Source organism: Burkholderia singularis, assembly GCF_900176645.1.
Taxonomy (GTDB): domain Bacteria; phylum Pseudomonadota; class Gammaproteobacteria; order Burkholderiales; family Burkholderiaceae; genus Burkholderia; species Burkholderia singularis.
Map to the genome: position 1 here is coordinate 1 of NZ_FXAN01000056.1, position 55,884 is coordinate 55,884.

A 55,884-nucleotide genomic window follows, 5' to 3' on the forward strand; every position below is an offset into this window, starting at 1 on the left:
CGCGCGACACCGCTGCGGCTGATTCTCGCGGGCAGCGTCTGCATGCTGCTTTTTTCGGCAATGACGACGCTGCTGCTCGCGTTTTTCGAGCAAACCGTCACCGGCGCGTCGCTGTGGGCGAGCGGCAGCCTGTACCAGCCGGGCGCGGCCGGACTGCGCGATGCACTCGTCTGGCTCGTGGCGCCGCTCGCGGCGCTGCCGCTCGTGATCCGGCCGCTCGATCCGCTCGCGCTCGGCGACGACGCGGCGGCCGCGGCCGGCGTGCGCGTCGACGCGACGCGGCTGGCGGCCACGCTCGTTGCGGTCGGCTTCGCGAGTGTGGCGGTCAGCATCGCGGGCCCGCTGTCCTATGTCGGACTCGTCGCGCCGAATCTGTTGCGGCGCATGCGCGGCGCCAAATCGGCCAAGCTCGGCGCGCTGGTGCCGCTTGCCGCGCTCGCGGGCGGCGCGCTCGTGCTCGCCACCGACAGCGCCGTGCTCGCGCTCGGTCTGGATTCAACGCTGTCGACGGGGGTGGCGGTCGCGTTCGTCGGCACGCCGCTGATGCTCGCGATGATCCGGCGCGGCGCGGCGTGGTCCGGCGCGCTCGATTTGACGCACGAGCGGCGGGCCCGGCCTGACGGCGGTGCGCGCGCATTGCGCGCGCTCAAAGCCCTGCCGTCGCCCGTGCTGGCCGCGCTCGCGTTGATCGCGGCGGCGCTTATCGTCGTGGCGGGCGCGTCGTTCGGGCCGGTGTCGGTTGGCCCCGCGCGCTGGTTCGCGGCGTTTGCCGGCCGCGACGAGGTCGCGCGCATGCTCGTCGAGCTGCGTGCGCCGCGCCTGATCTGCGCGTTGCTGGCGGGCGGATTGCTCGCGGCTTCCGGCGTGCTGATGCAGAGCGTCGTGCGCAACCCGCTCGCGGGGCCCGAGGTGTTGGGTGTCACGCAAGGCGCGGGGCTCGCGACGCTCGCCGCGCTCGTCGCGTGGCCGCTCGCCGCGCATGCGACGCTCGTTGCCGCATCGCTTGCGGGCGGCGGTGCGACGCTCGCGTTGACGCTGCTGCTGAACCGCCGGCATCGCTATGCGCCGATCGCCGTCGCGCTGACGGGCATCGTGCTCGGCACGCTGTGGACGACGCTCGCGCAGTGGCTGATTACGCAGGAAAGCGTGCAGCCTGCGCGCTTCGTCGTCTGGCTCGTCGGCGGCACGTATGGCCGCAGCTGGGGCGAACTTGCCGCATTGCTGCCGTGGTGCGTGCTCGCGCTGCCGGCGTTCGCGTTGCTGGCCAAGCCGCTCGATCTGCTTGCGCTCGGCGACGATCAGGCCGCCGCGCTGGGGCTGCCGATCGCGCTGTTGCGTCCGCTCGTGCTGACGATCGCGACACTCGCGGCCTGCGCGGCGGTCGCGGCGGTCGGCCCGATCGGCTTCATCGGACTGATGGCGCCGCATCTCGCGGCGATGCTGGGCGCACGCACGCATGCGACGCGCCTGTGGGTCGCCGCCGCGTGCGGCGCGCTCGTGCTCGCGGCGGCCGACATCGCCGCGCGCACGCTGCTCGCGCCGCGCGAGATTCCGGCTGGCGTGCTCACTGCGCTGATCGGCGCGCCGTATCTGCTCGCGCTGTTGATCGCCGAGGCGCGGCGCGAGCGGCGGGGTGCCCGGTGATGCCGCATCGGGTGCATGCGCAACGTTTATCGGCGTTCGCGCCGGCGCCGGTCGCGCACTATCTCGAACATGTGTGGCTCGGCGTGCCGGATGCGTGCGACGAGCCTGCCTTGGCGGCGCACGGCGGCAGCGCACCGGACGTGATTCCGCCGGACGCGCTCGCGAGCCGGCGAGATGCGCTGCTTGGCGCGATGGCCGCGCTGTACGGCGGCGACGTTTGCGCGCAGGCGCGCGCGTTGCTGTCGCAATGGAGCAAGTATTACTTCGGGCTGGCGGCGTCGGCGGGTTTCGCCGCCGCGCTGCTGCTGGGCCGCACGCTCGACATGACGCCGTCGCGGATGCGCGTCGTGCTGCGCGACGGGATGCCCGCCGCGCTGATTTTCGACGCCGACGCGCTGCGCCCGGCGCAGCCCGATCCCGCGTCGCGCTACGCGGCGCTCGTCGAACATCTGCGCGCGACGATCGGCGCGCTCGGCACGCTTGCGAAGCTCTCGCCGCGCGTGTTGTGGAGCAACGCGGGCAATTTGCTCGACTATCTGTTCGAACAGTGCGCGCACGTGCCGCGTGCGGCGGCCGATGCCGCGTGGCTGTTCGGCGCGCTCGACGCGCACGGCGAAGCGAACCCGCTGCGCTTGCCGGTGCGGCGCGTGACGCCTGGTTCGGCGCGCTTGCCCGATCCGTTCCGCGTGCGCCGCGTATGTTGTCTGCGCAACGAAATCCCCGGGGAAGACCAACTGTGTGGAAGCTGTCCGCTGCTCCTGACGATGGGCGACGACGAACTGGCGAAGCAGGAGGCGCTGCGGTGAACGTGCGTGGCGCACCATTGAGCCGGTGGCTCGCGCGGCCGACGGGCGGGCTCGGCGCGGCGGCGGATGTCTATATGCACATGGCATGCCGCACGCGGCGCGCGTGCCGACGATTCGTGCGCGCATCGGCCGCCGTGGCGGTATTCGCCGCCTGCGCGGCGCTGCTCGCGCCGCACGCGCAGGCGGCCGCGCCGCCATCGCCGGTCTGCCAGCCGCTCGCCGCCGATCCGACTGTCTCGCAGTTCAGCCGGACGCTACCGGTCAAGCCGAAACGGATCGTCGTACTCGAATTCATGTTCGCGGAGGATCTCGCCGCGCTCGGCATCACGCCGGCCGGCATGGCCGATCCCGCGTACTACCCGGTCTGGATCGGTTACGACGATGCGCGGCTTGCGCGCGTGCCGGATGTCGGCACGCGGCAGGAGCCCAGCCTCGAGGCGATCGCGGCGGCCAAGCCGGATTTGATCCTGGGCGTCGGCCTGCGGCACGCGCCGATTTTCGATGCGCTATCGCGGATCGCGCCGACGGTGCTGTTCAAATACAGCCCGAATTACGTCGAGGACGGACGGCAGGTGACGCAATTCGATTGGGCGCGCGCGATTTTGCGCACGATCGGCTGTTTGACCGGCCGTGAGCGCGACGCACAGGCGCTCAACGCGCGCGTCGATGCCGGCATCGCCCGCAACGCGCAGCGGATTGCCGCAGCGGGGCGCGACGGCGAGCGCGTGGCATGGTTGCAGGAATTGGGGCTGCCGGACCGGTACTGGGCGTTCACCGGCAACAGCGCGCCGGCGGGCATCGCGCGCGCGCTCGGGCTCGACCCTTGGCCTGGCGAGCCGACGCGGGAGGGCACGGTCTATGTGACATCGGAGGATTTACTCAAGCAGCCGGATCTGGCGGTGCTGTTCGTCAGCGCGAGCGCGCCGGGCGTGCCGCTCGACGCGAAGCTCGATTCGCAGATCTGGCGGTTCGTGCCGGCGCGGCGGGCGGGGCGGGTGGCGCTCGTCGAACGCAATATCTGGGGGTTCGGCGGGCCGATGTCGGCGCTGCGGCTCGCGGACGAGATCACGGCGCGGCTGCTGGCACTGCCGAAAGCGTCCGCGCCCGCGCCGCGTTGAGCCGGCGGCGCGACGGGCTTGTTCCGGTGTGCGGCCGACGGTCGGCGGATGGAGCGGGTGAGCCGTCGATCGATTCGCCGCACGCGTCCAACGGGGCGGCGGACAACCCGCCGGCCATGCTAAAAACAGCTTAATCGGCAATATTCAATCAATCACACGATTCTAAATCGCGATACGGCGAAAATCGCAGGCCCAGCACTCATTGACGGGTTTGGGAATTATCGGAATTTTTCAATAAATAAATGTCCGAAAATGGCCGACCGGGTCCGGTTGGGATTTTATAAATCGTAGGAATTCGAATTTCCCGTTTTGCGGCGATTGTCTGATCAATCGGAAGAGTTCGAATGCATGATGCGATGGCCGCCACATGAATAGGCGGAGTCAGGCGGCGTCGTTTTTCTCATCGCGGCGTTGGACCCTGTCATGGCGGCCGGCGGCAGAATCGGCAGGCCATTTCCTTCTGATGATTCCCATCAAAGATGCAAACATATCAACAATAACGCGCATGATTTACCTTGGCTGGTGATTTTCTCTACCCTCCGAAAATAAAAAACGGTATTTTTTAAATCCGATTTTTTCGCGATATGTAAAAAGACGCCTATATTTTTCTGGCACGCCTATCAATTCATAAAAAATATCGATATTCCCGGCGTGCGCGATCCGCGTTTTGGAGGGCGATCATGCAATCCTTTTTCTCTTCATCGGTGCGCGGCATCCGGGCCTTGGGAATCTGGGCCGCGGGATGCGTCGCTTCAGCCGTGTTGTTGTCCGTCGACGTGTCCGCCCAGCAACCGCCCCCGCCGGCCTCGGCGGCCTCGGCGGCGGCCGCGCCGCTGCCGGAAGCCGTCGCCGGAGAGCAAGCGCTGATGAGCCAGGACGAGCAGCAGAAGCGGCAAGCATGGCAAAAATCGATGTCGCAAAGGCCGGTGCCGAAGAAAGGCTGCTTTCAAGGCGCCTATCCAAGCCTCGAATGGCAGGAAGTGCGTTGCGGCGAACCGTCGAAATTCCAGAATCCGCCGGCTTCGGGGCCTCGGCCGAACCTCGTCGGCAACGGCAACGATATCTCGGCCCAGGTGTCCGGGCCGAAGATCAACACGGCCATCGGCAGTTTCGACAGCGTCACGCCGTCGAGCGTCACCGTCTCCGGGCCGTGGGGCGGCAACGCGAATGCCGCAAATGCGTTCACGTTGCAGATCAACAGCCAATTTTTCTCGACGCCTGCGTGTAACGGCGTGGCCGGCTGCATCGGCTGGCAGCAGTTCATCTATTCGCAGAATCAGTGCGGCGGCCCGTGCATCTTCATGGAGTATTGGCTGATCAATTACGGGGCCACTTGCCCGGCGGGGCCCTGGATTCAGTCCGGCAACAGCTGCTGGTTCAACTCGGCCAGCACGCCCGCGCCCGCGATAAGCGGCGCGCAATTGCAGGGAACCACGTTGACCGGCACGGCCTCGGCCACGACCGATACCGTCGTGCTCACGTCGCCGGGCGGCACCGCCACGGCGACGGCGGCCGATAGCGTGGTCAGCCTGAGTCAGCAGTGGAATACCGCCGAGTTCGGCATCTTCGGCGATTGCTGCTCGTCGCAGGTCAATTTCGGCGCGGGCACCACGCTTGTCGCGCGCACCCGCGTCATCAACGGCAACACGAGCGCTCCGGCCTGCGTTGCACAGGGCTTTACCGCCGAGACCAACAATCTGAGCTTCGGCCCGAGCCCGCCCGCCGCGTCGGCGCCGGGGCCGGCGGTCATCTTCGCCGCCAGCAGCGCGGGCGGTTCGCCGTCGAACTGCGCGGCGGCCACCACGATCGGCGACACGCATCTGACAACCTTCGGCGGCTTGCTGTACGACTTCCAGGCCGCGGGCGACTTCCTGCTGGCCGAGACCGGCCCGGACTTCGCGGTACAGACGCGCCAGGTGTCGGGCGCACCGAGCTGGCCGAACGCGACGGTCAACAAGGCCGTCGCGGTGCGGGCGGGGAAAAGCCGCGTCGCGATCTGTCTGGCGCCGCCGCGCGTCGTGATCAACGGCAGGCAGGCGCGTATGGTCGAGAAGCGGGCAACGCTGCTTCCCGGCGGCGGCCAGATTCTGGTCGACGGAAACGTATACATCGTGCGCGGCCCAAGCGGCGACAGCATCCGCGCGGTGAACAACACCAGCTATATCGACGTTTCCGTTGGGCTCGGGCGCTGGCCTGGCAACGTTCGCGGTCTGCTGGCCAACGGCGCGGGCGGGGTTCGCTCGATCGAGACGCGAAGCGGCGAGATGCTGATGAGCCCGTTCTCGCATGACGCGCTTTACGGCCGCTTTGCCGAAAGCTGGCGCGTGCCCGCGAACGACTCGATGCTGTCCGCGTGCGGGGGAACCCGGATCGAGCGCAGCGTGCCGAGGCGGCCGTTCTTTGCGCGGGATCTGCCGGCGGACCTGGCCAAGCGCACGCGCGCGGTCTGCGTGCAAGCCGGCGTCAGGCAGGGCCCGCTGCAGGACGCTTGCACGCTCGATGTCGCGGTGATTGGCAATAGCGACGCGGCCAGGGTGTTCGCGGCCATGCCCGATCCGGTCGCGCTCGGCGATGCCGTCGGCGACGACGGCAAGGGCACGGGCGGCTGCCGGCGCGATGACGGCAATGCCGACGGCTGCAAAGAAGACGGCTCGAAGATGTAGGGGCGGTAGATGTGCGCGGCAGGGGGCGAGATGGGCCGCCAGTGCGCGGTATCGGGCGGCCCATACGCGCCGGTGTTCGGAGCCGGGCGGCATATCGAGCGGCGCGCGCCGGCGCGCGAAATCGGGTAGCGCATCGGCGGCCCGCACGCACCCGCGCACCCGTCGCGATTATCCGCTGGTCCCGTTCGCGAGCGCCGCGGCGTGTGCCGGGCCGCGCGTCTCGCTGACGATGCGTCCGTTGTCGAGCTTCAGCACGCGGTCGGCGGTCGGGAAATAGCGGTCGTCGTGGCTGATCACGATCACTGTCTTGCCGCGTGCGCGCAGCTCCGGCAGCAATTGCTCGTAGAACACCGCCTTGAACGCCGGGTCCTGGTCCGCGGCCCATTCGTCGAACAGGTAGAGCGGCCGATCCTCGAGATAGGCAACGACGAGCGCAAGCCGCTTGCGCTGCCCGGTGGACAGCGCGCGGGTCGAAAACGCGCCGTCGACGACCTTGACCTTGTGATCGAGCGCAAGCTTGGCGACGAGCGCGTTCGCGCGCGCATCGGCCTGCGCGCGCGCCGCGTCGCTCGGGTCGACGATGCCCAGCAGCGCGTCGAACAGGTGGAAATCGTTGAACACGGCCGAGAAGCGCTCGCGGTACGCGGCGCGCTCGACGAGGCCCACCGGCTTGCCATCGAGTTCGATGACCCCGCCTTCGGGCTCGTAGAGCCCCGTGAGCACCTTTGCAAGCGTGGTCTTGCCGCTGCCGTTGCCGCCGACGATGAACACCAGTTCGCCGGGCTTCAGCGTCAGATCGATCGGACCGACGCGGAACATCCGCTCGTCGCGCTCGTGGAAATACGAATGGGTGACGCCGCGCAGCGCGAGCGTGCGAAACGGCGCATGCGCCGCGCTTTCGTCCGGCGCCGGCGCGGTGCGCAGCGCGCCGAATTGCGCCATCAGCTTCTCGATGCGCTCGAGCGACACGCGCGCCGCGTTCAGTGTCGGCACGTTGTTCAACAGCCCGTCGAGCGGCAGCAGCATGAACAGGAACACGACCACGTAGCCGGACGCGGCGCCCGCGTCGCCGCGTACGCCGAGCGCGGGCCAGAACGACGCGACGCCGAGAAACACATAGAACAGGAACACGATCCAGCCGACGCCGACCGCATACGCGCTGAACGCGCGGCGGCGATGGTCGCGCACTTCGGCGATCGCGGCGCCGAGCTGCCCGTCGACGAACTGGCGCGAGCGCGCCTGATGCAGCTTCAGTTCCTTCGCGCCGGAGAACAGCGCGCCGAGGTAGCCGAACAGTTTGTCCTGCGCGCGGCCCGCATCCTCGAGCCATGCGATCGCGCGCTTGTCGCCCGCGTGATAGCCGAGCGAGCCGGTCAGGATCGCCGCCACCGCGAGCAGGCAGACGGGCCACGACAGCCACGCGAGGTAGCCGAGGCAGCCGAATACGATCGAGCCGTGCATCACGAGATTCGGCAGCGCGAAAAACAGCATCGACACGTTGGTGGCGTCGTCGGTCAGCACCGATTGGACGGGCGCCGCGCCGATCCGCTCGACGTCCTGCAACTCGGCCGCCGCGACGCGCCGCGCGACGTGCTCGCGCAGTTGCGCCATGGTGTCCTGCGACAGCCGCGCGAACAGCACGCCGGTGACGATCCGCGTGACGAGCGCGACGACCGCGCAGAGGCCGAAGCGCCACGCGAGCGAGGCGTCGGCCGCGCCAGGCTGCGACAGCGCGCGGCTCAACGTGGCGACGAGCAGCACGCTCGACGCGCCGTTGAGCACGCATGCGACGAGCGCGAGCGCGAACGCGCCGCGCGAGCGCTGCAGCAGCGCGAGGATCAGGCGCCGCGCGTGCTTCGGCGCGGCGGGGGAATCGGTCGAGGGCGGGGCGTCGAGGCGCCCGATGGCGTCGGTCATCGGCAGGTACGGATCAAGAGAAATCGAAGACGGCGCTTCGGCGCGGCGAAGCGGACGGCAAGGCGCATGCAACGCCCTTCGATCGTTTAGACGAACGGGCGCGCGGAATCTTTACTCAGGCGGAGCGCCGTTTGGGGGCATGCGGGGACGCGGCGGCTGTCGCCGGCGATTCGCTGGGCTGGGCGGGCCGGCGGGGGATGGCATGGGTTTCGCGGCGATCCCGCACCAATTTCGACGCGATGCGCACCGGATGCCGGCCGAGCGCGGGCAGCGTCGGCGCGCGGGCGTTTGGGTTTTGCGTTTGCTCATGTCATCAGCGCGTGGCGTCCATTTTGAGCAATGACGCGCGGCCGGCGGCCTGCGCAAGCCCGCATTCTTGCGGCACAAACGGGGCTGGAGCCAGCGCTGCATGGAGCAAATGGCGCAAGCGGAGCGAAAAGGACAACCGAAACGGGCACGCGACGCAAACAAACGCCCCCGAAAAACGCCCGACAGCCGCATCAAAAAAAGCAGACAGAACAAAAAGAGCGAAAGGTCGATTAAAAAAAAGGGCGCGCGGTTCGTCTTGCAGTTGAAGCGGCCCGATCGCGGCCGGCGACATGAACGAACCGGCCGAACCGGCCAGTGCCAACGGACTTCACGCCCTATGAAGAGCTTTCCGACTGCGCTGCATCAACGAATCCGCGCACTCGCGCGGCTTGCGCCCGACGCGCCCGCGCTCGCGTCGTTTGCGCCCGACACCGTGCGCCTGTCGCGCGGTGAACTCGACGAGCGCGCGGCGCGCCTCGCCGCCCGATTACGCGAAGCGGGCGTGACCACGGAAGTGCGGGTCGGTGTATGCGTCGCGCGCTCGTGCGACCTGTTCGTCGCGCTGCTCGCCGTGATGAAGGCAGGCGGCGTGTTCGTCGCGCTCGATCCGCGTCACCCGGCCGCGCGGCTCGACTGGATCGTGCGTGACGCCGGGCTCGCGCACGGGATCGTCGACGCATCGGCCGACGCCGCGATGCGCGCGCGTTTCGCGCAGTGCTTCGACGTGGCGAGCGCCGCGCATCCGGAGCCATCCGCGCCGCGCGTATACGGCGACGACGCGGTCCACCCGCGCGCGGCCGCGTACATGATCTATACGTCCGGCTCGACGGGCACGCCCAAAGCGGTGGTGGTCGAGCACGGCCCGCTTGCCGCGCATGGCGACGCGCTTGCCGAGTCGCTGCCGATCGGCCCCGGCGACCGCGTGCTGCATTTCGCATCGGTGAACTTCGACGTCGCGATCGAGGCGTGGCTCGTGCCGCTCGCCGTCGGCGCCAGCGTGGTGATCAGCGATCCGCCGCCGTTTACACCCGATGCCGCGCATGCGCTGATCACGCGCGAGCGCGTGACGAACACGACGCTGCCGCCCGCGTATCTGCGCGAGTTCGCGGCGGTGTGCGCGCGCGACGGCGTGCCGCCGTCGCTGCGCGTGCTGCTGTTCGGCGGCGAGGCCATGCCGCAAAGCGCGTTCGACGAGATTCGCACCGTATTTGCGTCGATTCGGCTCGTCAACGGCTATGGGCCGACCGAAGCCGTGATCTCGCCGATGCTGTGGCCGCTCGATCCGGGTGCGACGCCCGCGCTCGACGCCGCCAACGGCTACGCGTCGCTGCCGATCGGCTGGCCGATCGGTCCGCGCGTCGCGCGGGTGGCCGCACAGGACGGCGCGGCCGGCGCACCGGCCGCACGCGGCGAAGCGGGCGAGCTGCTGCTCGGCGGCGTCTGCCTCGCGCGCGGCTATCACGGCCGCGCGGCGCTCACCGCCGAGCGCTTCTTGCCGGACCCGGCGGGCGAGCCCGGCGCGCGGATCTACCGGACAGGCGATCTCGCGGCCGAGCGCGCCGACGGATCGTTCGACTACCTGGGCCGCATCGACGATCAGGTTCAGGTGCGCGGCGTGCGGGTCGAGCCGGGCGAGATTGCCGCGTGCCTGCTCACATATCCGGGCGTGCGCGATGCGGGCGTGCTTGCCGAAACGGCCGGCGGCCGCACGCGGTTGATTGCGTGCGTCGTTGCGGCCGATGGCGCGAGCGCGCCGCCTGCCCGCGACGGCGTCGCGCTCGACGACGACGCGCTGCGCGCGCATCTCGCCGCCCATTTGCCTGCGGCATGGCTGCCACACCGGTTCGCGTATTTCGACAAGCTGCCGTACACGCTGAACGGCAAACTGGATCGCGCGGCGCTGCGCGATGCGATCGCGGCGCAGCCCGCCGAGGCCGCCGCCGATTATGACGCGCCGCGCACCGATGCCGAGCGCCGGCTCGCCGCGCTGTGGCAGCGCGTGTTGAACGATCGCGCGCCGCTCGGCCGCGCCGAGCGCTTCTTCGCCCGCGGCGGCGATTCGCTCGCCGCGATGCAATTGCAGACGGCAATCCGGCTCGAATGGCGCGTCGAATTGCGGCTCGACGCGATTTTCGACGACGTGCCGCTCGCCGAATTCGCCGCACGGCTCGAACGCGCCGAGCCGCTCGCGAGTGCGCCGCCCGCGATGATCGCGGCGGCGGCGCGTCCCGCCGCGGCCGGCGCGGCGGGCTTTGTCGAGCGCCCGGCGTCGTTCGCGCAACAGCGTTTCTGGGTGCTCGCGCGCACGCAGGATGCGGGTGCCGCTTATCACGTGTCGTTCCACTGGGACGTGGATGGGGCGCTCGCGCCCGCTACGCTGCAGCGCGCGCTCGATACGCTGATCGCCCGCCATGAAGCGTGGCGCACGACGCTCGCCGAAAACGACGACGGCGTCGTCATGCAGCGGATTCACGCGGCGCTGCCGGTGCGGCTCGCCACGGCGGATCTGCGCGGCGAGCCAGCGCGCGGCGAGCGGCTCGACGCGTTGACCGAGCATCATGCAAGCGCGCCGTTCGATCTATCCGAAGGCCCGCTCGTGCGCGCGCTGCTCGTCACGCTTGCCGATGGCGCGCAGCGTTTCCTACTGACGGCCCACCATGCGGTGAGCGACGGCTGGAGTTCGCGTTGCGCGTTCGACGAACTGACCCGCGCATATGCGGCATGGGCCGAGGACCGCGAGCCGGAGCTGCCCGCGTTGCCGATCCAGTATGCGGATTACGCGCAGTGGCAGCGCGATGCGCTGGACGCGCGCGAGACCGCGCGCCAGCTCGCGTATTGGCGCGGCGCGCTCGCCGATGCGCCGGCGCCGCTCGCGCTGCCGCTCGACCGGCCGCGCGCCGCCGAGCGCGATTACCGCGGCGGCCGGATCGCGCGGCGCCTGTCGGCCGGCGCGTCCGGCGCAGTCCGCGAACTCGCGCGGCGGCTGCATGCTTCGCCGTTTACCGTGCTGCTCGCCGCATTCGATGCGTGGCTGTTCCGCTTGACGGGCGAGCGGGATCTCGTCGTCGCCGCGCCGATCGCGCAACGCGCGCGGGCGGAAACGGCGCCGCTCGTCGGTCTGTTTCTGAACACGCTTGCGTTGCGCGCCCGTGTATCGCCCGCGCAGTCGTTCGAATCGCTGGCTGCGTCGGTGCGCGACGCGGCGTTCGGCGCGTTCGCCCATCAGGACGTGCCGTTCGACCAGGTCGTCGATGCGGTGAAGCCGCCCGTGCGGCGCGGCGACGAGTGGCTGCGCGTGAAGTTCGCGCAGCAGTTCGACCTCGAATTGTCGTGCACGCTGCCGGACGCGCAAGTGCGCATGGCGCCGGGGCTCGATCCGGCCGCGCGCTTCGATTTCGCGCTCGATTTCACCGACGATCCGCGCGGCATCGAATTCGTCGCCGCGTATGCGCGCGACGCGCTCGACGATGCCACCGCGCACGCGTGGCTCGACAGCATCGCGGCGCTGGTCGACGACGCGGTGCGCGATCCAAGCCGCGCGATCGTCGAACTGGCGGTGGCGATGGCGGGGACGAGCGGCGCCGCGTCGCACGCGTGGCTCGCCGGCCGGCCGCTTGCGACCGACTCCGACGTGCTCGCGCCGTTCGCGCGGGCGGCGGCCGAGCATCCGCACCGGATCGCGCTCGCCGACGCCGGCACGCAGCTCACGTTCGCCGAGCTGGACGACGCGTCCAACCGCGTCGCGCTCGCGCTGCGCCGCGACGGCGCGCGCGCGGAGACGCCCGTTGCGATCTGCGTCGAGCGCTCGGCGCGCTTCGTCGTCGCGCTCGTCGGCGTGCTGAAGGCCGGTGCGTGCGCGGTACCGCTCGATCCGGCATCGCCGCGTGAGCGGATCGCCGCGGCGCTCGCCGCGTGCGGCGCGCAGCGAATGTTCGTGGCGGGCGAATCCGGCGCGCCCGGTGGTTTGGACGGCTTCGGCGGCATCGCGCTCTTCGACGTCGACGCATGCGCGCATGACGCGTCGCTCGCGCATGACGCCGCGCCGCGCGTATCGCCGCATCCGGAGCAGGCCGCGTACCTGATCTTCACGTCCGGCTCGACCGGCGAGCCCAAGGGCGTCGTCGTCTCGCACCGCGCGCTTGCCGATTACGTGGCGGGCATGCTCGACGAGCTGGCGTTCGCGCCCGGCGCGTCGATGGCGATGGTGTCGACGGTGGCGGCCGATCTCGGACACACGACGCTGTTCGGCGCGCTGTGCTCGGGCCGCACGTTGCATCTGCTGCCCGCGCAAGCGGCGTTCGATCCGGACCGCTTCGCGCACGAAATGGCGACGCGCGCCGTCGGCGTGCTGAAAATCGTGCCGAGCCATCTGCACGCGCTGCTCGATGCGCAGCGCGCCGCCGACGTGCTGCCCGCGCACGCGCTCGTCGTGGGCGGCGAGGCGCTGCCGTGGGCGCTCGTCGAGCGGATCGCCGCGCTCAAGCCCGGCTGCCGCGTGATCAATCACTATGGGCCGACCGAGGCGAGCGTCGGCGCGCTCGTGTGCGACACGTCCGCGCCGGCGCAGGCGGCACTGCGCACGGCTGCCGCCGCCGGCGGCTCCGCGCGCAACGTGCCGCTCGGGCGGCCGCTGCCGAACGTGCACGCTTGCGTGCTCGACGCGCATGGCGCGAGCGTGCCGGTCGGCGCGATCGGCGAGCTGTATCTGGGCGGCCCGGGCGTGGCGCGCGGCTATTGGCAGCGCGCGGCGGCGAGCGCCGAGCGCTTCGTGCCGCATCCGCACGGCGCGGGCGGGCGCGTCTACCGAACCGGCGACCGCGTGCGGCTGCGGGCGGACGGCCGGATCGATTTTCTTGGAAGGCTCGACGATCAGGTGAAGATTCGCGGCTATCGCGTCGAGCCGGGCGAGGTGAGCGCCGCGTTGCGCGCGCTTGACGGCGTCGCGCAGGCCGAGGCGCTGGCCGTCGAGCATGACGCGCGGCTGCGCCTGGTTGGATTCGCGACGCCCGCAGCCGGCGCGCGGCTCGACGGCGCCGCGCTGCGCGACGCGCTGGCCGCGCGCCTGCCGGATTACATGGTGCCCGCCGCGATCGTCGTGCTCGCGACGCTGCCCGTGACCGCGAACGGCAAGGTCGATCGCGCGGCGCTGCGCGCGCTCGCGCATGCGCCGGCCGCGATTCCCGCCGCCGGCGCGCACGACGCCGATGCGCCGCAGGACGAGCGGGAGGCCGTGCTCGCGGCCGTTTGGCGCGACGTGCTGAAAGCGCCGCGCGTCGGACGCCACGACAATTTCTTCGAATTGGGCGGCGATTCGATTCTGGTGTTGCAGGTGATCGCGCGCTCGCGCAAACGCGGCGTCAAATTCACGCCGAAACAATTGTTCGATGCGCCGACGCTCGCGCAGCTTGCGCGCGTGGCCACCTCGATCGATCCGGCCGCCGTGCCGAAGCACGGCGCGGCGGCGCAGGCCGACGCGGCCGCCGCCGGACGGCCCGCCGGCGAGCCCGCGCGGGAGAACGGGCTCACGCCCGCGCAGCTGCGCTTTTTCGCGCTGGATATCCCGCGGCGCGGCCACTGGAACCAGTCGATCGAACTCGACGTCGCCGGCGCGTTCGATTTCGACGCGTTCGCGCGCGCGTTCGACGCCGTGCTGACCCAGCATCCGGTGTTCCGGCAGCGTTTCGCGCCGGCCGGCGCGAACGGCGCCTGGCTGTGCGCCGACGCGCCGCGCGCATTCGATTCGCTGCCGCTCGCGGCGGCCGCCGCGCGCGACGAGGCCGACGCGCTCGCCCAGTTCGACGCGCTGCAACGCACGCTCGACGTGACGCACGGCCCCCTTGCATGCGCGTTCGCGGCCGCGCTGCCCGGCGGCGCGACCAAGCTTTATCTGGCGATCCATCATCTGATTGTCGATGGCGTGTCGTGGCGGCTGCTGCTCGACGATCTCGACGCCGCGTACCGTGCCGCCTGCGAGCGCCGGCCGGTGCGGCTGGGCGGCGCGGCTCGCGCGCGCGGCCCGCGATCGCGCGGGCCCGTTCGCGGCCGAGTTGCCTTACTGGCGCGCGCTCGCCGGTCCGTGCGACGATCTCCGGCTCGACCAGCCCGGCGCGGCGGCGACGAACGCCGACGCCGCCGTGGTGATCCAAACCATCGACGCGGCGCTCACGCGCGACGTGCTGACCGACGCGAACGCCGCGTATCGCACTCACGCGGTCGAGTTGCTGATCGCGGCGCTTGCCGCCGCGCTCGGACGCCACACCGGCGCGGCGTCGTGCCGGCTCGAACTCGAAGGGCACGGCCGCGAGCCGCTGTTCGACGATATCGATGCGAGCCGCACGCTCGGCTGGCTGACGAGCCATTATCCGGTGGCGTTCGCGGTCGGCGCGACGCCCGAAGCGACGCTGGCGGGCGTGAAGGACACGCTGCGCGCGGTGCCGAACAAGGGGCTCGGCTTCGGCGTGCTGCGCCATTACGGCGACGACGCGGCGCGCGCTGCGCTCGCCGAGGTGCCGCGCCCGCGCGTGACGTTCAACTATCTCGGCCAGTTCGACGCGCCGCGCGACGCCGTACTCGTGCCGCGCTTCGGCGGCGCAGGATGCGAGCGCGATCCGGCCGGCCCGCTCGGCAATGCGCTCGCGATTCACGCGTATGTCGACGCGCATGACGCACGCGCGCTGAAAGTGCATTGGGTGTACGGCGCGACGCAGTTCGAGCGCGCGACGATCGAAGCGCTCGCCGCGCAGTTCGACGCGGCGCTGCGCGAACTGGCGGCGGCGTGCGCCGCGCGCGTGGCCGAGCGCGGCGCGGGCGCGACGCCGGGCGATTATCCGCTCGCGCAGGCGGCCGGGCTCACGCAGGCGGCGCTGGACCGGCTGCCGTTCGACGCGCGCGCCATCGACGATATCTATCCGCTGTCGCCGATGCAGCAGGGGATTCTGTTCCATACGCTGCTCGCGCCGGAGCGCGCGACCTATGTGAACCAGCTCGTCGCGACGCTCGTCGAGCCGGACGTCGAGCGGCTGCGTGCCGCATTCGACGCGGCGGTGCCGCGTCACGACATCCTGCGCACCGGTTTCGCCGCGCACGAGGCCAAGCCGATGCAGATCGTCCACCGGCAGGCGCGCATGCCGGTCGAGCTGATCGACTGGCGCGGCGCGCATCCGGACGCCGCGAGCCTGGATGCCGCGCTCGACACGTGGCTGGCCGGCGACCGCGCGCGCGGTTTCGATCTCGCCGCGCCGCCGCTGATGCGCGTCACGCTGATTCGCACCGGCGAGGTCGAATGGCGGCTCGTCTGGACCCGCCATCATTTGCTGCTCGACGGTTGGAGCACGGCGAGCCTGTTCGCGCAGGTGCTGCGCGACTATATCGAGCCGCCGCGCGCGAACCCGTTTGCCGCGCCGGCGCGCGAGCGCTATCGCGATTTCATCGCGTGGCTCGCGCGGCGCGATGCCGATGCGGATCGCGCGTTTTGGCTCGAGCGCCTCGCGCGGCTCGACGAGCCGACCCGCGTGGCCGAGCGCGAGAGCGCCGCGGCCGGCGACGCGGGCCAAGCGGCCCAAGCGGCCCAAGCAGCCCACGCGGCGCCGAGCCGTGCAAACTGGCGCGCGGCATGGTCCGCCGCCGACACCGCACGCGTGGCCGATGCCGCGCGGCGTTTGCAAGTGACCGTCAATACGATCGTGCAGGGCGCATGGGCGCTCGCATTGCAGCGCGTCACGCATCGCACGGCCGTTGCGTTCGGCGCGACGGTCGCGGGGCGGCCGCACGCGCTGCCCGACGCCGACAAGGTGCTCGGCCTCTACATCAACACGGTGCCGGTGATCACCGCGCCGTCGCCGCAGCTTGCCGCGCGCGGGTGGCTTGCCGGCCTGCAACGCGACAACGCGGCCGCGCTCGAGCATGCGCATACGCCGCTTTACGAGATCCAGCAGTGGGCGGGAATGGGCGGCGCGCTGTTCGACACGTTGATCGTGTTCGAAAACTACCCGGTCGACGAAGCGTGGCAGGGGCGCGATCCGCGCGCGCTGCAAATGCGCGCGCTGCGCAACATCGAGGCGACCGATTTCGCGGTGACGCTCGGCATCGAGGCCGGCGATACGCTATCGATCGATTACGGCTACGATCCGCAGCGAATCAGCGGCGCGCGCGTGCGGGCGCTGCACCGCGCGTTCGCCGCCTGCATCGACGGCCTGATCGCGGACCCGGACGCGCCGCTCGGCACGATCTCGTGCGCGCAAGCGGACGATCTCGCGCTGATCGCACGCTGCAATGCGACCGGCGTGAGCTGGCCCGACGCGCGGCGCGCACCGCTGCACGAGCAATTCGAGGCGGCGGCTCGCGCGCGGCCCGACGCGGTCGCGCTCGAAATGGCCGGCGGCGACGGCGCGATCCGGCGCTTGACCTATGCCGAGCTTGACGAGCAGTCGGGCCGCGTGGCGGCGGCGCTGCGCGCATCCGGCGTGCGGCCCGATTCGATCGTCGCGCTGTGCGCCGAGCGCTCGTTCGACATGCTGATCGCGCTGCTCGGCGCGCTGAAGGCGGGCGCCGCGTATCTGCCCATCGATCCCGACTATCCCGACGAACGGATCGCGTACCTGCTCGGCGACGCGAAGCCGCCCGTCGTCATCACGCAGGCGCAATGGCGTTCGCGTATCGATACGGCGTGCGCGGACAGCGAAGCCGCCGTCTTCACGCTCGACGCGCTGCTCGCGCATCCGGCCGCCGGCCTGCCGCCGCGGCGCGCCGACGTATCGCCCGATCAACTCGCGTATCTGCTCTACACGTCCGGCTCGACCGGCCAGCCCAAGGGCGCCGGCAACACGCACGGCGCGCTCGCGAACTGGATTGCGTGGACACAGGATGCGTCGCCGCTCGCATGCGACGACGTCGTGCTGCACAAGGCGCCGTTCGGCTTCGACGTGTCGGTGTGGGAATCGGTGTGGCCGCTCGCGGTCGGCGCGACGCTCGCGATCGCCGCGCCCGCGGACCATCGCGATCCCGCCCGGCTGGTCGACGCGATTCACGCGCATCGCGTGACGACGCTGCATTTCGTGCCGTCGATGCTCGCCGCGTTCGTCGCGTATCTCGACGATTTCGCCGCGGCCGGCGCTGCCGCGCGCTGCGCGAGCGTCAAGACGATCTTCGCGGGCGGCGAGGCGCTTGCGCCCGAGCTGGTCGCGCGCGTGACCGCGCGGCTGCCGCACGTGCGGCTTCACAACTCATATGGGCCGACCGAATCGGCGATCGGCGTATCGCATTGGACCTGCACGGACGACGATGCGCGCGCGGGCTCGGTGCCGATCGGCCATCCGATCGCGAACGTGCAACTGCACGTGCTCGACGCCGCGCTCCATCCGGCGCCGCTCGGCGCGACGGGCGAGCTGTATCTGGGCGGCGCGGGGCTCGCGCGGGGCTATCTCGGCCGCGCGGCGCTGACGGCCGACCGCTTCGTGCCCGATCCGCAGCACGCCGGCGCGCGCCTTTACCGGACCGGCGACCTCGTGCGCCGGCTCGCCGACGGCGCGCTCGACTATCTCGGCCGGATCGACACGCAGGTGAAGCTGCGCGGCCAGCGCATCGAGCTTGGCGAGATCGAAGCCCGGCTGCGCGCGGCGGCGCAGGTGCGCGATGCGGTCGTGATCGTGCGCGACGAGCGGCTGATCGGCTATGTCGTGTGCGCCGTGCCGGCCGCGTTCGACGAAGCCGCGCTGCTCGAGCAACTGCGCGCGCAATTGCCCGCGTACATGGTGCCCGCGCGGCTCGTCGCGCTCGACGCGCTGCCCGTCACGCCGAACGGCAAATGCGACCGCCGCGCGCTGCCCGAGCCGGTGTTCGACGCGCGGCCGGCCGACGTGCCGCGCACCGATACCGAGCGCGCGCTCGCGGCGATCTGGCAGCGCGTGCTGCGCGTGCGCGAGATCGGCCGCGACGACGATTTCTTCGCGCTCGGCGGCCATTCGCTGCTCGCCGCGCAAGCGAACGCGCAGGCGAACCTGCAATGGGCGCTGACGCTGCCGCTGCGCACGATCTTCGACGAGCGCACGCTCGCGCGTTGCGCGGCGGCGATCGACCGCGCCCGCGACGCGAACCACGGGCGCGACGCCGCGAGCGCGATCGACGCATTGCTTGGCGAGCTTGAAACCCAATAAGGAATCCGCATGAGCGCTTCTTTCGATCTGTTGTCGCTTGCCGAGCGCTTCGCGCGGCTGCCCGATGCGCAGCGCAAGCAGTTTCTCGCGAAGCTCGGCGATGCGGGAATCGATTTCCGGATGCTGCCGATCGCACCGCGCGGCGAGCGCACGGCGAGCGTGCCGGCTTCGTTCGCGCAAACGCGTCTTTGGCTGCACACGCGCCTGCTCGACGAGCCGGCCGCGTATCACATCACCGAGCGGCTGCGGCTCGACGGCGCGCTCGACGAGCATGCGCTGCGCCGCTCGTGCGACGCGCTGATCGCGCGTCACGAGGCGCTGCGCACGGCGTTCGCCGAGGACGGCGACGGCGTGCTGCAGACGGTGCGCGCGCCGATGCGCTGCCCGTGGCGCGTCACCGATCTGTCGGACGCGGACGCGGCGCAGCGCGATGCGCTCGCATCGGCCGTCGCCGCGCGCGACGAGGCCGAGCCGTTCGATCTTGCGCACGGCCCGCTCGTGCGCGCGCATCTGATCCGGCTCGACGCCCGCACGCACTGGCTCGTGCTGACGACGCACCACATCGCGTCGGACGGCTGGTCGGCCGACGTGATGCTGGCGGAGCTGGCGTCGTTCTATCAGTCGTATGCGACCGGCGCGGCCGTGTCGCTCGCGCCGCTGCCGATCCAATACGCCGATTACGCGCTCTGGCAGCGCCGCTGGCTCGATGCGGGCGAGCGCGAGCGCCAGCTTGCGTACTGGCGCGCGACGCTCGACGCAAGCCGCGACGCGTTGCCGCTGCCCGGCGCGGCCACGCGGCCCGCGCGGCGCAGTGCGCGCGGCGCGCGCCATGCGTTCGATATTCCGCCCGCGCTCGCAGCGCGGCTGCGCGCGCTGGCCCGCGCACGCCGCGCCACGCCGTTCGCGGTGCTGCTTGCCGCGCTCGCGACGCTGCTTGCCCGCGCGTGCGGCGAGCCGGAGATCCGGATCGGAGTGCCGGCGGCGAACCGCGAGCGCAGCGAAACCGCGGGCCTCGTCGGCTTTTTCGTCAACACGCTGACGCTGGCGGCCAAGACGCCCGCGACGCTCGCGTTCGACGCGCTCGTCGACGCGACGCAGCGTTCGCTCGTCGACGCGCAATCGCATCAGGACGTGCCGTTCGACCAGGTCGTCGACGCGCTCGGCGTGGCGCGCAGCGCAAGCCATCATCCGCTGTTTCAGGTGATGGCCGCGTATGGCGCGCGGCGCGCGCTGCCGTCGTTCGCCGGCGTGCGCGTGACCGAGCTGCCGTCCGGGATGCCGTATGCGAAATTCGACCTGACGCTCAGCATCGACGAGCGCGACGACGGCGGGTTCGACGCGCGCTTCATCTATGCGACCGATATCTTCGATGCCGATGCGATCGAGCGGCTTGCCGCGCGCTATGGCGAACTGCTGGCCCACGCGGCCGATGCGCCGGGCACGGCGATCGGCGATCTGCAATGGCTGCCGGCCTGGGAGCGCCGGGAGCTGGCCGCGTGGAACGGCGAGCGGCGCGACGGCGCGGACGATGCGGGCGGCGCACTGCACGCAGAGAATGTGCATGACGCGGCGCGGCGCTCGATGCCCGATTCGCCGCCGCCGGCGCTGCGTTCGGACGCAGCCGCAGGCGGATTGTCCAGCAATGCAGGCGACGGCGCGCCCGCCGGCATCGGCGCTCACTGCGTCAGCTCCACGGGCCGCGCTGAGCCGCGGCCGTTCATCGCGGTCCATGACAGGATTGCCGAGCAGGCGCGCATCCGGCCCGACGCGCGCGGCATCGCCGACCTCGAGCGCGTGCTGACGCGCGGCGAGGTCGAACAACGTGCGGCGCGGCTTGCGCGGCGGCTCGTCGCGGCCGGCGTGCGCGCGGAGACGTGCGTTGGGATCGCGCTGTCGCGTTCCGTCGATCTGCTGATCGCGCTGATCGCCGCGCTCAAGTCGGGCGGCGCGTTCGTGCCGCTCGATCCGGGCCATCCGCGCGAGCGTCTCGCGCAGATGCTCGACGACGCGCGCATCGAGCACGTGATCACCGAGCGCGGCAGCATCGACGCGCTGCCGTTGACCGGCGCCACGCGCGCATGGCTCGTCGACGAACCGGTTCCCGACGCCGAGATCGACGGTGTCGCGCTGCCGGACGTGTCGCCGCATCAAGCGGCGTATGTGATCTACACGTCCGGGTCGACGGGCAAGCCGAAGGGCGTGGTCGTCGAGCACGGCGCATTCGCGCGCCATTGCGACGCGATTGCCGAGCGCTACGGCGTGACCGGGCGCGACGTGTTCCTGTTGTTCCAGTCGGTGAATTTCGACGGCGCGCACGAAGGCTGGCTCTCGCAATATATGTCGGGCGCGGCGGTCACCGTGACGGCCGACACGCTATGGCCGCCCGCGCGCACCTGCGCGCTGATCGCCCGCGACGGCGTGACGATGACCTATGTGCCGCCCGGCTGCGCGACGCAGCTTGCCGAGTGGGCGCTCGAGCATGGCGCGCCACCGACGCTGCGCTCGATCACGGTCGGCGGCGAGGCGACGTCGCGCGAGGCGTTCGCGCTGATGCGCCGCGCGTTTCCGAACGCGCGCGTGGTCAACGGCTACGGGCCGACCGAGACCGTCATCACGCCAATGCTCTGGATGTTTGCGCCCGGTGATGACCCGGCCCGGCTCGCGGATGCCGCGTATCTGCCGATCGGCACGCTGGTCGGCGCGCGCACCGCGCACGTGCTCGACGCGCGCTTGAATCCGCTGCCGGTCGGCGTGACGGGCGAGCTTTACCTGGGCGGCGAGGGGATCGGCGTGGCGCGCGGCTATCTGGCGCGCCCGGCGCTCACGGCCGAGCGCTTCGTGCCCGATCCTTACGGCGCGCCGGGCGCGCGGCTCTACCGCACGGGCGATCTGGTGCGCCGCCGCGCGGACGGGGTGTTCGACTTCATCGGCCGTATCGATCATCAGGTCAAGCTGCGCGGATTGCGGATCGAACTCGGCGAGATCGAGGCCCAGCTTGCCGCGCATGACGACGTGCGCGAGGCGGTCGCCGTGGTGTTCGGCAACGGCGCGCACGCGCGGCTGGTCGCCTATGTCGAACTGACGGGCGAGGCGCGAGAACGGGCCCGCCGCGCCGACGCAGCCGAACTCGATGCGCATCTGCGCCGCACGCTGCCCGACTACATGGTGCCCGCGCATATCGTCGTGCTCGACACGCTGCCGCGCAATGCGAACAGCAAGGTCGACCGTGCGGCGCTGCCGCCGCCCGCGCACACGGCACGCGCATACGAACCGCCGCAGCCTGGCGACGAAGCGGTGCTCGCCGATATTTGGCGCGAGGTGTTGGGCGTCGAGCGCATCGGCCGCGCGGATCATTTCTTCGAGCTGGGCGGCCATTCGCTTGCCGCGGTGCGAGTCGCGACGCGCGTGGCCGAGCGGCTCGCGCGCGACGTGCCGGTCCGCGCGCTGTTCGAAGCGCCGGTGCTCACCGCGTATGCGCAGCGCGTGGCGAGCGCCGCGCCCGTGCAGCCCGCGCCCGGCGCCGGGCCGCACGCCCGGCCCGATCCGTATACGCCGGACGCGAACGGCGCGTTGCCGCTATCGGCCGCGCAGCGCGGGTTGTGGTTCCTGTGGCGCGCGCAGCCGGATAGCTCCGCGTACAACATTCCCGTCGCGCTGCGGCTGCGCGGCCCGCTCGACGTGGACGCGCTCGCCGGCGCGCTTGCGCGCGCGGCGGCCCGTCATCCGGCACTGCGCACGCGCATTGTCGAGTGGGCCGACGGCACGCCGGGCCAGCGGATCGTGCCGACGCAGCCCTTCACATTGCCCGTCGTCGATCTGACGGCGCAGGCTGCGGCAGCCGCCGGCGCATGCGCCGATGCGGGCGTCGTCGCGACGGCCGACGGCGAGGCCCGGCTGGCCGCCGCCGTCGCACTGACCGACGACGACGCGCTCACGCCGTTCGATCTGGCCGCCGACGCGCCGCTATGGCGCGCGCGCGCGATCCGGCTCGGCGCACACGATCACGTGCTGTCGCTGGTCGTCCATCACATCGTGTCGGACGGCCAGTCGATCGATCTATGGCTCGACGACGTGCGCACCGCCTACGTCGCGCGGGTGACGGGGGCGCCGCTTGACGACCCCGCGCCCGTCGAACGGAACGAGTCGCCCAGCGTGCGCGACGTTCCCGTGCTGCCGAGCGCCGCGCCGCATGCCCATCTGCCGTTCTGGCGTGATGCGCTCGCGGGCGTGCCGTCGCACACGCTGCCGCCGCCGCGCACGGGCCGCGCCGCCACGCCGCGCTGGGACGCGGGACGCATCGCGTTCGAGCTTGACGGCGCGCTCGTGCAGCGCGCGCGAGAGATGGCGCTCGATGCGCATGCAACGCTGCCGATGCTGCTGCACGCGGCGCTCAACGCGGCGTTCTACCGGGCGACCGGCGCAACCGATCAGCCGGTCGGCGTGCTCGCGTCGACGCGCGAGCCGACTGGCCAAGCCGCCGAGCGCGCGCTCGGGCTGTTCATCAACGCGGTGGTCGTGCGCACGCGGCTGTCGGGCGCCGATACCCCGGCCACGCTCGTCGCCACGGTGCGCGACGCGGCGCTCGCCGCGTATGCGCACGCGGACGCGCCGTTTGCCGACGTCGTCGCCGCGTTGCGCGCACCGCGCGCGGTCAACGGCAATCCGCTGTTCCAGGTGATGTTCAACTACCTGCGCCCGGCGGGCATGGCCGCGCGCGACTGGGCGGGACTCTCGATCGATGCGTTCAACGATGTGCGGCATCACGTCGTGTTCGAACTGGAACTCGATATCGTCGAACATCCGGACGGCCGCGTGACGGGCGCGTTCTCGTATGCGAAAGAGCGCGTCGACGAGGCGTTCGCCGCCGCGCTCGCGGCCGACTATCTCGACGTGGTGCAGCGCTTCGTCGATGCGCCGCTGCACGCGCTCGGCGCGTCCGGCGCGCGCTTCGCGCTCGCCGCGCACGATCCGCTTGCCGTCGCGCCGCGGCCGCACGACGGCGCGCACGCGCACGCCGCTCGGCACGCCGCGCACGCACTCGCCAACGTGTGGCGCGCCTGTTTCGGGCACACCGCGCCCGCGCTGAACGACGATCTGTTCGAAGCCGGCGCCACGTCGTTCGACGTCGTGCGCTTCGTCGACGCGGCAGGCGCGGCGGGTTGGCCCGTATCGATCGCCGACGTGTTCGCCGCGCCGAGTTTCGCCGCGCTCGGCGCGCGCATCGCAAGCGCGTCGCAAGCGGCGCCGCCGGCTCGGGCGGCCGCCCGGCCGACGGGTCAGCCGGCGGACCCATCGCCCTATCAACCAACGATTCAACCGGTGGCCAACGCACGCGATGCCGACTGAGCGCCACTTTTCCTACCCCGTGCGCACGGGCCGCCCGTGCGGCGCACGCCGTATTTTTTCCTGCCGGCGCATCGCGCGCGCCGGCCATCTTGCCAAGGGAACCTGAGACATGCACAGAGATACCGTATTCGACCTGATCGGCGTCGGCTTCGGACCGTCGAACCTCTCGCTCGCCGTGCGCCTGGCGGAAGCGGATCACGCCGCGTCGTTCGCGCATTGCTACATCGAGCGGCAGCCCGAGTTCGGCTGGCATCGCGGCATGCTGCTCGACGACTGCCGGATGCAGATCTCGTTTCTGAAGGATCTCGTCACGCTGCGCGATCCGACAAGCCGCTACACGTTCATCAATTACCTGTACGAGCACGGCCGGCTGAACGAGTTCATCAATCTGAAGAACTTCTATCCGACCCGCACCGAGTTTCATGACTACCTGCGCTGGGTGGCGAACGCGTTCGACGATCGCGTCCACTATGGCGAGACCGTCACGGCCGTCGAGCCTGTCGCGGCGCGCGACGCGAGCGGCGTGATCGAAGCGCTGCGTGTGTTTTCGCGCGACCGCGAGGGACGCGAGCGGCAGCGCGTCGCGCACGCGCTGTCGATCGGCGTCGGCGGCGCGCCGAACATGCCCGATGTGCTTGCGAGGCTCGGCGCCGAGCGCGTCATCCATTCGTCGAATTATCTGACGTCGATCGAGCGGATCGTGGGCGCGCCGGCGCCCGGCGCGGCCGTGCGGGTTGCCGTGATCGGCGCGGGGCAGAGCGCGGCCGAGGTGTTCGTCGATCTCGCGCGCCGCTTCGCGCATGTCGACGCGAGTCTCGTGATCCGCTCGGGCGCGCTGAAGCCGGCCGACGACAGCCCGTTCGTCAACGAGATCTTCGATCCGGCGTTCACCGACGTCGTCTACGCGCAGCCGGCGAGCGGCCGGCGCGCATTGCTCGAGCGCTTTCGCGATACCAATTACGCGGTGGTCGACCGGCCGCTCATCGAGCAGATCTACGAAATGCTTTATTTGCAGCGCGTATGCGGCGCGCCGCGCCACCGCCTGCTCGCGAATGCCGCGATCGAGTCGGCCGAGCGTGCGGGCAACGGGCAGATCGAGCTGGTGCTGCGCGACCAGTTGACGGGCGACGCGCGCACCGAGCGGTTCGACGCGCTGGTGGTGGCGACCGGCTACCGGCGCGATGCGCATGCCGCGCTGCTCGATTCGCTCGCGCCGCACCTGGGCGACGCGCTCGCGGCGGGCGTCGCACGCGACTACCGGCTCGCGACGCCCGCGCACTTCAAGCCGCGCATCTATCTGCAAGGATGCTGCGAGGATAGCCACGGGCTGTCCGACACGCTGCTGTCGGTGCTTGCCCGGCGCGCCGACGAAATCGCCGCGTCGCTCGCCGGGCGCGCGCCCGCCGCGCGGGCCGAAGGCCACGCGCGGCCGCGACACGATTCAAGACATAACAACGGGGTGAGCGACGGCCGGATGGCCATCGCTCTTTGACGAAGCGCGGCCGGCAGGCCGCTTTGCAACATGGAGCAACGGAAGATGGAGTGGGCAACCAGCACGCGCATGCGTGCGATCGCGGCCGCGGCGGGCGTGGCGTTTTATGCGGCGGGCGTGAGTCATGCGCACGCGCAGGCGGCTCAGCCGGGCGCGGCGGCGCGGCAGCCAGGCAACCACGCGGACCAGGCCACCGCGGCGGGCGGCACGTTGCCCGCGATTTCGGTGAGCGCGAGCAAGCAGCATGACGCGGTCGTCGGCCTCGTCGCGCGGCGCAGTACGAGCGGCACGAAAACGGATACGCCGATCGTCGAGATTCCGCAGACGATCAACGTCGTCACCGCGCAGCAGATCGAGGCCACGGGCGCGACCGACATCAACCAGGCGTTTCGCTACATCCCCGGCTTCTCGAGCTACGGATCGGACAACCGCTCCGACTGGTACTCGGCGCTGCGCGGCTTCACGCCGACCGTGTTCGTCGACGGGCTGCAGGTGCCGAACACCATCAACCTGTCGAGCTGGCGCGTCGATCCGTACATGATCGACAGCATCGCCGTGCTGCGCGGGCCGACCTCGGTGCTGTACGGGCAGGGCGATCCGGGCGCGACCGTCGACGTGCAGAGCAAGCTCGCGAACGGCGAGCGCATCCGCGAAGTCGGCGTGCAGATCGGCAACTACGCGCGCAAGCAATTGATGTTCGACGTGGGCGACAAGATCGGCCGCGACGGCACGCTGTCGTACCGGGTCGTCGGCGTCGGCCGCGACGGCAACGCGCAGACGGGGCCGCTCGCCGATCAGCGCGTGTCGCTCGCGCCGTCGCTCAAGTGGCAGCCGAACGCGAACACGTCGCTCACGCTGTCCGCGACCTATCTGCAGGACTGGGGCGACACGTCGAGCAACTTCCTGCCGGCCCAGGGCACGGTGCTGCCGAACCCGAACGGCACGATCTCGCGCGATCTGTATACGGCCGATGCGAACTTCGATCATTACCGCAAGAAGCAATGGTCGATCGGCTATCAGTTCGAGCACAAGCTCAACCCGGTGTGGACGTTCCGGCAGAACGTGCGCTGGATGCATCTGTCGCTCGACGATGCGTCGGTGTACGGCGGCGGGATCGACGACGCCGACCCGACGATGGCGTCGATGACCCGCTACGCGGGCGTGTTCCAGTTCAACTACAGCCGCTTCGACATCGACAACCAGGCACAGGCGAAATTCACGACCGGCCCGTTCGCGCACACGCTGTTGTTCGGCTTCGACTACAACCGGCAGACGACCACCGATAGCGAATGGCTCGCGAAGGCGCCGAGCCTGAACATGTACCGCCCGGTCTACGCGCCGGTCACGACCGGCATTTTCGGCGGGCCAGATGCGTATCCGCGCACCGATACGCACACCACGCTGAACGCGTTCGGCCTCTACGCGCAGGATCAGATCAAGTGGCAGCGCTGGGTGCTGACGCTCGGCGGCCGGCAGGACTGGACCCGCACCACGCAGGACGACATCGCGAATGTGGCGAGCTTCAAGCAGAACGACCATGCGTTCAGCGCCCGCGCCGGTCTGACGTACCTCGGCGATTACGGGCTGGCGCCGTATATCAGCTACGCCACGTCGTTCAATCCGCAGATCGGCCTGAAGCTGATGCAAGGCGGGCTCGCGACGCCGACGAAGGGGCGCCAGATCGAGGCCGGCCTGCGCTGGCAGCCGCCCGGCAAGAACCTGATGCTCAACGCGGCGGTGTATCAGATCAACCAGACCGACGTGGCGATGAGCAATCCGAACGACCCGACCAGCAGCACGGTGATCCAGGCGGGCGAGGTGCGCTCGCGCGGCATCGAGTTCAGCGCGGTCGGCAATCTGACGCGCGAGCTGTCGGTGATCGCCGCGTATGTGTACCAGGACGTGAAGAACGTGAAGGCAACCGACAACACGCTGAACATGTGGCCGACCGACGTGCCGCGGCCGCGCCAGATGGCGTCGCTGTGGGCCGACTGGACGTGGCGCAACGGGCCGCTCACGGGTTTCGGCGTCGGCGCGGGCGTGCGCTATCAAAGCGCGGCCGCGGGCGCGGCGGACAACTCGATATCGGTGCCGAGCTACACGCTCTTCGATGCGGCGCTGCATTACGAGCTGCGCAACTGGCGTTTCGCGCTCAACGCGACGAATCTGTTCAACCGGCGCTACGTGAGCGGCTGCCAGTCGTATTCGGTGTGCATGTACGGCAATCAGCGCACCGTGATGGCGTCGGCGAAATACAACTGGTGAGCGCGGCGCGAGCCGCCCGCCGATTCTTCATCCTGCTTCTTCATCCCGAAGCGCGGCGCGCCGGCGCGCCGCGCCAACCACAGGACAACGCTGCAATGGCAAAGAAAAAACTCGTCTACATCTGGTCGCTGCGCAACGCCGCCGCCGACAAGGCCGGCCAACAGATCGACTACAAGGGCGGCAAGCGCTACATGAAATCGGTGCTCGAATCGCTCGTCGAAGCGCTCAACGACACCGCGCTCGGTGACGCCTATTCGCTCGAACGCGTGATCTACGACGACGATGCGAACTCGCCGCGCGATCGCGAGAAGCTTGCCGAATACGGCTTCGCATACGAGCCGGGCAAGCGCTGGTTCTATCCGCCCGAGCTGCGCGTGCAGGGACGGCTCGTCAACGATCTGCTGCTCGCGATGGCGTCCGAATACCGGCGCGAGCCGCTGGATTCGCCCGCGCGGCCGGCCGGCAAGCGCGCATTCGAAGCGCGCCTGCGCGAGACGCTCGACGGGCTCGGCGCGGATCTCGTCGTGCTCGACGGGCTGCTCGTGATTCTCGACGAGCTGGTGCGCCCGGGCGCGCCGTATTGCCGGCGGATCGTCAATATCCATCCGGGCATCACGCGCGCGGATTCGCCCTACGAGCGGCGCGGCGCGTACGCGACGCTCGATGCGCTATACGGCGCGCGCGGGCACAAGGTCGTCGATTGGCAGACGATGGAGAGCGTCGCGGTGGAACCGGTCAGGATGACGGGTGCGTCGTTTCACTATGTCGACAACGGCGTCGATTCGGGCGAAGTGATCCACGACGTGCTGAATACCGAGATCGACGAGCGCGACACGATTCTCGAGTTGCGCTGGAACAACTTCAACCGGAGTCTGTTTCCGGCGCTGCATGAAGGGTTGGCCATGATGGCGGGGATCGACGTCAGCGTGGGTTGACGCAATACGGCCGGCGACGGTGCGCAGGCACGATTCACTGGCGCTCGCGTGCCCGGTGGTTTTCCCCGGACGGTGCCCACGCGGCATGCGCAGGCGCGCCGGCTGGCGTCAAGCGAACAGTTCGATCGGCTGGCGCCGCGGCGTGACCGGCCGCCGATGCGGCGTGTGCCGGCGCGCGATCACGCACGCTCTGCGCCGATAAGCGATTCCTACCGTCGGATGCCGCTCGCGTGCCGATGCATATAGCCCATGCTCGCAGGCCGTGGATCACCACTTACAGCCGGTATCGCGCAGCGCGTCGAGCGCGAGTGCCGGAATCGCCAGCAGGCCCATCTGCGCATGCGCGCGCCGGCAATCGGCGCGGGCGGCTTCGGATATCTGGTGCGTGAGCCGGGATGCCGCCGTGTCGTTGCGCGGCGCGGGGGCGCCGGACGACGCGCCGAGCGCGCCGACGGCCGCCGCCGCGACGCTTGGCGCGACCCGCCGGGGCGAGCCGATCGCGTCGAGTAGTGGAAACCTGGATTTCAGCGAATGCGGCGCTCGGGCGACAGCGTCGATCGCCGTCACAGCGGATCGCCGCTGAACAGCGCCGCGGCTGCCTGCGGATTCGACGGCCAGTAAGCATGCAGATACGTCGCGACGATCGGGCCGTGCCGGTAGACAGGTTCGCCCGGCGCGCCGTCGTCGGGCCGCGTCGCGTTGACGGTGGGCGTGAGCGGCGTGACGAAACGCGAGTAATGGAACGTGTGCCCCGTCAGCACGCCGAAGCGGGTGGCAAGCATCTGCATGCCCAGGCCGGCGAAGCGGCGCTGCATCGATGCTGCGCCGGGGATCAGGCCGAGCATCGGCGTGGCCGCACCGTCGGCATCGGTGAGCGTTTCGCCCAGATACAGCATCCCGCCGCATTCGGCGACGACGGGTTTGCCCGCCGCGACATGCGCGGCGATTGCGCGCGCCGTCGTCGCGTTCGCCGCGAGCCGCGCCGCATGCAACTCCGGATAGCCGCCCGGCAGATATAGCGCGTCGCAGCCGTCCGGCAGCGGCTCGTCGGCGAGCGGCGAAAAGATCGCAAGCTGCGCGCCGAGCGTTTGCAGCGCGTCGAGATTGGCCGGATAGATGAACGAAAACGCCGCGTCGCGTGCGATCGCGATCCGCTTGCCGGCGAGACGGCCGCCGGTATGGGCCGCCTCGGCGGGCAGGCCGCCGATCGTCGCGGCGGCGCCGGTTGCCGAACCGGCCGCGTGGCCGGCGGGCGAAAGCGCCGTTGTCGCGGCCGAATGCGCACCGCCGATATCGCCGGCGGGCGCGGGCGCGAATATGCGGCGATTGCCGGCATGCAACACGCCCGCTATGCCGGAAGCGGCATCGCCGCGAAAGTCGTGGCTTGCCGCGCCGAACTCGACGACGGGCGGCAGCGCCGCGAGCGCCGTCGCGGCGAGCGCATCGGCCGCGCGTTCGATGCGCGCTTCGAGATCGGCGATATCGTCGGGCTGATGCAGGCCGAGGTGCCGCTCGGGCAGCGCGATCAGCGGATCGCGCGGCAGATGGCCAAGCCAGCGAATCGATTGCGGCAGCGCGTCGCGCAGCAGCGCTGCGTGGCGCTCGGAGCCGACGCGATTGGCGAGCACGCCGTGGAACGGCACGCCGGGCCGGAATTGCGCGAGTCCGAACGCAATCGCGCCGAAGGTCTGCGCGATCGACTGCGCGGAGATCACCGCGGCGACCGGCACATGAAACGTCCGGGCGAGATCCGCGCTCGACGGCGTGCCGTCGTAAAGGCCCATCACGCCTTCGATCAGAATCACGTCGGCCTCGCGCGCGGCGCGCGCGAGCAGCGCACGGCAATCGCGCTCGCCGACCATGCCGAGATCGAGCGAATAAACGGGCGCGCCGCTCGCGCGCGCGAGCAGCATCGGATCGAGAAAATCCGGCCCGGTCTTGAATACGCGCACGCGCCGCCCGAGCCGCCAGTGATGGCGCGCGAGCGCCGCCGTCACCGAGGTCTTGCCCTGGCCGGACGCGCTCGCCGAAATGAACAGCGCGGGGCAGGCGGGCATCGGCTCAGAACTCCACGCCGCGCTGCGCCTTCACCCCTTGCTCGCGGTACGGGTGCTTGACGAGCCGCATTTCGGTGACGAGGTCGGCCGCGTCGATCAGCGCGTCGGGCGCGTGCCGGCCTGTCACGACGACGTGCAGCATCGGCGAGCGGGCCGCGAGCGTCGCGAGCACTTCGTCGAGCGGCAGGTATTCATACTTGAGCACGGTATTGAGCTCGTCGAGGATCACCATCCGGTAGTCGCCGCTTTCGATCATCCGGCGCGCCTCGTCCCAGCCGCGGCGGGCGGTCGCGATGTCGGCGTCGCGGTTTTGCGTATTCCACGTATAGCCGTCGCCCATCGTGACGAAATCGCATTGCGCGTGCGCGCCGAGAAAATCCCGCTCGGACGTATGCAGCGCGCCCTTGATGAACTGCACGACGCCGATGCGCATGCCGTGGCCGAGCATGCGCACGGCCATGCCGAACGCGGCGGTGCTCTTGCCCTTGCCGTTGCCGGTATGGACCATCAGCAAGCCCTTCTCGACGGTGGCGGCCGCCTGCTTCTTTTCGTGGCCCGCGCGGCGGCGCTCGGCCATGCGTTGATGCGATTCGGAATCGGTTTTCATCGATTGGCGTCCTGTGATTCGGTTGGGAGGTAGCGGTTTGGCGCGGCCGGGCGTTGCCGGAAGCGCGCTGAAGCCGGCAGCGGCGCGCGGCGAAGCCCGCGTTCGGCGCATCTCATGGCGCGCCGGCGACGCGGGCGATCGCGACCGTCACGCCATCGAGCGCGAGCTTGCCCGCAATGAGCGCACCGCCGGGTGCGGCAAGCAGCGCGCAAGGCTCGCACACGCCGTCCACGCCGAAGCGCGCGCGTGCGGCGACGGACGGTTTGCCGAATTCGCCGAACGGCGCGCCGTGCGCATCGCGCAGCGCAACCGCATTTCCGGCGGCCGAGCCGGCCGCGCCCGCCGCGTCGATGGCGAGCGCGCCGGCATGCGGCTCGGCCGACGGTCCGCAAGCGGCATCGGGCGAACGGCTCAGGCCACGCGCGAGTTGCTCGGCGATTGCGTCGCGCGAGAACGCGGCGAGCGGCCAGCCATGCCGTGCGCAGCATTCGACGAGGCCGGGCTCGCCCGCCTTCGCATCGAGCGTCGCGACGAGCACGATGTCGACAGCCGGTGCATCGGGCACGCGCGCGAGCGCCGCGTGAATCGCGGTGTCGATCGTGTCGGCCGTGCGTCCCGCGCGACAGCCGATGCCAAGCGCGACGCGCATCAGCACGCGCACGCGCGGCACCGGTCGGCGCGAGCGGGGCAGTGGTGCAGGGCGAATCGAATCATGCTGAGTAAGGCGGGCGCGGTGCGTTGGCGGGCGGAGGTCAGATGCGCGCATACGATAGCACAGCGGGGTTCGCGCCAGCGGCGAGCCGCCTGCCGGTTCGAATCGAACGGGACGTGGCGCATCGCGCTTGCGCCGCGTGTTTCACCGGCCTTTTTCAACGCGCCATTCAACGTGCGATTCAACGCGCCATTTGGTCCGAAGGGCTTACGGCACCTGTAAAAAAATTTTCATTGGATTTCGGTTTTGGCGCCATGTAGGTTGGCGACAGCGCACCGATTTCAACGGTTCCGCGTTGACGGCGATCCCGGTTTGCTCGAAGCAGACGATCGCGCCGGCATGACGCTTGGCGATGCACTGCTTTTGACCGCATGCGATAAATAAATATTGACGAGGGCATCGACATGAAGATGAAGAACATCTCGCGTTTGGCTTTTCTCATGCTCGCCGCGGTTCACGGCACGGCCGCGCAAGCCGGCGAATCCGCATCCGCCGTGCCGCCGGCGCCTGGCGAGAAGGCATGGCGCACGCTGTTTTGCGAATCCAACGGCGGGCGCGACGTGACCGACCAAGGCAAGCTCTCCACCGGCCCCGACGTGACGGCCGCGGTGGTGTGCCAGTATCCCGAATCGGGCAATCCGCGAGCCGCGGCGCGGCAGAACGAATATGCGAAAAATGCCGTGGCGGGGCCGATCCCAACGACGCCCGTTTCCGCGACGCTGCACCCGCCGAGCGGAAGCTTTTCGATCGCGGCAGGCAATCCGCTTGCCGTCTCGTGCTCCGCCGATCTGTACATCGCGCCGTGGGCCGGCCTGCCCGCGCGCAGCAACGGCACTTCGACGTTCAATTGCCGCGGCTACAACGTCGGGCAAAGTTCGGTGGGCTGCAATGTCCAGTGGTCGGGGCCGACCACGGTCGCGGTCGGCGCGTCGCCCTATGGCGCGAGCGCCAGCGTGAATTTCACGTGCGCGGCCACCCATGTCGGCGCGATCAGCTCCGTGATGGATTATTCCTACCGCGACCCGATCTATCAGCGCATAACGTACTCGGCTCAGAACGTATTCGGCACGATCAATATCCAGCCGTAGCGAGCGGGCTTTTTTTTCGAGCGCGAAACGCGGGCTCGAGCATTATCACCGGCATTGGCGGCGGCCCGATGCGACCGGCCGCCGGCCGCCCGAAAGCCATCCGCCTTTTGTCCGCCTTGACGCGTTCCCGACGCGCGCCTTACACTCGCCGCGTCTTGGTGCTCGCGCGCAAGTTCTTTTGCGCGCAGTTAAACGGGAAACAGGAAGCATGGCCGCCACGGCCCGCCAACCTGTGCTGCCCCCGCAACGGTAAGCGATGGCATCGCGCAAGCGGTGCGGCGCTGACTTCTCTACATGCGCGAGCGCATGTGCGATCGGCCACTGGATGCGTCGCGTCCGGGAAGGTGAAGCAGCGTGTTCGTCAGCCCGGATACCGGCCGAGATGCAGGGGGCGTGCGCCGTGCGGCGGCGCGCGTGCCCGGGAATCCGCGCTGCGGGGAGGCGGCGCGCCGGATCGTTCTCCAAAGGAGCATCATGCTCAAGTCGTTTCTCCGCCTGTTCAACGACAGTCCCGCCGAGCTGCGCAGCAAGATCGTCGGCATTTACGCACTGCTGATCGCCTTCAACATCGGCGCGTGGCTCTGGGCGCTCGCCGCGTTTCGCGGGCAGCCCGCGCTGCTCGGCACCGCGCTGCTTGCCTATACGTTCGGGCTGCGCCACGCGGTGGACGCCGATCACATTGCCGCGATCGACAACGTCACGCGCAAGCTGATGCACGAGCGGAAAAATCCGCTCGGCGCGGGTTTATTCTTCTCGCTCGGCCATTCGACGATCGTGATTCTGATGACCGTCGCGGTTGCGGCGACGGCCGCGTCGCTTGCAGCCCACTTCGATGAGATGAAGACGTGGGGCGGCGCGATCGGCACGAGCGTGTCGGCATTCTTCCTGCTGGTGCTCGCGTTCGCGAACCTGCTGATCCTGATTTCCGTGTGCCGGACGTTTCGCGCAGTCCGGCGCGGCGAGACGCTCGTCGAGCAGGATCTCGACCTGCTGCTGAACCGCCGCGGTTTTCTCGCGCGCGTGTTCCGGCCGCTGTTCGCGATCGTGTCGAAAAGCTGGCATCTGTATCCGATCGGCTTTCTGTTCGGGCTCGGTTTCGACACCGCGACCGAGATCGCGCTGTTCGGCATCTCGGCGACGCACGCGCAAGGCGGCCTGTCGTTCTGGTCGGTGATGGCGCTGCCGATCCTGTTCACTGCCGGGATGACGCTCGTCGACACGACGGACGGCATCATGATGATGGGCGCGTACCGCTGGGCGTTCGTGCGGCCGATCCGCAAGATCTACTACAACATGACGATCACGTTCGTATCGGTGGTGGTTGCGGTGGTGATCGGCGGGATCGAGGCGTTCGCGCTGATTGCGGACAAGTTCGAGCTGAAGGGCGGCGTATGGGATTTCGCGGCAATGGCGGCCGAGCATTTCGGCGTCCTCGGCTATTTCGTGATCGGAATCTTCGTCGTGAGTTGGGCCGTATCGGCGCTCGTCTACCGGCTCAAACGCTACGACGAAATCGACGTGACACTTTCGGCCTGAACGGCGCGCAGGCGACCTGCGGGCGCGGCGGCACACCGGACGACATTCGGATATTTGACGGAAACGACCATGCACATGCGCAAAATTCCCGTGACGATCGTCACGGGCTTCCTCGGCAGCGGCAAGACGACCTTGCTGCGGCATATCCTGCAACACGCGGGCGGCCGCCGGATTGTCGTGATCGTCAACGAATTCGGCGAACTCGGCATCGACGGCGAGATCCTCAAGGGCTGCGCAATTGGCTGCGACGAAGCGGGCGCCGAAGCCGACGGTCAACTCTACGAACTGGCGAACGGCTGCCTATGCTGCACGGTGCAGGAGGAGTTCTATCCCGTGATGGAGGCGCTCGTCGAGCGGCGCGCCGAGATCGACCACGTGCTGATCGAGACGTCCGGGCTTGCGTTGCCCAAGCCGCTCGTGCAGGCGTTCAACTGGCCGTCGATCAAGAACAGCTTTACGGTCGACGCGGTGTTGACGGTCGTCGACGGCCTGGCGGCGGCGCGCGGCCAGTTCGCGGAAAATCCGGCCGCAGTGGACGCGCAGCGCCGCGCGGACCCGAACCTCGACCACGAATCGCCGCTGCACGAACTGTTCGCCGATCAGCTTTCGGCCGCGGACCTCGTGATCCTCAACAAGACCGATCTGCTTGACGACTCGCAACTCGCGCGCGTCGACGCGGCGATCCGCGACGAGATCCCGCCGCACGTGAAGATCGTTCGCGCGCAGCGCGGCGAGCTCGATCTCGCGACGCTGCTTGGCCTGAACGCGGCGTCCGAGGAGACGATCCATCTGCGGCACGACCACCACGGCTCGGCCGACGACGCCGATCATCACCACGACGAATTCGATTCGGTCGTCGTGCATGCGCAGATCGGCTCGCGCGACGCGGCGCTCGCCGCGCTCGCCGCGCTTGTCGAAGCGCACACGATCTATCGCGTGAAGGGCTTCGCCGCGCTGCCCGATACGCCGATGCGGCTGGTCGTGCAGGGGGTGGGGCAGCGCTTCGACAGCTATTTCGACCGGCGCTGGCGCGACGACGAGGCGCGCTCGAGCCGGTTCGTGCTGATCGGAGAGGATCTCGACGCGGCGGCGCTGCAGCGCGCGTTCGACGCGGCGCTCGCGGCCCGCGCGCGCGCCGCTTGAGCGCAGCGCGCACGAACCAGCGCCATGCATTTACTACGCACGACACCCGGCGGCTTCGTCGACGACACGGCGGGAGTCGTGCGGATCGACCAGCGTGCGGCCGACATCGTGATTCTCAGCTCGGCCGACACGACGCTGTCGCTGCTCGCGAGCGTCGTGCCGACCCTTCCCGAAGGTTTTCCGAGCGTGCGGCTCGCGAACGTGACGTTTCTGCGCCAGCCCGCATCGGTCGATTTCTATATCGACGACGTGCTGCGGCATGCGCGCGTCGTCGTGATCGATCATCTCGGCGGCGAGTCGTACTGGCCATACGGAATCGAGCAGGCGGTCGCGCTCGCGGCCCGTACGGGAATGAAGCTTGCGATGTTCTCGGGCGATCTGCAGGAAGACACGAATCTGATCGCGAAGAGCACGGTCGCGCCCGATCTTTGCCGGCAGTGGTGGCGTTATCTGCGCGAGGGCGGAAGCGCGAACGCCGAAGCGCTGTTGCGCAGCATCGCGCATCACGCGCTCGGCTTCGGCAGGGAGCCCGAGCCGCCGCGTCCGCTGCCCGCGGCCGCGCTCTATCATCCGGCCCGCGCGAGCGCGACGCTCGACGATTGGCGCGCGCGCTGGCGCGAGGGCGCGCCGGTGGTCGCGATTCTGTTCTATAAGGCGCACTGGCAGGCGGCCAATACCGCGGTGTTCGACGCGCTCGCCGGCGCGCTCGAGCGCGAAGGGCTCAATCCGTTGCCGATCGCGGTGACGTCGCTCAAGGATGCGATGAGCCGCGCGGTGATCGAGCGGCTGTGCGCGGATGCGGCGGATGCGGGCGGCCCGGTTGCCGATGCGCGCCGAGCCGGCGCGCATGCCGCGCGCGTCTGCCTCGTGCTGAACACGACCGCGTTCGCCGCGGGCACGCCCGGCGACGAGGCCGAGGCGCTCGCCGGCGACGCGCCCGTGCTGCAGGTGATCCTGTCGGGCGGCAATCGCGACGCATGGCTGACCGATCCGCACGGCCTTCACGCGCGCGACATCGCGATGCACGTTGCGCTGCCCGAGGTCGACGGCCGGATCATCACGCGCGCGGTGAGTTTCAAGGGGCTGGCTTATCGTTGCGCGCATACCGAGGTCGACGTGGTCCGTTATCAGCCGGACGACGAGCGGATCGCGTTCGTCGCCGAGCTGAGCCGCCGCTGGTGCCGGCTGCGCACGCTCGACAACGCGGACAAGCGCATTGCGCTGATTCTCGCCAATTATCCGGCGAGCGAAGGGCGCATCGGCAACGGTGTCGGGCTCGACACGCCGGCCTCGGCGCTCGCGGTGCTCGCGATGCTGCGCGACCAGGGGTATCGCATCGCCGATGCCGACGACGGCGGCGCTCGCGGCGCGCAAGTCGACGAACTGCGCGACGAACTGCCCGAAGACGGCGACGCATTGCTCGCGCGGATCACCGCGGGCGTGACCAACGATGCGTCCACGCGCGCGCTGCGCCCGGCGTTTCAAAGCTACGCGCTCGACGACTATCTGCGCCGCTTCGCCGCGCTGCCGAGCGCGTTGCGCGATGCGCTGAACGAGCGCTGGGGGCCGCCGGAAGCGGACCCGACGCTGCGGCGCGGGCGCTTCGCGATCGCGGGCTGGCGCGCGGGCAACGTATTCGTCGGCGTGCAGCCGTCGCGTTCGCGCGGCGGCGACGATTACGCGAACTATCACGACGCCGATCTCGTGCCGCCGCACGCCTATCTCGCGTTCTATTTCTGGCTGCGCGACGTCTTCGCGATCGACGCGATCGTCCATCTCGGCAAGCACGGCAATCTCGAATGGCTGCCGGGCAAGAGCGTCGCGCTGTCGGCCGCGTGCTGGCCCGACCTGATTCTCGGGCCGCTGCCGCACCTGTATCCGTTCATCGTCAACGATCCGGGCGAGGGCAGCCAGGCGAAGCGGCGCGCGCAAGCGGTGATCGTCGATCATCTGATGCCGCCGCTGACCCGCGCGGAGAATTACGGGCCGCTGCAGGATCTCGAGCGGCAAGTCGACGAGTATTACGACGCGCTGATGGTCGATGCGCGCCGCGCGAAGGTATTGCGCGAGACGATTCTCGCGACGATCGTCGAGCACCGGCTGCACGAGGAACTCAGCATCGCGCCGCCCGACGGGCGCGACGCCGAGGACGCGCTGCTCACGCGTGTCGATGCGTGGCTTTGCGAGCTGAAGGAGGCGCAGATCCGCGACGGGCTGCATACGTTCGGCAGTTCGCCGCGCGGCCGTCAGCGGCGCGATACGCTCGCCGCGCTCGCGCGCTTTCCGGCCGGCGACGGCAGCGGCGAGCACGCCGGGTTGATCGGCGCGCTCGCGCGCGATCTTGCGCTGCCCGACGGTTTCGATCCGCTCGCGGCCGACTGGGCCGAGCCGTGGACCGGGCCGCGGCCCGACGCGCTTCGCGAGGTAAGCGGCGAGCCGTGGCGACATGCGGGCGACACGCGCGAACGGTTGGAGCAGCTCGCGAGCGCGTTGATCGAGCGCGTGTGCGAGCGGTGCGATGGCGCGCGGCGCGACGGCCAGCCGGCGATCGCCGCCGGCCATGCGGAAAACGTGAACGACGCGGGCGGCGGGCAGGCGACCGGCCGCGCCGCGCATACGACGATCGCCCAAGCCGGCGAGCGCGCTCACGCCGAAGCGGAATGGGATGGCGCCGCCGCGGCCCACGCGGTTCGCCCGGGCGTCGATCTCGACTACGTCGCCGCGCATTGGCCGCGCACGCACGCGGTGCTCGAGCGGCTCGCGCGCGATCTGCTGCCGCGCCTCGATGCGTGCGGCGCCGAGGAACTGCGCCAGCTGCGGCGCGGCCTCGAAGGCCGTTTCGTGCCGCCGGGGCCAAGCGGCTCGCCGTCACGCGGCAGGCCGGACGTGTTGCCGACCGGGCGCAACTTCTACGCGGTCGATACCCGCGCGGTGCCGACGCAGGCCGCATGGTCGATCGGTTTGAAATCGGCGCAGCAACTGATCGAACGCCATTTGCAGGAACACGGCGACTATCCGCGCGCGGTCGGTCTATCGGTATGGGGAACCGCGACGATGCGCACCGGCGGCGACGATATCGCCCAGGCGCTCGCGCTGCTGGGCGTGCGGCCGAAATGGGCGCCGGGCAGCCATCGGGTGACCGATTTCGAGATTCTGCCGATCGAAATCTTCGACAGGCCGCGGATCGACGTGACGCTGCGCGTGTCCGGCTTTTTCCGCGACGCGTTTGCAAACGTGATGCATTTGTTCGATGCGGCGGTGCAGGCAGTCGCGAATCTCGACGAGCCGCCGCAACTCAATCCGCTCCGCGAGCGCGTGCTGCGCGATACGCAGGCGCTTACGGCGCGCGGCATGCCGGCCGACGAAGCGCGGCGGCGCGCCGGCTGGCGCGTGTTCGGCGCGCGGCCGGGCGGCTATGGCGCGGGGCTGCAGACGTTGATCGACGACGGCCGCTGGAGCACGGATGCCGACCTTGCTCACGCCTACCATGCGTGGGGCGGCTATGCGTATGCGCAAAACAGCGCGGGCGACGTCGCGCACGACGCGTTTGGAATGCGCCTTGCGGCGATCGACGCGGTTGTGCAAAACCAGGACAGCCGCGAGCACGACATTCTCGATTCGAACGACTATTACCAGTTTCACGGCGGCATGGCGGTGGCGGTGCGGCACGCGTCCGGACGGCAGCCGAGCCTGTATCACGGCGACCATGCCAACCCGGCCGCGCCGCGGATCAACACGCTGCGCGAGGAGATTGCGCGCGTGATCCGCGCGCGCGTCGTCAACCCGAAGTGGATCGACGGCGTGAAGCGGCACGGTTACAAGGGCGCGGCGGAGATCGCCGCGACCGTCGATTATCTGTACGGCTACGATGCGACCGCGCGCGTGATCGCCGATCATCAGTACGCGCTCGTCGCCGACGCGTATTTGCACGATCCGGATACGCGCGCGTTCCTCGAGCGGCACAATCCGCACGCGCTGCACGGCATGTGCGAGCGGCTCGTCGAGGCGATGCAGCGTGGCCTATGGCAGGAACCGGGCGGGCACCGCGACGCGATCGAGGGCTATCTGCTCGCAAGCGAGCAGCTTCTGGAAGGGGCACGGCAATGAACGACGCGACCACCAACGATCTGAACGGCGGCGTCGGCGGCGGGCCGGCCGCACCGGGCACGGCAGCGGCGGCGCAAACGCCGGCAGCGCCGGCACCGCCGCAGGACGCTGCCGCGCTGCCGGCTGCCTATCCGTTTGCCGCGCTGACCGGCCAGCAGGCATTGCAGCAGGCGCTGCTGCTCGTCGCGGTCGATCCCGGCATCGGCGGGGTGCTCATCAGCGGCCCGCGCGGCACGGCCAAATCGACCGCCGCGCGCGCGCTTGCCGAACTGCTGCCCGAAGGGCGCTTTGTCACGCTGCCGTTATCGGCAAGCGACGAACAGGTGACGGGCTCGCTCGACCTCGCGAGCGCGCTCGCCGATCACACGGTGCGCTTCGCGCCGGGCCTGATCGCGCGCGCGCATCGCGGCGTGCTGTATGTCGACGAAATCAATCTGCTGCCGGACGCGCTCGTCGATGCGCTTCTCGATGCCGCCGCAAGCGGCATCCACACCGTGGAGCGCGACGGCATCTCGCACAGCCATCCGGCGCGCTTCGCGCTCGTCGGCACGATGAATCCCGAGGAGGGCGAGTTGCGGCCGCAGTTGCTCGACCGTTTCGGGCTGATGGTCGAAGTCGGCAACTGTAATGACGCCGTGCTGCGGCAGCAGATCGTCAGGATGCGGCTTGCGTTCGATCTCGATGCGCACGCGTTCCGGGAGCAGTATCGCGATGCCCAGGCGGCGCTCGTCGCGCGGATTCGCGCAGCGCGCGCCGCGTTGCCGGCGCTTGCATTCAGCGATGCCGCGCATGCGCGCGCGGCCGCGCTGTGCATCGACGCGGCGGTCGACGGGCTGCGCGGCGATCTGGTGATGCTGCGCGCCGCGCGGGCGCTGGCTGCGCTCGAAGGCGCGACGTCGGTCGATGCGGCGCACGTCGAGCGCGTGGCCGCCGACGTATTGCGTCATCGGCGCACGCGGCCCGATTCCGATACGGCGGGGGCTGACGACGCGGCGGCGCATGCCGCGCGGCGCGCGCCGGCGGCCGATTCACTCGGCCAAACGCCATCGAATTCGTCAGGCCGCGACGCATCGTCCAAACAGCATGACGACGACGCGCGTATCGCGCACGCCGCCGATCATGACGACGAGCCGCCGCCATTCGCGCGAGCCGGATCTCGCGCCGAAGCGGGCGACCCGGCGCACGCGGGAGCCCGCGCACCGTCCGGCGCAGACGGGGCGAATCGCCCGGTTCGTGATACCGCCGCGCAAACCCGCCCGGACGCCGCGTCGTCGGCCGATCGCGATTGGGGTCATCTGCCGCCCGAACCGGTGGGCATGGCCCCGGCACCGGCCGTCAAGCGCGTGATCGCGCTGCCGCTAAAAAAACGCTGAGCCATCGGACGGATGCCGCCGCTGCCGCCGTCGCGCCTCATGCGCCCGGCAACGGCCTTCGATGGCTCGACACCGGCATATGCAAACGCGACGCGCGCGGCGAACCCGGCACGCGCATCGCGTGGCGCGCCACGCTCGCGGCTGCGCGCGGCGACGCGCTGCGTGCCGAGCATCTGCGCTACCGGCCGCGAGCGGGCAACCCCGGCGCGCTGCATTGCTTCGTGCTCGATTGCTCCGCGTCGATGTTGGCGCACGGACGTCTTGCGCGGGCAAAGGGGCTGGTTGTCGCATTGTTCGATTGCCTCGCGCGCGAACGCGCGGCGGCGGCGCTCGTTTGCTTCGGCGGCGGCTCGGCCGACGTGCGCTTCGGCCCGGCCGTGCCGCGCTGGTGGAACGAGCGCTGGCTCGCGCCGATCGGCGGCGGCGGCGGCACGCCGTTCGTGCAAGGGATCGACGCCGCGCAGCGGCTGCTCGCGCGTGCCGCGCGTCGGCAGCCGCGGCAGGCGCGCTGGCTCTGGGTGCTGTCCGACGGACGCACTCGCGAAACCCCGGCGCGCCCCGTCCATGCCGAGCGGATCGTCGTCGTCGATTTCGATGATGCGTCCGTCCGGCTCGGCCGCTGCGCCCGGCTGGCCCGCGCGTGGGGCGCGACGCTGATCGGGCCGGATGCGCTCGGTAGCGGCTGATCGCCGGCGGCGCGGCCGATATGCGATCATCGGCTGATATTCCCCCGACCTTGTGGAGCCGATCAGCATGACCGACGAGCAGCCGACCATCGAAATCGAAACCGGTCCCAACCCGACATTCGCCGTGATCCTGATGCATGGCCTCGGCGCCGACGCGCACGATTTCGTGCCGTTGATTCCGGAATTGCACCTGCGCGATGCACCGGCCGTGCGTTTCGTGCTGCCGAACGCACCCGAGATTGCGGTGACGGCGAACAACGGCTATGTGATGCGCGCGTGGTACGACATTTTGTCGTTCCAGACGCTTGGCCGGCAGGTCGACGAAGCGGGAATCGAGGCGTCCTGCGCGACGGTGCGCGGGCTGATCGACGCGGAAAACCGGCGCGGTATTCCGACTTCGCGGATTTTCGTCGCGGGCTTTTCGCAGGGCGGAGCGATGACTTATTCGGCGGGGCTCACGCATCCGGAGACGCTCGCCGGCCTGATCGTGCTGTCCGGGTATATTCCATCGCCGGACTTCATCGATAAGCGGCTCGCCGAAGCGAATCGCGGCACGCCGATCTTCGCCGCGCACGGCACCGGCGATGACGTTCTACCGGTCGCGCTAGGCGAGGCCGCGCGCGATTTTGCAACGGCGCGCGGCGCGGGCGCCGGCTCGCGCGTCGAATGGCACGCGTATCCGATGCCGCATTCGGTTTGCGCGGAAGAGGTCGATGCGCTGCGCGGCTGGCTGCATGCGCGGATGGCCGCGCTGGCCGCGGCGTGAGCGCCGCCGCGGCGCGGACGGCATGATCGCCGCCGCGGCGCGGGCCGTGCGACCGACGGCGGCGTCATCTCGGGGCGCGGCGCGGTTTGCCGCGCCCGCCAAGCCGCGCTGCATTGCGGCCGGCTGCGCCCGCGTTCCACACAGGCGAAACGAATGCGAGCGCCCGCATCACGGCCGTTACGATTTCACCCACACGCCGCCCGCGCTCGGCACGTTGCCCTGCGTCCACCACTGCGCGCAGTACTTCGCGCCCTGATACATCACGCAGGTGCCGCCCGAATACGACGCGTCAGGCGACCAGGTCGGCGTGCCGCCGCTAACCGGCTTCCAGACCGCTGCCTGCCCCGGCACTTCGCCTTGCGTCCACCATTGCGCCTGATACGTGACGCCCTGGTACGTGACCGTCTGGCCTGCCGTATAGACTTGGCTTGCCGACCACGGCGCGGCCGATGGGGGCGTGCCGCCGCCCGTCGTGCCGCCGTAGTTCGGATCTTGCGTGACGCCGGTGCCCCAGTGTCCGGCGGCCTGCCTGAAGATCGCGGCGAACGCATACGGTTGTTGAACGATGCCCGAGCAAGTATCGGAAACCGATACGCCATTGTTCGGGCACGCCTGATCGCGGCCGGCCGACCAGTTGCTGATCAGGCCGTAGCCATTGGCGCGCGCGGCGTTCAACACGCTCTGCGCGTTGGCCAGCGTGAAGGTTTCGCCTTGCACGTCGTTCATGCCGATCATCGGCGTGACGCCGACCCGCTGCCAGAGCTGCGCACTGGTCTGCGGCTGACCGATGGCCTTATACGCGGTATCGAGCTGCGAATAAAGCGCCTGCGCGGCGCTGATCGCGGCCGCGCCCATATCGAGGTTCGCCGGGCCGTAGTCCATCGTCATGATGTTGACCGCATCGATCGCCGTCTTGTTCGCGAGCGCCGCGTTCAGCACGTTCAGACCGTCGTCTATGAGCCCCGTCGGCATCACGGGCAGCGTCAGCGTGACCGACAGCGGCTTGCCCTTTGCCGCATACTCGGCCTGAAGCTGCGACACCGCTTGAAAATTGCGCGCGACGGCCGCGCTGTCCTGCTGCGCGGCGCCTTCGATGTCGAAATCCACGTGGCGAAGGTCGTATGTATCGATGACCGTCTGATACGCGGCCTTCAGCGCGGGCACGCTCGAACAGGCCTGCATCAGCGGCGTGCCCGCCTCGCCGCCGAACGATACGGCGACTTCGCCGCCTTTCGCGCGGTAGCTGGCAAGCGATGCCGCAATCGACGCGAGCAGATCGCCGCTCGCGCCGCCTCCAATCTGCTGAACGCCGCCCCACGACGGCACGCACTGGCCGTTCGAGACGACGAACGCGAGCGTGAACTGCTGGATGCCTTGCGTGACGCCGATTTTGTCGATTTGTGGCGTCGGATAGAGCGTCACGTCGAGGTACGGCGCGTAGTAGACGCCCGTCGCATGACAGACGCCCGCCGCCGCGAGCACCCAGCCCGCGGCGAGCGCGCGCGGGACGAACCGAGACAACCGACTGGTTTTCATGATGTGTCTCCATGTTGGGGAGGCGGGACATGCTGGCCTACATGTCGCCGCCGGGCCGCCGCTTTCGATGCGACGATCGATGCATCGGCGCGCACATCATGGAGGATTCCGGGCGAGATGGAATGATTGGTTGTGCTGTTTACTGTGTTATTTCTTATCAGTTGACAATCAATTCGGTTTCCTGTTCAAAAGCACCCCGAAACAATTTAGCGGATTGCTGATTGATCGATCATCGATACCAGCGCGGCGTATACACCCATTCGCGCGTGCCGTCGCGGGTGAAACGGCGCGTCGTCGACGAACCGACGATCACCATGGTCCGCATGTCGATCTGCCGCGCACCCAGCGCGCCGAGCGTCGTCGTGACGAGCGTTGCGCCCGGGCGGCCGATATCGCGGCCGAGCACGACGACCGTCTCCGGCGCGCGGTGACGGCGCACCGCGTCGAGCGCGCGATCGAACTGCACGGGGCGCGCACGCGACACGGGGTTGTAGAACGCAAGCACGAAATCGGCCGCCGCCGCGTGCTCGATGCGCTTTTCGATGATCGTCCACGGCTTGAGGTTGTCCGACAGCGAGATCATGCAGAAATCGTGGCCGAGCGGCGCGCCCGCCTCGGCGGCGGTGGCGAACGCGGCCGACACGCCCGGCACGATATCGAGTTCGACATTCGCCCAGCGCGCGTCGCCGGATGCGTCGAGCGCTTCGAGCACGGCGGCTGCCATCGCGAATACGCCGGGATCGCCGGACGATACCACCGCGACGCGCCGGCCACGCGCGGCAAGCTCGAATGCGTGGCGCGCGCGCTGCAACTCCTCGCGATTGTCGGAGACGTGCAGCCGCTGGTCGGCCCGGAACGGGCCGGCCATGTCGACATAGGTTGCGTAGCCGACGATATCGGTCGCGTCGGCGAGCGCGGCGCGCGCGGCGGGCGTCAGCAGATCGGCCCGGCCGGGGCCGAGACCCAGCACGGTGACGCGGCCGCGTGCGGCGCCGAGCGTCTCGGGGTCGACAGGGGCGTCGGCAATGGCGATCGCGAGGCCGCGCGGCGTTGCGGACGCGGGATGATCGCCATGCGGGGCCGGCACGCGCGACGCGTGCGACGCAGGCAGCGCGATGTCCAGCACGGCGGATGCGTCGCGCGCGTCGCCTTCGACGAAGCGCAGCGGCACGCGCAATGCGCGTGCCGCTTCGGTCAGCGCCGAGTCGCCGATATGGCGCGCGGGGGCGACGAGCGCGGCAAGCGCGAGCGGCGCGAGATCGTGCGCGGCGAGCAGCGCGGCGACGCGCGATGCGAGCGGGGGCTGTGCGGCGCGGCGGCCGGGTGTGGGGCTGGCCCGATCGCTATCGGGCCCGGTAAGGTCCCCGGTGCGCAATGGCGCATCATTGTGCGAACCAGCCGTGCGATCCGCGTCGTGCATATTTGCATCGTCATCCGAATCAGTGCGCGCATCGTCGCCGATTGCGACGACGACGCTGCGCGGATGAATCAGCAGTTCATGTGCCGCGCGTCGCGACGCATAGGGCGTGATCCGGATCGCATGCTCGGCGTGCGCGTCGCGCGGCAGCGCGACCTCGTCGAGCCACGGCGCCGCGCCGATGATTCGCGTGCCCGCGCCCGCCAGCAAGTCGGACACGAAGCGCTTGCCCGCATCGAGATCGGCAAGGGTGTAGCCGTCGGGCGGATTCAGCACGCAAGCGCCGAAGCGCAGCTCGCCGCTGGTCGTGATCGCGGGCGCGACGCCGAGTGCGCGGGCAATGTCCCGCGCCAGCAGATTCGCTCCGGTGAGGCCGCCGAGCAGCGGCACGACGGCGCTGCCGTCCTCGGCCACCGCGAGCACGGGCGGCTCGGCGCCTTTATCGGTCAAGCACGGCGCGATGCAGCGGATCACGATGCCGGCGGCGAACAGCGCGACGATCGGCACGCCGCGCGCATACAGTTCGCGCAAATGCGCGCCAAGCTCGGCGAAGGCGAGATCGCCTTGCGCGCGGCCCGCGAGCGCATGGATCTGCGCGCCGTCGTAGCGCGCGCGGATGCGCTGCGCGGCCGGCAGCGCGCCCGGCCCGAGTATCACGATCGCGGGCGCGGCCGTCATCCTTGCCATTTTTCCCCCGGTATCACGAGCAACGAAAAGTACGGCGACGCCATCGGATCGACTTGCGCGAGCGGCACGATGCGCTGCGTGTCCATCGTCGCGCGTTCGACATACAGCGCGCGCTGCGCGAGATCGAGTTCGTCGAGCACGCGGCGCACCTTGTCGAAATTGCGGCCGAGCTTCATGACGACGGCCGCGTCGGCGTGAGCGAGCCGCTCGCGCAATTCGTGCTCCGGCAGCACGCCGGATAGCACGGACAGACTCTGATTCCGGTAGACGAGCGGCACGCCGAGCACCGCCGCGCCGCCGAGCATCGAGCATACGCCCGGCACGACTTCGGCGTCGTAGCGCGACGCAAGCCGGTCGTGCAGGTACATGTACGAGCCGTAGAAAAACGGATCGCCCTCGCAGATCACGGCGACATCGCGTCCCGCGTCGAGATGGGCGGCGACGCTGGCGGCGGCCGTGTCGTAGAACTCGGCGATCACGGTTTCGTAGCAAAGCGGCGGCGGCAGTACCTCGGTCGTCACCGGGTAGACCAGCGGCAGTTGGATTTGCGCATCGCTCAGATGCGTTTCGACGATGCCGAACGCATTGCCTTTTTTCCCCTTGGCGACGAAGTGCGCGACGACGCTCGCCGCTTTCAGCACGCGCAGCGCCTTGAGCGTCAGCAGTTCAGGGTCGCCGGGGCCGACGCCGAGTCCGAACAGGCGGCCGGTTGCGCGAGTCATTCGGCCTCCGAAGCGAGTGCGTTGACGGCTGCCGCGACCATCGCGCTGCCGCCGCGCCGGCCGGCCACGGCGACGAACGGCGTGCCGCGGCTGTCGGCCGCCAGCAGCGCCTTCGATTCCGCCGCGCCGACGAAGCCGACCGGAAAGCCGAGAATCAGCGCGGGCCGCGGCGCGCCCGCATCGAGCATGTCGAGCAGATGGAAGAGGGCGGTCGGCGCGTTGCCTATTGCGACGACGCTGCCTGCCAGGTACGGCCGCCACAGTTCGAGCGCGGCCGCCGAGCGGGTGTTGCCGAGCTTGCGCGCGAGTTGCGCCACGCCGGGTTCGCCAAGCGTGCAGATCACCGGGTTGGCCGCCGGCAGCCGCGCGCGCGTGATGCCCTCGGCGACCATCCGCGCGTCGCAGAGGATCGGCGCGCCCGCCGCGAGCGCGGCGCGGCCGGCCGCGCCCGCATCGGCGGAAAATCGCAGATCGCGCACGATATCGACCATGCCGCATGCATGGATCACGCGCACCGCGAGTTTTTCGAGCTCGGGCGGCACGCCCGAGAGATCGGCTTCGGCGCGGATCGTCGCGAACGATTCGCGGTAGATCGCATCGCCGTCGCGAAGGTAGTCAAGCATCAATGTCGTCCTCAATGGGCCGCGCGCGGCGCGCGAGCACGGTGGCGGCCTCGTCGATCGTCAGGTGGCGCGCGACGGCGGCACCGAAGCCCGCCGCGCCGTCGCCCCGATAAAGGTCGTAATGGCCGGCGGCGGTCGCGACGAGCGTATGCGCGGCCGCGCGCGGCATTGCGCACAAACGGGCGCAGCCGCTGACGTGAAGCTCGGCGGCAGCCGTGAGCCGGGCGGCGAGCGCGAGCGCGTCGGCTTTCGTATCGGCGTGCGCGCGTGCGCAGCCGCTCGCGCCCGCGCATGCGACGACATGCGCGAGCGGCACGCCCGCATCGCAAACGAAGCCGAGGGCGGCGAGCCGGGCAAGCGCGTCATGCGCGGCATCGCGCGCAATGCCCGCCAGCATCACGCCTTGCCACGGTGTGATGCGCAGCGTGCCGTCGCCGTGTGAATCGGCCAGCGCGGCGAGCGCGGCGAGGCGCGCGGCGTCGAGCCGCCCGAGCGGCGGTTGCCCGCCGACGAAGCAGCGCGCCGGATCGCGCTCGGGCTCGATGCCGAAGCGCCGGGCCGGCTCGGCGCGCACGCGGCGCCAGCCGGCGAGGCCGGGATCGCGGCGCAGTGCAAACGGCAGCCGTGCATCGGCATGCGAAAGAAGCCGATCGACGGGTTGGAGCGCGCGCCAGTCTCGCATTCGCGTTGCACCGGCGGGCGCAAGCTCGATGAAACTCGTGATGAGCGCGCGCACGCATTCGACCGCTTGCTCCGGCGCGATGCTCGCAAGCGCGTGCTGTTGCGGCCCGATGCGCTCGCCGACGACGGGCGGGCAGCCGGCGAGGCCGAGCGCGAGCCGCGTGTGCCCGTGTGCGTCGTGCAGTGCGCACAGCCAGATGTCGTGCGGATGATCGAGCGCCGCCAGCCGCTCGCCGCCGTCGAGCAGCAGCGAGAATTTCGGCGACAGCGCCGCGCAGCGCGGCTCGGTTTGCAGCATCGCGAGCAGCGGCGCGGCGAGCGCGGCGCTGTCGACGAGCGCATGCGGATCGCGGCCGGCGGTCGGACTCAGCATCACATTGCGCACGCCGTCGCGCGCGCCGACGCAGGCCGCGCGCGATGCGTGCGGCAGGTCTTCGGTCAGCGGGCCGAGCCCGGCGTCGATCAGCGCGCGGCTGACGTCGGCGTCGCAACCGGGCTTTACGCCGCGCAATTGCAGGTTCGCGCGATTGGTCGCCTCGATCACGCCCGAGCCGAACGCATGCGCGACCGCCGCGATCGTGCGCGCCTGTGCGGCCGTGAGCGAGCCGCCCGCGAGCCGGATGCGGCACAGGCCGCCGTCGCGCGCGGCGACGATCCGCACGAGTCCCGGGCAGGCGCTGGCGCCGCGCGTCGCGTTTGGTGCGTGCGCAATGGCATCGGCATCGGCTGATAAAACCGCGGCGGTAGGATTCAACGGCGCTCCGGATAAGCGTCGCGCGACAGGCCGGGCACAGCGTGTGGCGCGCGGTGCGCGCAACGCAGGCTGATGCATCGGTACACCCCGCCCGATGTCGGCTGGCACGAACGAAACGTCACCGGCAGGTCTCCTGGCTGGCAGGTCGTCATCCACAGTGCGGCCTTCCCGGCAGCCGCGATGCGCGGCGTTGCCAGTGGCGTCAATCGGATGCGGACTCGCTGCTCACAGTTGCGGGGGCAGCCGCAGCGGCGCGGTGCGCTCTGCGTTCCCTGTTCGGCCCCGTGGGGCACCGGCGGACGGACACGGTATTATGCCTTTTTTCACGACGCCCGAATGCATTGTGCCGTGCGCGCGGGCGGAGTCTGAACGATCGACTGGGACAAGATGGAGTACGACGGATGACCGCGTGGCTGACGGTGCTGGGAATCGGCGACGACGGATATGCGGGGCTTGGCAAGCGGGCGCGGCGCGCGCTTGCCGATGCGGCGGTGACGATCGGCGCCGAGCGTCACCTGGCGATGCTGCCCGCGTGGCTTGCCACCGAGCGCGAACCTTGGCCGAGGCCGTTCGATGTTGCGCCGCTCGTTGCGCGTCGTCCCGCCCGCGTGTGCGTGCTCGCGAGCGGCGATCCGATGCTGTTCGGCGTCGGCGCGACGCTTGCGGGCATGCTCGCTCCGCACGAATGGCAGGTGCTGCCCGCGCCGTCGTCGCTGTCGCTCGCGGCCGCGCGCGTCGGCTGGGCGTTGCAGGACGTCGACGCCATATCGCTCGTCGGGCGTCCGCTCGCGACGCTGCATCGCTACCTTTATCCGGGCCGCCGCCTATTGGTGCTGAGCGCGGACGGCGCGACGCCCGCGGCGATCGCCGGCGCGCTCGTCGCGCGCGGCTTCGGGCCGAGTGCGATGAGCGTGCTCGAGCATCTGGGCGGGCCGCTCGAGCGGCGCGTCGATGTACGCGCCGACGCATGGGGCGGCGCGCGCGCGGCCGCGCTCAATCTCGTCGCGATCGAATGCCGCGCGCATGCTGGCGCGCCGCGTCTCGCGCTCACGCCCGGCTTGCCGGACGACGCTTATCGCCATGACGGCCAGCTCACCAAGCGCGAGTTGCGCGCGCTCGCGCTCGCGCGGCTCGCGCCCGCGCCGGGCGAACTGCTGTGGGATGTCGGCGCGGGCTGCGGGTCGATCGGCATCGAGTGGATGCGCGCGCACCCAAGCTGCCGCGCGATCGCGATCGAGGCGCATCCGGACCGGCAACGGCTGATCGAGCACAATCGCGATGCGCTCGGCGTGCCGGCTCTCGTGCTCGTCGCCGGCCGCGCGCCCGATGCGCTCGCGGGACTGCCGGCACCCGACGCCGTATTCGTCGGCGGCGGCGTGAGCCGCGCGGGCGTGCTCGATGCATGCTGGAGCGGCCTGAAGCCGGGAGGGCGGTTGATTGCGCACGCGGTCACGCTGCAAGGCGAAGCGGCGCTCGTCGCGTGGCGCGAGCGGCACGGCGGCGCGCTGACGCGCGTATCGATCGCCCATGCGCAGCCGCTCGGCGGCTTCGATGCATGGCGGCAAGCGTTGCCGGTGACGCTGTACGACGGGCGCAAACCCTGTGAAGAATCGTGCGGCTTCCAGGCGCTCGAAGCGGTCAGCGAGGCACGCGCGGCGGCGGCTGGCGGGCGCCACGCGAATCAGGATCTGTCGACCGATTTAGACGATTCGAACGATTCCCCCGCGCATGGCCTGAACGGGCGGCCGTCGGCCGACTCGTGCGCGCGCGATGGGCGCGGCGATGCGCTTTCGGACGGATCGACAATGAAAGCGGTAACGTCGCCGACGGGTATGCGTGCGATGGGCGTGCCGGCCCTCGGATCGGATACGCCGGGCCGCATGCCGCCGCGCATCGCGCCCGGATCTCCCCCCGCGGACGCCGCTGGGTCGCCCGAACCGGGCCCGTGCGCCGGTTCGCCGCCGGAGCGCGGATGATGCGCGACGAAACGCCCGAGCAGCCTGCGCCGCTGCGCTTCGGCTATACGACCGGCAGCTGCGCGACCGCGACATCGCTTGCGGCCGCGCGTCTGTTGCTTGCCGGGCAGCGTAGCGAGCTGGTCGAAATCGTGCTGCCGAAGGGCCAGCATGTGACGATGCGGCTCGAGTACTGCCGCATGCGCGCTGATGGCCACGCGGAAGCGGGCACCATCAAGGACGCGGGCGACGATCCCGACGTCACGCACGGCGCGCTGGTGTTCGCGCGCGTCGCGCTCGCCGGCGCGCCGGGCGTGCGCTTTCGCGCGGGGCCGGGCGTGGGCACCGTCACGCGCGCAGGGCTCTCGCTCGCGGTCGGCGAGCCGGCGATCAACCCGGTGCCGCGCCAGATGATCACCGAACATCTGAGCGCGCTTGCGGCCGAACGCGGCTATGCGGGCGGCTTTGACGTGGCGATTGGCGTCGAGGGCGGCGAGGCGCTTGCGCAAAAGACGATGAATCCGCGCCTGGGAATCGTCGGCGGACTCTCGATTCTCGGCACGACGGGCATCGTGCGGCCGTTCTCATGTTCCGCGTACATCGCGTCGATTCACCAGGGCATCGACGTCGCCCGGGCCAACGGCATGCACCACATCGCCGCATGCACCGGCAACGCGAGCGAGGACGCGGTGCGCGCGCGCTATGGCCTGCCCGATATCGCATTGATCGAGATGGGCGACTTCGCGGGGGCCGTGCTCAAGTATCTGCGCCGCGCGAGCGTCGCGCGGCTCACGCTGTGCGGCGGCTTCGGCAAGTTCAGCAAGCTTGCGGCCGGCCATCTCGATCTTCACAGCCGCCATTCCAGCATCGATATGCCCCAGCTTGCCCGATGGGCCGCCGATGCGGGCGCGAGCGCGGCGTTGCAGCAGGCGATCCGCGCGGCGAATACGAGCCAGCAGGCGCTCGCGCTCGCGCTCGCGGCGCGCGTGCCGCTTGGCGACATCGTCTGCGCGCACGCGCGCCGCGTGGCATGCGAGATCGTGCCGGCGTCGGTGGCCGTCGAGACACTCGCGATCGACCGCGAGGGCCGCATCGTCGGCGTTGCATCATGAGCGCGCGCCGTATCCTGATGCTCGGCGGAACGGGCGATGCGTTGCGCGCCGCACGCGCGCTCGGCCGGCAAGACGTGTACAGCCTCGCGGGCCTCGGCAAGGCGCCCGGCGATCTCGCCTGCCGTGTGCGCATGGGTGGTTTCGGCGGGGCCGACGGTCTCGCGCGCTACCTGCGCGACGAGGCAATCGCACTCGTCGTCGACGCCACGCATCCATTCGCCGCGCGCATCAGCGCGAACGCGGCCGCCGCCTGCGATGCGGCGCGCGTGCGCTATTGGGCGCTGCGCCGCGCGCCGTGGCGCCCGGGGCCCGGCGACGATTGGCGCAGCGTCGCGGATTGGGACGGCGTTGCCGCGGCGATCGCGCCGTTCTCACGGCCGCTTTTTACGCTCGGCCGCGAGCCGCTCGCCCATCTCGACGAAATCGCGCCGCACCAGCACTGGATCGTGCGCTGTCTCGACGCGCATCCCGGCAACGCGCGCGCGCACGTGCTCGCGGCACGCGGCCCGTTTACGGTCGATGGCGAGCGGGCGCTGTTTGCCGCGTGCGGGATCGACGTCGTCGTCAGCAAGAACAGCGGCGGGGCGGCGACGGAGGCAAAACTCGACGTCGCGCGCGAACGGCGCATTCCGGTGGTGATGCTCGAGCGGCCCGCGCTTCCTGATGCGGACCGCGAATTCGACGACGCCACCGCGCTTGCCGACGCGTTACATGCATTTCGCGCGGCATGATGCGCGGCGTGCCGTGCGTTTGCAGCCACATGCAACGCCGACGCGGCGGCGAACATGCGTGACGGCGCCGGGCACCGGTGCAACGGCAGCCGTGGCGGCCCACGGGCGGCCCTGCCGAGCAGGCCGGCGTGCGGCATAAAGGCGGTGCGATTGAGCGCGTGTGTCGCGCGGCCTTTCGCATGCCGAACCCCATTTTTTGCCGACGAATAACGGAGTCCTGAATGACGGTCTATTTCATTGGCGCGGGGCCTGGCGACCCCGAGCTGATTACGGTGAAAGGGCAGCGCCTGGTGCGAAGCTGCCCGGTGATTCTGTACGCGGGCTCGCTCGTGCCCGCTGCAGTGCTCGACGGTCATCGCGCCGAGCGGCTCGTCAATACGGCAGAACTCGATTTGGACGAGATTGTCGCGTTACTCGCCGATGCGCACGCAAAAGGGCAGGACGTCGCGCGCGTGCATTCGGGCGATCCGTCGTTGTTCGGCGCGATCGGCGAGCAGATCCGGCGGCTCGGCGCGCTTGGGATTCCTTATGAAATCGTCCCGGGCGTGACCGCGACGGCCGCGTGCGCGGCCGCGCTCGGTGTCGAGCTGACGCTGCCGGGCATCGCGCAGACCGTGATCCTCACGCGTTATGCGGGCAAGACGACGATGCCGGAAAGCGAAGCGCTCGCGGACCTCGCCGCGCATCGCGCAACGCTCGCGATCCATCTCGGCGTGCGGCACCTTGCGCGTATCGTCGACGACGTGTTGCCACACTATGGCGCGGATTGCCCCGCTGCAGTGATCTACCGCGCGAGCTGGCCCGATGAGCAGCGCGTGACGGGCACGCTCGGCGATATCGTCGATAAGATCGCGAACACGCAAATCGAACGTACCGCGCTGATTCTGATCGGACGCGTGCTCGATGCGCAAGGCTTCGACGATTCGACGCTCTATGCGAAAGATTGATCCGCGGCTTCGGGCGCGGCTCGAGCCGCGCCGAAGAAAACCGCATGCGTGATAAAGCGCGATATGACGCTACGCCGGCCACCCCACACGCGGCATAGCGGCATACGGCGTGCATCACGCGCCGCTTCGCACGGCGGCGGCCGCGTGGGGCGCAAAACGTGCGGCGATTCCGGCCATCACGACGCAGACGGCAGCCATGAAGCTCCAGGCCGGCGACAGATCGGCGACATTCTGCCGGATCACGCCGGCGACGAATGGAAACAGGCCCGCGATCAAGTAACCGATTCCCTGAACAAAACCCGTCAGCGCGCCGGCCTCGGCCGGATGCGGCGCATGATCGAGCGCGACGATCAGCGACAGCGGAAACAGCGCACCGATGCCGCAGCCGATCAGCAGCGACGCGGGCAATGCGCCGGCGAGCGGCGCCGCGATCAGAACGATCAGGCCTGCGAACAATGACGCGATCGCGGCGAAAATCGCGGGGCGGCGATCCGGCAGCCGGTCGATGAACGCCGATACGGCGAGGCCGGCGACGACCTCGGCGAGCGTCACGCCGCCGAGCAGGCCGCCAGCCGCCTCGGACGGCCAGCCAAGCGCCAGATAATAAGGCGGCAGCCATGCGAGCACGAGCGTATAGGCGCCCGTGCCGAGGCCGAAAAAGGCGGCCAGCAACCATGCGCGCGCGCCGGGCGTGCTGCGCGTAGCCGTGCGCGATTGCGCGGCGCGCGCGGCAGTCGGCGTGGCCAGCGGCCACAGAATGGCCGCCGCGACGGCGGGCAATGCCCAGGCGGCAAGCGCGGGCGCCCAGCCGGCCGTGCGCGCGGCAAACGGTGTCGAGACGCTCGCGAGCACGGCGCCGCCCATGATCGATGTCGAATAAAAACCCATGACGCTGCCCGCTCGCGCGGCGAATTGCGCCTTGATGAACGCGGGCAGCAGCGCTTGCACGGCCGCGATGCCAAGCCCCGCGCCCACCGCGGACGCCAGCAGCACGGCGGGCGAATCCGCGCCGATGCGCGACGCGCACGCAAGCGCGATCAGCACGACGCCGAGCCAGACGCCCGCCCTCACGCCGGTGCGATGCGCGAGCCATCGCGCGCTCAGCGCGCCCGCGCCCATCAATAAGATCGGCACGGTGGTCAGCAAGCTGGCGGCACTGTCGGATAAGCCGGTTGCACGCTGGATCGTATCGAGAAGCGGCCCGATCGACGCAAGCACCGGACGAAGATTGAGGCCGACCACGACAATAGCGGCAAGCCGCCAGGCGGAAGAATTGAGTAAGCGCATATCGGATGAGCGATGCACGAGGCTGGTTGCCAGCCGCGTACACCGCGTATAATTATCTCGGCATCAAGATAAATTCGGTTTATCTCGACGTCAAGATAACTGGGGTGACGAGGAGGGTTAATGGATCGTGCAGCGTATGCGGTTGAACAATGGCGGCGCGAGCGGCCGGATCTCGATGTGTCGTCGATGATCGTGCTTGGCCGGTTGCAGCAGGCAGCGCTCGTCATCGCGCGCGATGCGCTCAATCCGCTTTTTGCGCGCTACGGGCTGCAGCCCGGAGAATTCGACGTGCTCGCAACCCTGCGCCGCAGCGGCGCGCCATACGCGCTAACGCCGACCGAGCTTTACGATGCGGCGATGATTTCTTCGGGCAGCATGACCAACCGGATCGATCGTCTCGAAAGTGCGGGATGGGTCGAGCGGCGCAAAAATCCCGCGGATGGGCGCGGCACGCTTGTCGCGTTGACGTCCGATGGGTTTGCGCTGATCGACGACGCGCTGGCCGCGCACGTGGACAATCAGCGGCGCGTGTTGTCGTCACTCAGCGATGCGCAGCAGCGTCAGCTCGCGAAGTTGCTAGGCAAGCTATTGCAAGGGCAGGCGGGGAAATAGCGGCACGATCCGCGGCGGCGGCGGGGTGCGATAACGGCGTGGCAGACCGCCGTTGGGCGGCGCATATGAAACAAACGGCTCGTGCGAACGCGTTCGCAC

The 55,884-nt window shown here is 70.0% G+C and carries 31 protein-coding genes, 2 pseudogenes and 2 riboswitches; of the genes and pseudogenes, 21 read left to right on the top strand and 12 right to left on the bottom strand.

Annotation, left to right across the window (positions count from 1 at the left end):
• From fhuB to BSIN_RS12150, 4 genes are all read left to right on the top strand, one after another.
• Nucleotides 1-1,644 (top strand): Fe(3+)-hydroxamate ABC transporter permease FhuB (gene fhuB / locus BSIN_RS12135; protein ID WP_089340688.1); only part of this gene is annotated, 1,644 nt, incomplete at its 5' end.
• The gene (fhuF, locus tag BSIN_RS12140) at nucleotides 1,644-2,450 is read left to right on the top strand and encodes a siderophore-iron reductase FhuF (RefSeq protein ID WP_059518304.1); all 807 of its coding nucleotides are present in this window, start codon (nucleotides 1,644-1,646) and stop codon (nucleotides 2,448-2,450) included. The genes fhuB and fhuF, both read left to right, overlap by 1 nt.
• A 74-nt stretch (nucleotides 2,451-2,524) precedes the next feature.
• The gene (locus BSIN_RS12145; protein ID WP_369828179.1) at nucleotides 2,525-3,568 is read left to right on the top strand and encodes an ABC transporter substrate-binding protein; all 1,044 of its coding nucleotides are present in this window, start codon (nucleotides 2,525-2,527) and stop codon (nucleotides 3,566-3,568) included.
• 680 nt (nucleotides 3,569-4,248) lie between these two features.
• Nucleotides 4,249-6,231: a VWD domain-containing protein gene (locus tag BSIN_RS12150; RefSeq protein ID WP_143757423.1), complete on the top strand. Its 1,983-nt coding sequence runs from the start codon at nucleotides 4,249-4,251 to the stop codon at nucleotides 6,229-6,231.
• Nucleotides 6,232-6,399: 168 nt separating this feature from the next.
• Here the strand turns inward: BSIN_RS12150 and BSIN_RS12155 are convergent, their stop codons facing one another.
• Nucleotides 6,400-8,148 carry a cyclic peptide export ABC transporter gene (locus BSIN_RS12155; RefSeq protein WP_089340690.1) on the bottom strand — a complete coding sequence of 583 codons (1,749 nt, stop codon included), beginning with the start codon at nucleotides 8,146-8,148 and terminating at the stop codon, nucleotides 6,400-6,402.
• Nucleotides 8,149-8,461: 313 nt separating this feature from the next.
• Nucleotides 8,462-8,779 carry a hypothetical protein gene (locus tag BSIN_RS25350; protein WP_143757424.1) on the bottom strand — a complete coding sequence of 106 codons (318 nt, stop codon included), beginning with the start codon at nucleotides 8,777-8,779 and terminating at the stop codon, nucleotides 8,462-8,464.
• Between the two features lie 15 nt (nucleotides 8,780-8,794).
• Between BSIN_RS25350 and BSIN_RS12160 the strand changes: the two are divergent.
• The 5 genes and pseudogenes from BSIN_RS12160 to BSIN_RS12180 all read left to right on the top strand — a co-directional run bounded on the left by BSIN_RS12160 (nucleotide 8,795) and on the right by BSIN_RS12180 (nucleotide 28,646).
• Nucleotides 8,795-18,608, top strand: a pseudogene (locus BSIN_RS12160) (amino acid adenylation domain-containing protein).
• 9 nt (nucleotides 18,609-18,617) lie between these two features.
• Nucleotides 18,618-23,954 carry a non-ribosomal peptide synthetase gene (locus tag BSIN_RS12165; RefSeq protein WP_089340691.1) on the top strand — a complete coding sequence of 1,779 codons (5,337 nt, stop codon included), beginning with the start codon at nucleotides 18,618-18,620 and terminating at the stop codon, nucleotides 23,952-23,954.
• 109 nt (nucleotides 23,955-24,063) lie between these two features.
• Complete coding sequence (locus BSIN_RS12170) at nucleotides 24,064-25,446, top strand: lysine N(6)-hydroxylase/L-ornithine N(5)-oxygenase family protein (protein ID WP_089340692.1); 1,383 nt, start codon at nucleotides 24,064-24,066, stop codon at nucleotides 25,444-25,446.
• 45 nt (nucleotides 25,447-25,491) lie between these two features.
• Nucleotides 25,492-27,711 carry a TonB-dependent siderophore receptor gene (locus BSIN_RS12175; protein WP_173678675.1) on the top strand — a complete coding sequence of 740 codons (2,220 nt, stop codon included), beginning with the start codon at nucleotides 25,492-25,494 and terminating at the stop codon, nucleotides 27,709-27,711.
• A 95-nt stretch (nucleotides 27,712-27,806) separates the two neighbouring features.
• Complete coding sequence (locus BSIN_RS12180; RefSeq protein ID WP_089340710.1) at nucleotides 27,807-28,646, top strand: formyl transferase; 840 nt, start codon at nucleotides 27,807-27,809, stop codon at nucleotides 28,644-28,646.
• A gap of 267 nt (nucleotides 28,647-28,913) precedes the next feature.
• Here the strand turns inward: BSIN_RS12180 and BSIN_RS12185 are convergent, their stop codons facing one another.
• The 4 genes from BSIN_RS12185 to BSIN_RS12200 form a co-directional block, all read right to left on the bottom strand.
• Nucleotides 28,914-29,213 (bottom strand): hypothetical protein, encoded by a 300-nt coding sequence (locus BSIN_RS12185; RefSeq protein WP_089340694.1) that lies wholly within the window; start codon nucleotides 29,211-29,213, stop codon nucleotides 28,914-28,916.
• Entirely contained in the window at nucleotides 29,210-30,703 is a 1,494-nt protein-coding gene (locus BSIN_RS12190) for a cobyrinic acid a,c-diamide synthase CobB (RefSeq protein WP_089340695.1), read from the bottom strand. The genes BSIN_RS12185 and BSIN_RS12190 overlap by 4 nt, the downstream gene beginning before the upstream one ends.
• A gap of 4 nt (nucleotides 30,704-30,707) precedes the next feature.
• Nucleotides 30,708-31,310, bottom strand: coding sequence for a cob(I)yrinic acid a,c-diamide adenosyltransferase (gene cobO, locus BSIN_RS12195; RefSeq protein WP_069234503.1), 603 nt, complete (start codon nucleotides 31,308-31,310; stop codon nucleotides 30,708-30,710).
• A 112-nt stretch (nucleotides 31,311-31,422) separates the two neighbouring features.
• Nucleotides 31,423-31,962 (bottom strand): cobalamin biosynthesis protein, encoded by a 540-nt coding sequence (locus BSIN_RS12200; RefSeq protein WP_089340711.1) that lies wholly within the window; start codon nucleotides 31,960-31,962, stop codon nucleotides 31,423-31,425.
• 464 nt (nucleotides 31,963-32,426) lie between these two features.
• Here BSIN_RS12200 and BSIN_RS12205 point away from each other — a divergent pair, with 464 nt between their 5' ends.
• The 7 genes from BSIN_RS12205 (at nucleotide 32,427) to BSIN_RS12235 (ending at nucleotide 42,721) form a co-directional block, all read left to right on the top strand.
• Nucleotides 32,427-33,110 carry a hypothetical protein gene (locus tag BSIN_RS12205; protein WP_256583771.1) on the top strand — a complete coding sequence of 228 codons (684 nt, stop codon included), beginning with the start codon at nucleotides 32,427-32,429 and terminating at the stop codon, nucleotides 33,108-33,110.
• A 139-nt stretch (nucleotides 33,111-33,249) separates the two neighbouring features.
• Nucleotides 33,250-33,506, top strand: a riboswitch (cobalamin riboswitch).
• A gap of 78 nt (nucleotides 33,507-33,584) precedes the next feature.
• Nucleotides 33,585-34,646: a HoxN/HupN/NixA family nickel/cobalt transporter gene (locus tag BSIN_RS12210; RefSeq protein ID WP_069235252.1), complete on the top strand. Its 1,062-nt coding sequence runs from the start codon at nucleotides 33,585-33,587 to the stop codon at nucleotides 34,644-34,646.
• A 69-nt stretch (nucleotides 34,647-34,715) separates the two neighbouring features.
• Nucleotides 34,716-35,789, top strand: a complete 1,074-nt coding sequence (cobW, locus tag BSIN_RS12215) for a cobalamin biosynthesis protein CobW (RefSeq protein ID WP_089340696.1) — start codon at nucleotides 34,716-34,718, stop codon at nucleotides 35,787-35,789.
• A gap of 24 nt (nucleotides 35,790-35,813) precedes the next feature.
• Nucleotides 35,814-39,896, top strand: a complete 4,083-nt coding sequence (gene cobN, locus BSIN_RS12220) for a cobaltochelatase subunit CobN (RefSeq protein ID WP_089340697.1) — start codon at nucleotides 35,814-35,816, stop codon at nucleotides 39,894-39,896.
• Complete coding sequence (locus BSIN_RS12225; RefSeq protein WP_089340698.1) at nucleotides 39,893-41,269, top strand: magnesium chelatase ATPase subunit I; 1,377 nt, start codon at nucleotides 39,893-39,895, stop codon at nucleotides 41,267-41,269. Before cobN ends, BSIN_RS12225 begins: the two co-directional genes overlap by 4 nt.
• 77 nt (nucleotides 41,270-41,346) lie before the next feature.
• The gene (locus BSIN_RS12230) at nucleotides 41,347-41,955 is read left to right on the top strand and encodes a vWA domain-containing protein (protein WP_089340713.1); all 609 of its coding nucleotides are present in this window, start codon (nucleotides 41,347-41,349) and stop codon (nucleotides 41,953-41,955) included.
• A gap of 67 nt (nucleotides 41,956-42,022) precedes the next feature.
• Nucleotides 42,023-42,721: an alpha/beta hydrolase gene (locus tag BSIN_RS12235; RefSeq protein ID WP_089340699.1), complete on the top strand. Its 699-nt coding sequence runs from the start codon at nucleotides 42,023-42,025 to the stop codon at nucleotides 42,719-42,721.
• Between the two features lie 177 nt (nucleotides 42,722-42,898).
• Here BSIN_RS12235 and BSIN_RS12240 read toward each other — a convergent pair whose 3' ends face one another.
• From BSIN_RS12240 to cobG, 5 genes are all read right to left on the bottom strand, one after another.
• The gene (locus BSIN_RS12240; protein ID WP_089340700.1) at nucleotides 42,899-44,257 is read right to left on the bottom strand and encodes a chitinase; all 1,359 of its coding nucleotides are present in this window, start codon (nucleotides 44,255-44,257) and stop codon (nucleotides 42,899-42,901) included.
• Nucleotides 44,258-44,486: 229 nt separating this feature from the next.
• The gene (gene cobJ, locus BSIN_RS12245; RefSeq protein WP_089340701.1) at nucleotides 44,487-46,352 is read right to left on the bottom strand and encodes a precorrin-3B C(17)-methyltransferase; all 1,866 of its coding nucleotides are present in this window, start codon (nucleotides 46,350-46,352) and stop codon (nucleotides 44,487-44,489) included.
• Entirely contained in the window at nucleotides 46,349-47,083 is a 735-nt protein-coding gene (locus BSIN_RS12250) for a precorrin-2 C(20)-methyltransferase (protein ID WP_089340702.1), read from the bottom strand. The genes cobJ and BSIN_RS12250 overlap by 4 nt, the downstream gene beginning before the upstream one ends.
• Nucleotides 47,080-47,706, bottom strand: coding sequence for a precorrin-8X methylmutase (locus BSIN_RS12255; RefSeq protein WP_089340703.1), 627 nt, complete (start codon nucleotides 47,704-47,706; stop codon nucleotides 47,080-47,082). The genes BSIN_RS12250 and BSIN_RS12255 overlap by 4 nt, the downstream gene beginning before the upstream one ends.
• Nucleotides 47,699-49,141, bottom strand: coding sequence for a precorrin-3B synthase (gene cobG / locus BSIN_RS12260; protein WP_369828178.1), 1,443 nt, complete (start codon nucleotides 49,139-49,141; stop codon nucleotides 47,699-47,701). The genes BSIN_RS12255 and cobG overlap by 8 nt, the downstream gene beginning before the upstream one ends.
• Nucleotides 49,142-49,247: 106 nt before the next feature.
• Nucleotides 49,248-49,453: riboswitch (cobalamin riboswitch) on the bottom strand.
• 89 nt (nucleotides 49,454-49,542) lie between these two features.
• Between cobG and cbiE the strand changes: the two are divergent.
• The 4 genes and pseudogenes from cbiE to cobM form a co-directional block, all read left to right on the top strand.
• A pseudogene (cbiE, locus tag BSIN_RS12265) lies at nucleotides 49,543-50,742 on the top strand (precorrin-6y C5,15-methyltransferase (decarboxylating) subunit CbiE); the annotation flags it as partial.
• A 371-nt stretch (nucleotides 50,743-51,113) separates the two neighbouring features.
• Entirely contained in the window at nucleotides 51,114-52,208 is a 1,095-nt protein-coding gene (locus tag BSIN_RS12270; protein ID WP_173678676.1) for a cobalt-precorrin-5B (C(1))-methyltransferase, read from the top strand.
• On the top strand, nucleotides 52,205-52,939 hold the full coding sequence (locus BSIN_RS12275; protein ID WP_089340705.1) for a cobalt-precorrin-6A reductase: 735 nt from the start codon (nucleotides 52,205-52,207) through the stop codon (nucleotides 52,937-52,939). The genes BSIN_RS12270 and BSIN_RS12275 overlap by 4 nt, the downstream gene beginning before the upstream one ends.
• 221 nt (nucleotides 52,940-53,160) lie before the next feature.
• Nucleotides 53,161-53,886 (top strand): precorrin-4 C(11)-methyltransferase, encoded by a 726-nt coding sequence (gene cobM / locus BSIN_RS12280; protein WP_089340706.1) that lies wholly within the window; start codon nucleotides 53,161-53,163, stop codon nucleotides 53,884-53,886.
• 114 nt (nucleotides 53,887-54,000) lie between these two features.
• Here cobM and BSIN_RS12285 read toward each other — a convergent pair whose 3' ends face one another.
• Nucleotides 54,001-55,173 carry an MFS transporter gene (locus tag BSIN_RS12285; RefSeq protein ID WP_089340707.1) on the bottom strand — a complete coding sequence of 391 codons (1,173 nt, stop codon included), beginning with the start codon at nucleotides 55,171-55,173 and terminating at the stop codon, nucleotides 54,001-54,003.
• 120 nt (nucleotides 55,174-55,293) lie between these two features.
• Here BSIN_RS12285 and BSIN_RS12290 point away from each other — a divergent pair, with 120 nt between their 5' ends.
• Nucleotides 55,294-55,785, top strand: a complete 492-nt coding sequence (locus BSIN_RS12290) for a MarR family winged helix-turn-helix transcriptional regulator (RefSeq protein ID WP_089340708.1) — start codon at nucleotides 55,294-55,296, stop codon at nucleotides 55,783-55,785.
• Nucleotides 55,786-55,884: the final 99 nt, after the last annotated feature.

What these genes read in the sequence shown, in the direction of transcription:
- BSIN_RS12190 (WP_089340695.1), bottom strand. Translation starts at nt 30,703, where the DNA reads ATGCCCGCCTGCCCCGCGCTGTTCATTTCGGCGAGCGCGTCCGGCCAG.
- cobJ (WP_089340701.1), bottom strand. Translation starts at nt 46,352, where the DNA reads ATGACGGCCGCGCCCGCGATCGTGATACTCGGGCCGGGCGCGCTGCCG.
- BSIN_RS12150 (WP_143757423.1), top strand. Translation starts at nt 4,249, where the DNA reads ATGCAATCCTTTTTCTCTTCATCGGTGCGCGGCATCCGGGCCTTGGGA.
- cobM (WP_089340706.1), top strand. Translation starts at nt 53,161, where the DNA reads ATGACGGTCTATTTCATTGGCGCGGGGCCTGGCGACCCCGAGCTGATT.
- cobO (WP_069234503.1), bottom strand. Translation starts at nt 31,310, where the DNA reads ATGAAAACCGATTCCGAATCGCATCAACGCATGGCCGAGCGCCGCCGC.
- BSIN_RS12270 (WP_173678676.1), top strand. Translation starts at nt 51,114, where the DNA reads ATGATGCGCGACGAAACGCCCGAGCAGCCTGCGCCGCTGCGCTTCGGC.
- BSIN_RS12180 (WP_089340710.1), top strand. Translation starts at nt 27,807, where the DNA reads ATGGCAAAGAAAAAACTCGTCTACATCTGGTCGCTGCGCAACGCCGCC.
- fhuF (WP_059518304.1), top strand. Translation starts at nt 1,644, where the DNA reads ATGCCGCATCGGGTGCATGCGCAACGTTTATCGGCGTTCGCGCCGGCG.
- BSIN_RS12175 (WP_173678675.1), top strand. Translation starts at nt 25,492, where the DNA reads ATGGAGTGGGCAACCAGCACGCGCATGCGTGCGATCGCGGCCGCGGCG.
- BSIN_RS12250 (WP_089340702.1), bottom strand. Translation starts at nt 47,083, where the DNA reads ATGACTCGCGCAACCGGCCGCCTGTTCGGACTCGGCGTCGGCCCCGGC.
- BSIN_RS12155 (WP_089340690.1), bottom strand. Translation starts at nt 8,148, where the DNA reads ATGACCGACGCCATCGGGCGCCTCGACGCCCCGCCCTCGACCGATTCC.
- BSIN_RS12165 (WP_089340691.1), top strand. Translation starts at nt 18,618, where the DNA reads ATGAGCGCTTCTTTCGATCTGTTGTCGCTTGCCGAGCGCTTCGCGCGG.
- BSIN_RS12210 (WP_069235252.1), top strand. Translation starts at nt 33,585, where the DNA reads ATGCTCAAGTCGTTTCTCCGCCTGTTCAACGACAGTCCCGCCGAGCTG.
- BSIN_RS12145 (WP_369828179.1), top strand. Translation starts at nt 2,525, where the DNA reads ATGCACATGGCATGCCGCACGCGGCGCGCGTGCCGACGATTCGTGCGC.
- BSIN_RS12170 (WP_089340692.1), top strand. Translation starts at nt 24,064, where the DNA reads ATGCACAGAGATACCGTATTCGACCTGATCGGCGTCGGCTTCGGACCG.
- cobN (WP_089340697.1), top strand. Translation starts at nt 35,814, where the DNA reads ATGCATTTACTACGCACGACACCCGGCGGCTTCGTCGACGACACGGCG.
- BSIN_RS12275 (WP_089340705.1), top strand. Translation starts at nt 52,205, where the DNA reads ATGAGCGCGCGCCGTATCCTGATGCTCGGCGGAACGGGCGATGCGTTG.
- BSIN_RS12240 (WP_089340700.1), bottom strand. Translation starts at nt 44,257, where the DNA reads ATGAAAACCAGTCGGTTGTCTCGGTTCGTCCCGCGCGCGCTCGCCGCG.
- BSIN_RS12225 (WP_089340698.1), top strand. Translation starts at nt 39,893, where the DNA reads ATGAACGACGCGACCACCAACGATCTGAACGGCGGCGTCGGCGGCGGG.
- cobW (WP_089340696.1), top strand. Translation starts at nt 34,716, where the DNA reads ATGCACATGCGCAAAATTCCCGTGACGATCGTCACGGGCTTCCTCGGC.
- BSIN_RS12235 (WP_089340699.1), top strand. Translation starts at nt 42,023, where the DNA reads ATGACCGACGAGCAGCCGACCATCGAAATCGAAACCGGTCCCAACCCG.
- BSIN_RS12205 (WP_256583771.1), top strand. Translation starts at nt 32,427, where the DNA reads ATGAAGATGAAGAACATCTCGCGTTTGGCTTTTCTCATGCTCGCCGCG.
- BSIN_RS12285 (WP_089340707.1), bottom strand. Translation starts at nt 55,173, where the DNA reads ATGCGCTTACTCAATTCTTCCGCCTGGCGGCTTGCCGCTATTGTCGTG.
- BSIN_RS12255 (WP_089340703.1), bottom strand. Translation starts at nt 47,706, where the DNA reads ATGCTTGACTACCTTCGCGACGGCGATGCGATCTACCGCGAATCGTTC.
- BSIN_RS12290 (WP_089340708.1), top strand. Translation starts at nt 55,294, where the DNA reads ATGGATCGTGCAGCGTATGCGGTTGAACAATGGCGGCGCGAGCGGCCG.